Annotated in this window: 55 protein-coding genes and 1 pseudogene (1 of these 56 running past the window's edge); 44 read left to right on the top strand and 12 right to left on the bottom strand. The window is 38.7% G+C overall.

Annotated features, from left to right (window positions below):
* The 12 genes from lacD (JZO83_RS10070) to JZO83_RS10015 form a co-directional block, all read left to right on the top strand.
* Positions 1–249 carry the final stretch of a tagatose-bisphosphate aldolase gene (gene lacD / locus JZO83_RS10070; protein WP_207115659.1) on the top strand. The gene continues 735 nt to the left of window position 1, outside the view, so 249 of the gene's 984 nt are visible here — the last part of the coding sequence; its start codon lies off the left edge, out of view; it ends in the stop codon at positions 247–249.
* 376 nt (positions 250–625) lie between these two features.
* On the top strand, positions 626–1,369 hold the full coding sequence (locus JZO83_RS10065; protein ID WP_207115658.1) for a GntR family transcriptional regulator: 744 nt from the start codon (positions 626–628) through the stop codon (positions 1,367–1,369).
* 3 nt (positions 1,370–1,372) lie between these two features.
* Positions 1,373–2,554, top strand: a complete 1,182-nt coding sequence (locus JZO83_RS10060) for an SIS domain-containing protein (protein WP_207115657.1) — start codon at positions 1,373–1,375, stop codon at positions 2,552–2,554.
* Positions 2,555–2,572: 18 nt separating this feature from the next.
* Positions 2,573–3,553 (top strand): tagatose-bisphosphate aldolase, encoded by a 981-nt coding sequence (lacD, locus tag JZO83_RS10055; protein WP_207115656.1) that lies wholly within the window; start codon positions 2,573–2,575, stop codon positions 3,551–3,553.
* Between the two features lie 55 nt (positions 3,554–3,608).
* Positions 3,609–4,088 (top strand): PTS sugar transporter subunit IIB, encoded by a 480-nt coding sequence (locus tag JZO83_RS10050; RefSeq protein WP_206855402.1) that lies wholly within the window; start codon positions 3,609–3,611, stop codon positions 4,086–4,088.
* Positions 4,089–4,102: 14 nt separating this feature from the next.
* Positions 4,103–4,993: a PTS sugar transporter subunit IIC gene (locus JZO83_RS10045; RefSeq protein ID WP_207115655.1), complete on the top strand. Its 891-nt coding sequence runs from the start codon at positions 4,103–4,105 to the stop codon at positions 4,991–4,993.
* Entirely contained in the window at positions 4,980–5,789 is an 810-nt protein-coding gene (locus JZO83_RS10040) for a PTS system mannose/fructose/sorbose family transporter subunit IID (protein WP_206855409.1), read from the top strand. Before JZO83_RS10045 ends, JZO83_RS10040 begins: the two co-directional genes overlap by 14 nt.
* A 13-nt stretch (positions 5,790–5,802) precedes the next feature.
* Positions 5,803–6,204 (top strand): PTS fructose transporter subunit IIA, encoded by a 402-nt coding sequence (locus JZO83_RS10035; protein ID WP_207115654.1) that lies wholly within the window; start codon positions 5,803–5,805, stop codon positions 6,202–6,204.
* 177 nt (positions 6,205–6,381) lie between these two features.
* The gene (locus JZO83_RS10030) at positions 6,382–7,812 is read left to right on the top strand and encodes a glycoside hydrolase family 1 protein (RefSeq protein WP_207115653.1); all 1,431 of its coding nucleotides are present in this window, start codon (positions 6,382–6,384) and stop codon (positions 7,810–7,812) included.
* A 289-nt stretch (positions 7,813–8,101) separates the two neighbouring features.
* The gene (locus JZO83_RS10025; RefSeq protein ID WP_207115652.1) at positions 8,102–8,386 is read left to right on the top strand and encodes a hypothetical protein; all 285 of its coding nucleotides are present in this window, start codon (positions 8,102–8,104) and stop codon (positions 8,384–8,386) included.
* A 33-nt stretch (positions 8,387–8,419) separates the two neighbouring features.
* Positions 8,420–9,388, top strand: coding sequence for an arginine deiminase family protein (locus tag JZO83_RS10020; protein WP_206855421.1), 969 nt, complete (start codon positions 8,420–8,422; stop codon positions 9,386–9,388).
* Positions 9,389–9,433: 45 nt separating this feature from the next.
* Entirely contained in the window at positions 9,434–10,195 is a 762-nt protein-coding gene (locus JZO83_RS10015; protein WP_207115651.1) for a tyrosine-protein phosphatase, read from the top strand.
* Between the two features lie 261 nt (positions 10,196–10,456).
* Here JZO83_RS10015 and JZO83_RS10010 read toward each other — a convergent pair whose 3' ends face one another.
* Entirely contained in the window at positions 10,457–11,827 is a 1,371-nt protein-coding gene (locus tag JZO83_RS10010; protein ID WP_206855424.1) for an aldehyde dehydrogenase, read from the bottom strand.
* A gap of 804 nt (positions 11,828–12,631) precedes the next feature.
* Here JZO83_RS10010 and JZO83_RS10005 point away from each other — a divergent pair.
* The 11 genes from JZO83_RS10005 (at position 12,632) to JZO83_RS09955 (ending at position 26,417) form a co-directional block, all read left to right on the top strand.
* Positions 12,632–14,110: a helix-turn-helix domain-containing protein gene (locus tag JZO83_RS10005; protein WP_206855425.1), complete on the top strand. Its 1,479-nt coding sequence runs from the start codon at positions 12,632–12,634 to the stop codon at positions 14,108–14,110.
* A gap of 286 nt (positions 14,111–14,396) precedes the next feature.
* Complete coding sequence (locus JZO83_RS10000; RefSeq protein ID WP_242542574.1) at positions 14,397–14,729, top strand: LPXTG cell wall anchor domain-containing protein; 333 nt, start codon at positions 14,397–14,399, stop codon at positions 14,727–14,729.
* A 4-nt stretch (positions 14,730–14,733) separates the two neighbouring features.
* The gene (locus JZO83_RS09995) at positions 14,734–15,612 is read left to right on the top strand and encodes a WxL domain-containing protein (protein WP_207115650.1); all 879 of its coding nucleotides are present in this window, start codon (positions 14,734–14,736) and stop codon (positions 15,610–15,612) included.
* Between the two features lie 106 nt (positions 15,613–15,718).
* Positions 15,719–16,771 (top strand): DUF916 and DUF3324 domain-containing protein, encoded by a 1,053-nt coding sequence (locus JZO83_RS09990; protein WP_207115649.1) that lies wholly within the window; start codon positions 15,719–15,721, stop codon positions 16,769–16,771.
* Between the two features lie 24 nt (positions 16,772–16,795).
* Positions 16,796–19,078: a WxL domain-containing protein gene (locus JZO83_RS09985; RefSeq protein WP_207115648.1), complete on the top strand. Its 2,283-nt coding sequence runs from the start codon at positions 16,796–16,798 to the stop codon at positions 19,076–19,078.
* Between the two features lie 349 nt (positions 19,079–19,427).
* On the top strand, positions 19,428–20,957 hold the full coding sequence (gene cls / locus JZO83_RS09980) for a cardiolipin synthase (RefSeq protein ID WP_207115647.1): 1,530 nt from the start codon (positions 19,428–19,430) through the stop codon (positions 20,955–20,957).
* A gap of 258 nt (positions 20,958–21,215) precedes the next feature.
* The gene (gene crtI / locus JZO83_RS09975) at positions 21,216–22,712 is read left to right on the top strand and encodes a phytoene desaturase family protein (RefSeq protein ID WP_206855431.1); all 1,497 of its coding nucleotides are present in this window, start codon (positions 21,216–21,218) and stop codon (positions 22,710–22,712) included.
* 15 nt (positions 22,713–22,727) lie between these two features.
* Entirely contained in the window at positions 22,728–23,807 is a 1,080-nt protein-coding gene (locus tag JZO83_RS09970; RefSeq protein ID WP_206855434.1) for a glycosyltransferase family 2 protein, read from the top strand.
* A 9-nt stretch (positions 23,808–23,816) separates the two neighbouring features.
* A complete protein-coding gene (locus tag JZO83_RS09965; RefSeq protein ID WP_206855436.1) occupies positions 23,817–24,302 on the top strand; it encodes a glycosyl-4,4'-diaponeurosporenoate acyltransferase in 486 nt (161 codons plus the stop codon).
* 708 nt (positions 24,303–25,010) lie between these two features.
* A complete protein-coding gene (locus JZO83_RS09960; RefSeq protein WP_206855439.1) occupies positions 25,011–25,532 on the top strand; it encodes an RNA polymerase sigma factor in 522 nt (173 codons plus the stop codon).
* Positions 25,533–25,550: 18 nt separating this feature from the next.
* Positions 25,551–26,417, top strand: a complete 867-nt coding sequence (locus JZO83_RS09955) for an RsiV family protein (protein ID WP_206855441.1) — start codon at positions 25,551–25,553, stop codon at positions 26,415–26,417.
* Between the two features lie 118 nt (positions 26,418–26,535).
* On the opposite strand, the gene JZO83_RS09950 is transcribed toward JZO83_RS09955, so the two are convergent.
* From JZO83_RS09950 to JZO83_RS09940, 3 genes are read right to left on the bottom strand one after another with little or no spacing between them, the layout of a single operon-like run.
* Positions 26,536–26,775 (bottom strand): hypothetical protein, encoded by a 240-nt coding sequence (locus JZO83_RS09950; RefSeq protein ID WP_206855443.1) that lies wholly within the window; start codon positions 26,773–26,775, stop codon positions 26,536–26,538.
* 16 nt (positions 26,776–26,791) lie between these two features.
* Positions 26,792–27,301, bottom strand: coding sequence for a hypothetical protein (locus JZO83_RS09945; RefSeq protein ID WP_206855445.1), 510 nt, complete (start codon positions 27,299–27,301; stop codon positions 26,792–26,794).
* A complete protein-coding gene (locus tag JZO83_RS09940) occupies positions 27,264–28,655 on the bottom strand; it encodes a Y-family DNA polymerase (RefSeq protein WP_207115646.1) in 1,392 nt (463 codons plus the stop codon). Before JZO83_RS09940 ends, JZO83_RS09945 begins: the two co-directional genes overlap by 38 nt.
* A gap of 552 nt (positions 28,656–29,207) precedes the next feature.
* On the opposite strand from JZO83_RS09940, the gene aroF reads away from it, so the two are divergent.
* The 10 genes and pseudogenes from aroF (at position 29,208) to JZO83_RS09890 (ending at position 38,275) form a co-directional block, all read left to right on the top strand.
* On the top strand, positions 29,208–30,227 hold the full coding sequence (gene aroF / locus JZO83_RS09935) for a 3-deoxy-7-phosphoheptulonate synthase (RefSeq protein ID WP_206855448.1): 1,020 nt from the start codon (positions 29,208–29,210) through the stop codon (positions 30,225–30,227).
* 14 nt (positions 30,228–30,241) lie between these two features.
* Positions 30,242–31,306, top strand: a complete 1,065-nt coding sequence (aroB, locus tag JZO83_RS09930; protein WP_206855450.1) for a 3-dehydroquinate synthase — start codon at positions 30,242–30,244, stop codon at positions 31,304–31,306.
* Positions 31,307–32,473, top strand: coding sequence for a chorismate synthase (gene aroC, locus JZO83_RS09925; protein ID WP_206855454.1), 1,167 nt, complete (start codon positions 31,307–31,309; stop codon positions 32,471–32,473).
* 13 nt (positions 32,474–32,486) lie between these two features.
* Positions 32,487–33,566 (top strand): prephenate dehydrogenase, encoded by a 1,080-nt coding sequence (locus tag JZO83_RS09920; RefSeq protein ID WP_207115645.1) that lies wholly within the window; start codon positions 32,487–32,489, stop codon positions 33,564–33,566.
* A 4-nt stretch (positions 33,567–33,570) separates the two neighbouring features.
* Positions 33,571–34,854 carry a 3-phosphoshikimate 1-carboxyvinyltransferase gene (gene aroA, locus JZO83_RS09915; RefSeq protein WP_206855458.1) on the top strand — a complete coding sequence of 428 codons (1,284 nt, stop codon included), beginning with the start codon at positions 33,571–33,573 and terminating at the stop codon, positions 34,852–34,854.
* A complete protein-coding gene (locus tag JZO83_RS09910; protein ID WP_206855459.1) occupies positions 34,854–35,360 on the top strand; it encodes a shikimate kinase in 507 nt (168 codons plus the stop codon). The genes aroA and JZO83_RS09910 overlap by 1 nt, the downstream gene beginning before the upstream one ends.
* A complete protein-coding gene (gene pheA, locus JZO83_RS09905; protein ID WP_206855460.1) occupies positions 35,357–36,223 on the top strand; it encodes a prephenate dehydratase in 867 nt (288 codons plus the stop codon). The genes JZO83_RS09910 and pheA overlap by 4 nt, the downstream gene beginning before the upstream one ends.
* Positions 36,224–36,514: 291 nt before the next feature.
* A pseudogene (locus tag JZO83_RS09900) lies at positions 36,515–36,969 on the top strand (type II toxin-antitoxin system HicB family antitoxin).
* 125 nt (positions 36,970–37,094) lie between these two features.
* The gene (locus tag JZO83_RS09895; protein ID WP_206855461.1) at positions 37,095–37,604 is read left to right on the top strand and encodes a type 1 glutamine amidotransferase domain-containing protein; all 510 of its coding nucleotides are present in this window, start codon (positions 37,095–37,097) and stop codon (positions 37,602–37,604) included.
* Between the two features lie 344 nt (positions 37,605–37,948).
* A complete protein-coding gene (locus tag JZO83_RS09890) occupies positions 37,949–38,275 on the top strand; it encodes an arsenic metallochaperone ArsD family protein (RefSeq protein WP_206855462.1) in 327 nt (108 codons plus the stop codon).
* A gap of 109 nt (positions 38,276–38,384) precedes the next feature.
* Here the strand turns inward: JZO83_RS09890 and JZO83_RS09885 are convergent, their stop codons facing one another.
* Together JZO83_RS09885 and JZO83_RS09880 are read right to left on the bottom strand one after the other, a co-directional pair.
* Positions 38,385–39,551, bottom strand: a complete 1,167-nt coding sequence (locus JZO83_RS09885; RefSeq protein WP_206855463.1) for a galactokinase — start codon at positions 39,549–39,551, stop codon at positions 38,385–38,387.
* Complete coding sequence (locus tag JZO83_RS09880; protein WP_206855464.1) at positions 39,551–40,588, bottom strand: aldose epimerase family protein; 1,038 nt, start codon at positions 40,586–40,588, stop codon at positions 39,551–39,553. The genes JZO83_RS09885 and JZO83_RS09880 overlap by 1 nt, the downstream gene beginning before the upstream one ends.
* A gap of 238 nt (positions 40,589–40,826) precedes the next feature.
* Here JZO83_RS09880 and JZO83_RS09875 point away from each other — a divergent pair, with 238 nt between their 5' ends.
* The 6 genes from JZO83_RS09875 to JZO83_RS09850 all read left to right on the top strand — a co-directional run bounded on the left by JZO83_RS09875 (position 40,827) and on the right by JZO83_RS09850 (position 45,504).
* Positions 40,827–41,732 carry an AraC family transcriptional regulator gene (locus JZO83_RS09875; RefSeq protein ID WP_207115644.1) on the top strand — a complete coding sequence of 302 codons (906 nt, stop codon included), beginning with the start codon at positions 40,827–40,829 and terminating at the stop codon, positions 41,730–41,732.
* A 69-nt stretch (positions 41,733–41,801) separates the two neighbouring features.
* Positions 41,802–42,479 carry an NAD(P)H-dependent oxidoreductase gene (locus JZO83_RS09870; RefSeq protein ID WP_207115643.1) on the top strand — a complete coding sequence of 226 codons (678 nt, stop codon included), beginning with the start codon at positions 41,802–41,804 and terminating at the stop codon, positions 42,477–42,479.
* Positions 42,476–42,646 carry a hypothetical protein gene (locus tag JZO83_RS09865; protein ID WP_207115642.1) on the top strand — a complete coding sequence of 57 codons (171 nt, stop codon included), beginning with the start codon at positions 42,476–42,478 and terminating at the stop codon, positions 42,644–42,646. The genes JZO83_RS09870 and JZO83_RS09865 overlap by 4 nt, the downstream gene beginning before the upstream one ends.
* Positions 42,647–42,767: 121 nt before the next feature.
* The gene (locus JZO83_RS09860; protein ID WP_207115641.1) at positions 42,768–43,667 is read left to right on the top strand and encodes a LysM peptidoglycan-binding domain-containing protein; all 900 of its coding nucleotides are present in this window, start codon (positions 42,768–42,770) and stop codon (positions 43,665–43,667) included.
* A gap of 187 nt (positions 43,668–43,854) precedes the next feature.
* Entirely contained in the window at positions 43,855–44,562 is a 708-nt protein-coding gene (locus JZO83_RS09855) for a GntR family transcriptional regulator (RefSeq protein WP_207115640.1), read from the top strand.
* Between the two features lie 714 nt (positions 44,563–45,276).
* Positions 45,277–45,504, top strand: coding sequence for a hypothetical protein (locus tag JZO83_RS09850; protein WP_242542572.1), 228 nt, complete (start codon positions 45,277–45,279; stop codon positions 45,502–45,504).
* A 453-nt stretch (positions 45,505–45,957) separates the two neighbouring features.
* Here JZO83_RS09850 and JZO83_RS09835 read toward each other — a convergent pair whose 3' ends face one another.
* A complete protein-coding gene (locus tag JZO83_RS09835; RefSeq protein WP_207115639.1) occupies positions 45,958–47,157 on the bottom strand; it encodes an enolase C-terminal domain-like protein in 1,200 nt (399 codons plus the stop codon).
* Between the two features lie 1,034 nt (positions 47,158–48,191).
* Between JZO83_RS09835 and JZO83_RS09830 the strand changes: the two genes are divergently transcribed.
* Both JZO83_RS09830 and JZO83_RS09825 read left to right on the top strand, forming a co-directional pair.
* On the top strand, positions 48,192–50,021 hold the full coding sequence (locus tag JZO83_RS09830; RefSeq protein ID WP_207115638.1) for a glucose PTS transporter subunit IIA: 1,830 nt from the start codon (positions 48,192–48,194) through the stop codon (positions 50,019–50,021).
* Positions 50,022–50,421: 400 nt separating this feature from the next.
* The gene (locus JZO83_RS09825; RefSeq protein WP_206855484.1) at positions 50,422–50,703 is read left to right on the top strand and encodes a hypothetical protein; all 282 of its coding nucleotides are present in this window, start codon (positions 50,422–50,424) and stop codon (positions 50,701–50,703) included.
* A 149-nt stretch (positions 50,704–50,852) separates the two neighbouring features.
* Here JZO83_RS09825 and JZO83_RS09820 read toward each other — a convergent pair whose 3' ends face one another.
* Complete coding sequence (locus tag JZO83_RS09820) at positions 50,853–51,209, bottom strand: helix-turn-helix domain-containing protein (protein ID WP_206855486.1); 357 nt, start codon at positions 51,207–51,209, stop codon at positions 50,853–50,855.
* Between the two features lie 204 nt (positions 51,210–51,413).
* Here JZO83_RS09820 and JZO83_RS09815 point away from each other — a divergent pair, with 204 nt between their 5' ends.
* The 3 genes from JZO83_RS09815 (at position 51,414) to JZO83_RS09805 (ending at position 54,360) form a co-directional block, all read left to right on the top strand.
* On the top strand, positions 51,414–52,553 hold the full coding sequence (locus JZO83_RS09815) for an S-(hydroxymethyl)glutathione dehydrogenase/class III alcohol dehydrogenase (protein ID WP_206855488.1): 1,140 nt from the start codon (positions 51,414–51,416) through the stop codon (positions 52,551–52,553).
* A complete protein-coding gene (fghA, locus tag JZO83_RS09810; RefSeq protein ID WP_206855491.1) occupies positions 52,534–53,376 on the top strand; it encodes an S-formylglutathione hydrolase in 843 nt (280 codons plus the stop codon). Before JZO83_RS09815 ends, fghA begins: the two co-directional genes overlap by 20 nt.
* A gap of 387 nt (positions 53,377–53,763) precedes the next feature.
* Positions 53,764–54,360 carry a YitT family protein gene (locus JZO83_RS09805; RefSeq protein WP_206855492.1) on the top strand — a complete coding sequence of 199 codons (597 nt, stop codon included), beginning with the start codon at positions 53,764–53,766 and terminating at the stop codon, positions 54,358–54,360.
* Between the two features lie 259 nt (positions 54,361–54,619).
* Here the strand turns inward: JZO83_RS09805 and JZO83_RS09800 are convergent, their stop codons facing one another.
* The 4 genes from JZO83_RS09800 to JZO83_RS14495 form a co-directional block, all read right to left on the bottom strand.
* Entirely contained in the window at positions 54,620–55,126 is a 507-nt protein-coding gene (locus tag JZO83_RS09800; RefSeq protein ID WP_206855494.1) for a VOC family protein, read from the bottom strand.
* A 246-nt stretch (positions 55,127–55,372) separates the two neighbouring features.
* On the bottom strand, positions 55,373–55,954 hold the full coding sequence (locus JZO83_RS09795; RefSeq protein WP_207115637.1) for an ABC transporter ATP-binding protein: 582 nt from the start codon (positions 55,952–55,954) through the stop codon (positions 55,373–55,375).
* Entirely contained in the window at positions 55,951–56,319 is a 369-nt protein-coding gene (locus JZO83_RS09790; RefSeq protein ID WP_206855505.1) for a GntR family transcriptional regulator, read from the bottom strand. Before JZO83_RS09790 ends, JZO83_RS09795 begins: the two co-directional genes overlap by 4 nt.
* 930 nt (positions 56,320–57,249) lie before the next feature.
* Positions 57,250–57,378, bottom strand: coding sequence for a hypothetical protein (locus tag JZO83_RS14495; RefSeq protein ID WP_277990900.1), 129 nt, complete (start codon positions 57,376–57,378; stop codon positions 57,250–57,252).
* Positions 57,379–57,671 lie beyond the last annotated feature (293 nt).

The following is a 57,671-nucleotide window of genomic DNA, read 5'->3' as shown; positions in this document are numbered from 1 at the left end:
TTTCTGAGTGCAGGTGTCAGTGCGGAACAATTCCAAGAGACGTTGCGTTTTGCTAAAAATGCAGGTTCTTCTTTCAATGGTGTTTTATGCGGACGGGCGACGTGGGCAAGTGGCGTGACACCTTTTGCAGAACAAGGAACACAAGCGGCAAAAAAATGGTTAGCTGAACAAGGAAGAAGCAACATCGAAGAGTTAAATGAAGTCTTGATGCAGACAGCTTCTTCTTGGCAAGAAAAGCTTATTCGCTAGTCAATTTGTATCTTTAAAATAACGGAAAAGAAACACTTCAAGTACTTATCGGTGCGAAATGGAGTGTTTCTTTTTTTATGTTATTTTTTATTAAAATTTTGCTAATTATAAGAAAAAGAGGAGTTGATCGTACTCATTATTTTATAAAAAAATGAGGTAAATAAACTTTTTGATTACAAGGATTTTATTTATTTTTGCTATTGTTATGATGTTTTTTTATTTTAACTGGTATTTTCGAGGTATTTAAATGTGATTTATATATTTTCATTAAAAACGTTGTTATATAGCTGTTTTATGGTGTTTTTTGTGTTGACGTACGGTTATTTTTGACTTACGATTGTCTTGTGGTTATAACCAGTTCGGAAGGGGTATAAAAATGGAAAACTCTAGTAAGGGGAAACCGTTATATTATCAACTAGTTGATGCACTAAAAAAACATATCGAGGCAGAAATGATCCCTCATGATAAATTGTTGTCTGAGCGGGAATTATGTCTGTACTATGGGGTGAGTCGGACGACGGTTCGGCTAGCGTTGCAGGAGTTAGAAACACTTGGTTACATTTATAAGAAACATGGAAAAGGAACATTTGTCAGTGACTTATCGAATCAAGCCGGCAGTTTGGCGGGGGCTTACAGTTTCACAGAAGAGATGCAAGCATTGGGACGTACACCGAAAACGAGTATTTTAGCATTTGAAAAACTAGCAGCGACCAAGCAGTTGGCTGAATGTTTGAATGTCAATTTAGGCGAAGCGATCTTCAAGATCAAGCGGCTACGTTTAGCAGACGATGTGCCTTTAATGGTTGAGCGATCCTATTTACCAGCAAAACTGTTTCTTGGTCTTGATTTATCATTATTGGAAAGTAAGCCTTTGTATGATGTCTTTCTGGAAGATTTTGATCAACATGTCCAAGTGGCAGAAGAAGAATTTTACGCAAGTATTGTGTATGCAAAAGATGCGGAATTGCTGCACATCTGTGATGGAGCGCCGATCTTACATTTGAAACGGACGACGTTCAATGTCAAAAACGAGATCATCGAATACACAGATAGTATCGCAAGAGCAGACCAATTCCATTATAAGATCCGTCATGTTCGGAGTAATCTAGGGGGGAAATGAAAAATGTTTGAACTGTCAAAGGATGAATTAGAAAAAATAGGTGCAAGGATCACTACAGAAGAAATCAAGCAGCAGCCCGATCTTTGGGAAGAGGTTGTGGAAATCTTGGGAGAAAAGCAAAATGAACTCTCTCAGTTCTTTGATGAACTTGACAAAAGAGCCAACGGTAAGCAAATTCAAGTCATTTTTACCGGTGCGGGTTCTTCTCAATATGTCGGTGATACGATCGTTCCTTACTTAAATGAACATGGGGATACGGAACGTTTTGCCTTTCACAGTTTTGGTACGACAGATATCGTGGCTTCACCCAAAGAGTATTTGTTTCCTGATCAACCCACATTACTCGTTTCTTTTGCGAGAAGTGGCAACAGTCCGGAAAGTTTAGCAGCGGTCAATATTGCGGATCAAGTGGTAAACACACTTTTTCATTTGACCATTACCTGTGCAAAAGACGGCGAGCTAGCAAAAATCGGACATGGACAATCGCAACATTTCTTGTTGTTGATGCCAGAAAAATCAAATGATGCCGGCTTTGCCATGACAGGTAGCTTTACTTGTATGTTATTGAGCGCACTTTGGCTTTTTGATACGACGAATACAGGTAAGAAACAAAAATATCTCCACACATTGAGCCGTATTGGTAGAGGTGTGATTGAAAGAGAGCAAGAATTAGCAGGGTTCTTAACGATTCCTTTTGATCGAGTGGCGTATCTAGGTTCTGGAAGTTTAGCGCAAGCAACAAGAGAAGCACAGCTGAAAATCTTGGAGTTGACTGCCGGAAAAATCGCGACGATCTTTGATTCTTCGATGGGCTTTCGTCACGGACCAAAATCCTTTGTCAATGATCAAACATTAGTGATTGGGCTTGTGACGAACCAAGAGTATACACGCAACTATGATATAGATATTTTAGAAGAAATCCATGAGAACGGTATTGCTGCCAATGTTTTAGCAATCGCTCAATCAACAAACAGAGATTTTTCTGGGACAAACTTTTTCTTAGAGCCAGAAGCGTTAGAATTACCTGATGCGTATTTATCTGTAGTCATGATTTTAACCGCACAAATCATTGCTTTGCATATGTCGATCAAAGTTGGTAATACACCTGACACGCCTTCACCGACAGGAACCGTGAACCGAGTAGTCAAAGGCGTGACGATCCATGAATATCCCGATGCGGAATAAAGGAGGAAACAAAAAAAGATGACACCAAACAAGAAAAAAGCGATGGAGCAATTGGCAACAAAAGACGGCATCATCAGTGCATTAGCAATCGATCAGCGAGGCGCATTGAAAAAAATGCTGTCGGCCTTAGGGCAAACGCCGACAGAGGAACAATTGATCGAATTCAAAGCGTTGGTTTCTAGTGAGTTGACGCCTTATGCTTCAGCTATTTTGTTAGATCCAGAATATGGATTACCCGCTGCCAAAGTTCGAGATCAAGAAGCTGGTTTGCTTTTAGCCTACGAAAAAACAGGTTATGATGTCTCCACGCCTGGACGTTTACCAGACCTGTTAAGTGATTGGTCTTCCTTGAGATTGAAAGAAGAACAGGCGGATGCAGTCAAATTTTTACTTTATTATGATGTGGATGAAGATCCTAAAATCAATCATTTGAAACATATCTTTATTGAGCGACTGGGAAGCGAGTGTGCAGGAGAAGATCGCCCATTTTATTTAGAACTACTTTCTTATGATGCTGGAATAAATGATAACGCTTCACCAGAGTATGCAAAGATCAAACCGCATAAAGTGATCGAAATGATGAAAGAATTTTCAAAACCTAGATACCAAGTAGATGTTTTGAAAGTTGAAGTACCAGTTAATATGAACTTTGTGGAAGGCTTTGGCGAAAAGGAAATCGTTTATAGTAAAAAAGAAGCAGCTGACTTTTTTAAGGCACAAAGTGAGACGACCCATTTACCATTTATTTTCCTAAGTGCCGGTGTGTCGGCTGAATTATTCCAACAAACACTGATCTTTGCGCATGAGTCAGGTTCCAGCTTCAATGGTGTCTTGTGTGGGCGAGCGACTTGGAAAGACGGCGTCAAAGCGTATGTAGAGTCTGGAAAAGAAGGGGCTATCCAATGGCTGCGGACACAAGGTAGACAGAATATTGAAGCCTTGAATCAAGTGATCAATCAGACAGCAACCCCTTGGTATCAAAAATCAGGCAAAGAATGAAAGCGTTACCTTTGTTTTTGGGGATAGGAAATTTATTTGTAAAGGAGAAGGAACAATGGCAATTATTGGTGTAAGAATCGATGGGCGTTTGATCCATGGACAAGTCGCGAATCTTTGGGTAACGAAGTTGTCGATTACTCGAATATTAGTGGCGGATGATGAGGTCGCAATGAATGCAGTAGAAAAAAGCGGATTGAAATTAGCAACGCCAGCAGGAGTTAAGTTGAGTGTTTTGCCAATTGAAAAAGCAGCAGAAAATATCTTGGCAGGGAAGTACGATTCCCAACGTTTACTGATCGTTGCGAAAAAACCTGATCGATTATTGAAACTTGTTGAATTAGGTGTACCGATCAAGGAAATCAATGTGGGGAATATGTCTCAAACCAATGAAACAAGATCAATCACAAAATCGATCAATGTGGTCGAAAAAGATATTGAAGATTTTAAACAGTTACATGCACGTGGGGTCCATTTGACCGCACAAATGGTGCCAAGTGATAAGGCAGAAGACTTCATGAGTCTTTTGAATAAATAAGGAGGGATTAGTAAATGTCCATTCAATGGTGGCAGATCTTATTATTGTCTTTATACGCAGGTTATCAAATTTTAGATGAACTACAAATCTATTCCTCGATGAGTGCCCCTGTTTTTGCCGGATTGTTCGCCGGTTTAGTCATGGGTGATCTGCAAGCTGGCTTGATCATCGGAGGAAGTATGCAACTGACCGTCTTAGGTGTTGGTACATTTGGTGGGGCTTCAAGAATCGATGCGAATTCAGGAACGATACTGGCAACTGCTTTTTCTATATCATTAGGAATGAATCCAGAACAGGCAATTGCAGCAATTGCCGTTCCTGTCGCTAGTTTAATGATCCAGCTAGATATTTTAGCCCGCTTTGCGAATACGTACTTCGCTCATCGTATCGATCAACATGTAGAAACAATGAATTATAAAGCAATTGAACGCAATTATTTATTAGGTGCTCTTCCATGGTCATTATCACGTATGATCCCTGTCTTTCTAGCTTTAGCATTTGGTGGCGGACTCGTTGAAAACGTCGTTGCTGTGCTAAACGGCGATTTGAAATGGTTAGGGGATGGCTTATCTGTCGCAGGAGCCGTTTTACCAGCAGTCGGTTTTGCTATTTTACTACGTTATTTACCAGTCAAGAAACATTTTCCTTATCTGATTTTAGGTTTTACGATCACTGCCTTGTTAGCTACATTGTTCTCAAATGTCCAGTTACTTGGAACGAGTGTCGCAAGTGTTGTCAAAGATTTGCCAGCAGCCTTCAACTCACTACCGATGTTGGCAGTGGCAATGATTGGCTTCTCGTTGGCAGCGATCAGTTATAAAAATAATCAACGAACAGAGAATCAGCAAGTAGCACCTCCACATTCAACCTCTGAGGAAGGAGAAATCGAAGATGACGAAATCTAATTACAAGTTAACGAAAGAAGATTTTACACAAATCAATCGGCGAAGTCTATTGACCTTCCAATTAGGCTGGAATTATGAACGGATGCAAGGTTCAGGGTATCTTTACACGATTTTGCCGCAACTGCGAAAAATCTATGGAGATGATACACCCGAATTAAAAGAAATCATGAAGACACATACACAGTTTTTCAATACTTCAAACTTTTTCAATACGATCATTACAGGGATCGATTTAGCGATCGAAGAAAAAGAAGGCATCGCCTCAAAAGAAACTGTTTCTGGGATGAAAGCTGGATTGATGGGGCCGTTCGCCGCCATTGGCGATTCCATTTTCGCCGCATTGATCCCAACTATTTTTGGGGCATTAGCAGCTAACATGGCGATCAATGGTAACCCCGCAGGTATTTTTATTTGGATCGCCGCACAAATCGCAGTCATGATCTTTCGTTGGAAACAATTGCAGTTTGCTTATAAGGAAGGTATTTCTTTAGTCACGACGATGCAATCACGGTTGACCGCTTTAACAGATGCCGCAACCTTACTGGGGGTATTTATGGTTGGCGCATTGGTTGCTACGATGGTGAATGTGAAATTTTCCTGGGCGCCAAGTATCGGTGATGTAACGATGAATATGCAAAATAATATCGATATGATCCTCCCTAAATTATTACCAGCAGCCATCGTTGGCGGGGTGTATTGGTTATTAGGTAAAAAGAATATGACATCCACAAGAGCGATTTTTATCGTCTTGATCATCTGCGTGGTCTTATCTGCTCTAGGTGTGATCTCAAAATAGGAGAGTGTTGTAAATGAGCAAAGAGTTAGTTCTTGTCAGTCATGGACAACTTTGCGAAGGACTAAAGGCAAGTACTGAAATGATCATGGGACCGCAAGCTCATATCCACACGATTCCTTTATTACCAGAAGAAGGAACAGAGGACTTCAAAGAAAAATTTCTTTTGGCCGTTTCTTCGTTGGAAGACTATGTGGTCTTTTGTGACTTGATGGGCGGGACACCAGCAAACAGCATTGCCCAATTGATCATGGAAGGAGAATCGATCGAACTGTATGCAGGAATGAATATGCCGATGGTCATCGAGTTTATCAATAGTCAAATGGTTGGCACGCAGCCTGAATATGTTCGTTCTGGTGCAGAGAATATTTTGAATGTGAACCAAGTGATTGCTGCATTAGCAGAAGAGGATGAATAAAATCTGTGTTTGACAACGGTTACAAAAAATAGTATCGTTTAGATAGGATAGTGATTATTCAGTTAAGCTAGACCTGATCAACGGCCTTTTTAGGTGGTTGATTAGGTCTTTTTTTATACCCAACACTAGAATAACTGCGGTAAGGCTATCGATCAAATTGAAAAGGAGCAATGACTGATGAGTTTTCCAAAGAATTTTTTATGGGGTGGCGCGACAGCGGCGAATCAATGTGAAGGGGCATGGGATGTAGATGGGAAAGGAGATTCGATCAGCGATCATAATCGAGCAGGCAATCGTACGATGGGGAAACGACGCACATTTGATTTAGTGATCGATGAGACCAACTATTACTACCCGAGTCATACCGCCATCGATTTTTATCATCGCTACAAAGAAGATATCGCATTGTTTGCTGAAATGGGGTTTAAAGCCTATCGCTTATCGATCGCGTGGACACGGATTTTTCCAAATGGGGACGAAGAACAACCAAATGAAGAAGGCTTGAAATTCTATGATGCGATCTTCGATGAACTACATAAATATGGAATCGAACCGATCGTAACGATCTCGCATTTTGAATTGCCGTTTCATTTGGGGAAAACGTATGATGGTTTTTTAGATAAACGGACGATCGAATTTTATGAACGCTATGCAACAACCCTTTTTGAACGATACAAAAATAAAGTGAAATATTGGTTGACCTTCAATGAAATCAATTTCGGTGTCTTAGAGCATGGAAAACAAATCAACGGGCTGTTCAATCGCACATATACCGAAACAGAAAAGTATCAAGCTTTGCATAACGTCTTTCTTGCTTCTGCTCGCGCGGTGATTGCCGGTCATAAAATCAATCCTGATTTTCAGATTGGCTGTATGTTGGCGTATATCACGATGTATCCCAAAACATGTCATCCATTAGATGTTTTAAAGACGCAACAAATGAATGATCGTTTAAATTATTTTTGTGGAGATGTCCAAGTCAAAGGTGCGTATCCTTATTACATGAAACGCTACTTTGAAAAAGAAAACATCGACGTGGTGATCACGGAAGAGGACTTAGCCCTTTTGAAGGAAGGCGTAGTCGATTACTATACATTTAGTTATTACATGAGTACTTGTATTGCAGATGATCTAAACGATCGATCGGATAAAAGTGGCGGCAATTTATTTGGGGGTGTCGCTAACGAGTATCTTGAAACGAGCGAGTGGGGCTGGCAAGTAGATGCTGTAGGGCTACGGTATACATTGAATCAAATTTATTCTCGCTATGAGATCCCAGTGATGGTAGTAGAAAATGGACTTGGGGCTGTCGACAACATCGAACCAGACGGCTCGATCCATGACGATTACCGAATCGACTATCTCGCCCAACATATCCAAGAAATGGGGAAAGCAATCGATGATGGCGTGGATTTGATCGGCTATACTTCTTGGGGCTGTATTGACTTGATCAGTGCAGGAACTGGTGAAATGAGTAAACGGTATGGCTTTATCTATGTTGATCGAGATGACGAAGGCAACGGCACATTAGCCCGCTCCCCTAAAAAGTCATTTTATTGGTATCAAAAAGTGATCGCAACAAATGGTGAAAGTGTAGAAATGAAATAATACGATCGAAAATAGTCCACATACGATTAGACAATCAACCGTATGTGGGCTATTTAGTGACTGATCTTTCAGATTATGAGTCCAAACCCGACGATTATGATTGGTTTTAGCTACCAGAAGTAAACTCATGTTATAGTAAAAAAGTTGCTTCTGATGTACATTCGGTTTTGGAGAGAAGAGGCAATGGATTAGCACGCTCCTTTAACCAAAATAAGTAAAAAATATCCTAAGAATAAGAGAAAAGGTGTTATTGTTAGGTGATAACCGCTAGGATAGAAGGAGAGAAATAGTGAGAAAAATCAAAAATATCCAAATCATTCGATTAATCAAAATCATCCAATTCGGTCTTTATTTTATGTCATTGTTCTTATTTGCAAAATCCAGACATAAAGTGGCACTATTGCCTCTATCAGGGGGGATATTATTAGAAGTACAACTCCCTAGAAAGTACGGTTGGGGATTTGTGAAAAATAAGAAAAGTGTCTTTCTTTCTTCGAAAAAAACATGGCTCGAACCCATGATTGCTTTGGTTGTTTTAGTATTTTTGGTCGGTTTCGCATGCTATTTCTTGTAAAAATTCGAACAAAATCAAGGAGAAGCAGAAACGATGGATCATATTTTTGTGAAAAGCGAATTTGCCCCCCTAAAACGAGTGGTTTTGGCGCAGTCAGAATTTGGCTTTCCAACGAAAGAATTAACTGGAGTCGATTTTTTGACAGAAGAAAACCAAGCGTTATTTAGTGGGCCTGAAGTAATGGGAAAGGACTTTAATGAAGTTTTCCCAGAACAACAAAAAGCTTGGGAAGCTGAACGAAAAAATCTACAAAAAGTATTAGAAAAGTATGAGGTAGAAGTCCTGATTCCAAGAAAGTTGACCACTATTGAAAAAGAACTAGGAAATGAATATGGTTACAGTAACTTTTTCACTCGAGATCCCTTTTTTACGATCGGTGATCTATTGATTGAAGGCTCTTTGAAATTAGCGCATCGCAGAAACGAGATCCTACCAATACGTGAGATACTCGTGAATGAATCGAATGTAAACGAATGCTTGTATTTTTCGATCCCTAAACCAGATATTTCGCAAGGTATCGATTCTGAACAAGGCCCTTTCTTAGAAGGTGGGGATGTCTTGGTGCTAGGAAAAACGATTTTTGCGGGCAACTCAGGTCTAGCTTCTAATACGCGTGGTATTCAATGGTTAAGAAATTTGGTCAAACGGTTTGACTATGAAGTGATCGAGGTACCGCTTCATCCGACGATCTTACACCTAGACTGCGCCTTGAGCCTTGTCAGAGATGGTTTGATGATCGTATGTGAAGAAGCGTTCCTCAATGGAATCCCAGAACAATTAAGCAAATGGGATCGTGTCAATGTGTCTTTAGCACAAGCCTCACGACTGGCAACCAATGGATTACCAATCAACGAGACGACATATGTCACAGATCCAGAATTTACATTTATTGGGGAAGAATTAGAGAAGCGGGGCATCACCGTCGAGTATGTGGATTATAAACTGACTAGGATCTTTGGTGGTTCTTTCAGATGCAGTACACAACCTCTTTTAAGAAATTAAGATAAGACAAACCTAAAATATGAGAAAAGGCAGGCAATTGCAGAGATGGTAAAAATCACAAATTTTCGCGATATCGGTGGCATCAAAAATAGAAACGGAAAAGAAGTATTAACAAATGTTTTCTTGCGTTCAGGTGAATTGTCTAGTCTGACAGAAGAAGACGCAAGACGTTTAGAAACAACGTATCGATTAGGTAAAATCGTTGATCTGCGTGGCGAAGATGAAATCCAAGCTCGACCAGATAAAGCTGTTCCTCAGACGAAATACATCCATATCGACATTATGAAAGATGTAGTAGACGAAGGAGCTGGGCTGGAAGATTTTGTAAAAATCGGCTCACCAGAAAAAGCGGCGAACTACATGACAAAAATATATGAAGAGATTGCCTTGAATCCGACTTCTCAAAAAGGCTATGCCCGTTTTTTCCATGAGGCTCTTACTTTAGATCAAGAAGAAAGTCTTTTATTCCATTGTTTTGCTGGAAAAGATCGGACAGGGATTGCGGCTTTGCTATTGTTAGAGTCATTAGACGTGCCACGAAAAGCAATCTATGTGGATTATCTACGTACGAACGAATTACGTAAAGCAGAAAATGCCATGATCTTAGCACAGGCTAAAAAAGTCCACTTGAACGAAGAAAATCTAGCTGCTCTAGAAGTTGCATTGAACGTTGACAGCAGCTACTTGGATCGTTTTTATCAAGTCGTTGAAAAAGAGTATGGATCGATCCAAAAATACCTAAAGCAAGCTATTGGTATGGATCAGCTAAGTTTAGATACCTTCAATCATCAATTCCTTAAAGGGTAAATCTTTGTTTCGCAATCTTTCTAACTACGAACAGCTTACTTTTTGAGAATTAGTTGTAAGCGAGCATATTATTGTATTTGCTGACCTAAAAATTAGGTCAGTTTTTTTGTGGATATAAAAAATAAACCTCTTATTTTAAAATAATAAAGGTATGGTTCAAGTAAAAAGATTTCTTAAACTAAATCATCTTACGTAAAAGAGCAAACCAACAGGAGCAAGCTGTTGGTTTGCTCTTTAATTTGTGCTAGAATAGTCGAATTTCTATTTAAGTATTCGTTTCAGTAATTTTAATGTCCGCTCATTATAAGGCGGAAATAATCCAGGAACATTGAATTTTGCTCTATTCTCATATACTCCTTTTTTATGAGAGAAGGTCAAGAAACTATACTTGCCATGATAACTACCAATACCAGATTCCCCCACTCCACCGAAAGGTAAATGATGGTTGGCAACATGCTTGAGAACATCATTGACAGTGACATTCCCTGAGGAAATTTCAGACATGATTTTCTCTTTATTCATGGTAGAAGTTGTAAAAAGATATAGCGCTAAAGGTTTTTCATACTGTTTGATTTGGGCGATCGCATCGTTGATGGTATCGAATGACAAGATGGGCAAAATCGGACCAAAGATCTCTTCTTGCATGCTTACTGCTTCATGAGAAGGAAGATCTAGTAAAGTCGGTTCAATGAATAAGTCCGCCCGATTCGTTTCACCACCAGCGATAACGAATGACTGATCTGCTTCCAACAACTTGTGTAGTCGCACAAAATGCCGATCATTGATGATTCGACCATAATCGGTATTATTTCTGATATCAGCACCATAAAACTCTTTGATAGCGGCCGTCATTTCTTTGATCAATGCCTCTTTTCGTTTATGGGACACTAAAACATAATCTGGTGCAATACAAGTTTGTCCGTTGTTCTGCAATTTCCCCCAAATGATACGCTTGGCTGCTAATTTCAGATTCGCGGTATCATCCACGACCACCGGACTTTTTCCACCTAATTCTAAAGTGACAGGAGTCAAGTGTTTGGCGGCTGCTTGCATCACGATTTTCCCAACAGGTACGCTACCAGTGAAGAAAATATAGTCGAAGCGTTGCGCAAGTAATTCAGTCGTTACATCCACACCACCCTCAACAGTGGTAATGTATTCTTTGGGGAAAATGGAGCGGATCAGTTTTGTCAAAACGTTGGACACATTAGGCGCTAATTCACTTGGTTTCAAAATTACCGTATTTCCCGCAGCGATTGCCCCAATCAGTGGCTCAATCGCTAAATGAAAAGGGTAATTGAAAGGAGCGATGATCAAGACTTGTCCGTAAGGCTCATAATCCAGATAGCTTTTCCCCCACATATAGATCGGTGTATGAACGGGTTGACGTTTGGCGAATTTCTTTAATTTTTTGATCATCATAGAAATACTTTGATAGACGACACCAATTTCAGTTACGTATGCTTCATGTGCTGGTTTTCGTAAATCTTTGTACAATGCTTGCGTTAATTCAATCTCGATTTCTTTCATTCCGTGTTTCAGTTTCGCTAATTGCGCCAAGCGAAAGTCGATCGATTTTGTTTGCCCAGTTGCGAAAAAGTGTTGTTGCTCTCTTAAAAGTTGATTGATCACTTGTATTCTCCTTTATGGTTGATTTGGCAGTCGTTGCTATAGCTCAATCATACGGGTATAAATTTGTACTTGTCAAATTGTTTTGTTTTTGGTTCGGTAAATGTATGAAGTGATTTCCTTTGCATTGACAGAGAGCTGGTTGAAGAACGTGAAACGAGCAAAAATTATGGAGAAACTAAAGATATAGTGACCATTTTTACGCTGTATATTGATCCAATATTATCGCTTAGGGAGGATCGTTTTATTTTTAGATTGAATGTATTTATTCTTACTTCTGGAAAATAAAATCAATAAATTCCCTTGATTTTAGAGAAATAAATAAATGGACAATAATTATTTTATCCGTTATTTTAAATAGTTTGATGGCTATAGGATGTTCGTTTTTTTATGCAAGGAGATAAGCTACTCGTAAAATAGGTTAATTATCTCAATTTTCATATTTTTTGAAGTGAAAGATACTTTTTTTGTGAGTATAGTTAGAGAATCAGGTATAACGAAAGAATGTTCATTAAAAATACATATAATAGAAATTGATTTTTAAAAATCCAAAAACTGATAATAACTAAACGAAAGTACATAAAATGTAAGCCTAAAGATTGTAGATTTTTGTTATGCATAGGCAGTAGCTGACTAGAGATAGAAATAAGGGGAATAAGATTATAAATAGCTTCTACCAGAAATTTTGATAAAGTTATTTTTTAGATTTTCCGCGAATTTATTATTAGTATTTCTCCATCATTTTTGTTATACATGTTTACAATCTATTTTTTAAGAATAGATAAAAAAAACAAACGGGGTGCTCAAATGCGAGAATTACAATTAAAGTTTATTACGAACACAATTACGGAAAGGTGGATGCGTATCCTAAATGTGATCGAACAACAAAATATGTTTACGATCGTTGGACTGTCGCAGCAACTAGGTGTTTCTAAACGTACGATCCTAAAAGATGTCAGTGAACTGAAAAACTATTTTGAGGAGAGTGCGATTTTTGAGTCAAATACCACTGGCTATTTTTTTAAAGAAAAAAATCGACGACTGTATCATGAGGAAAAAGAAGCATTATTACAATCTGAGATTTGGTTTGAGATCATCAGTGACATTTTTTACGGAGAATTAGTATCCATCGAAGAATTAGCTGATCGTTATAATTATTCTGAAAGTACGATGTTACGATCAGTCGCTCAAATCAATGAGGCTCTAAAAGAATATCAGCTTTCACTTAGCTTAAAACCGGTGGATCTTGTGGGAAAAGAAGGCAATATCCGCAAGTTTTTTTTTGATTTTTTTTACGAAGGAGAACCTACCCCTTATACGGTCTATCCCCCGGAAAGTATCCATCAAATGTTTTTGGCTAAGTTAGGGGAGCGTCTTGGCAAGTATAAATTGGGGACAGGAATCATGGTCAATGCTTTTTATTATTTTTTGTATATTTCGATGATCAGAAATCAGCAAGGACATATCATTTCTATTCCCCAGAGTATCAAAGAGATAGACATTTCAGATGCAGAAGATTTTCTCTTACTTTCTGAACTCGTTCCGCTCATCGAAAAAAAATACGGAATTAGCATGCATCCCGATGAAGTGATCTGGCTTTTCTTTGTTATCGTGAGTAAAAGACCCATTGACAGAGTTGAACAAGAGGCTTTTTTTTTCGATCAGTATAACCAATGGACGGAAATTATTGAAGTTGTCGAATCCTATTTCCGAGTATTTGGTATCAATGTGGAGAATAATTCAGTCTTGCCAATCTTCTTAAAGTCGTTTTTTCTAGGCAGAAGAATCAACAATGAAATCAGCCCAATTTTAAATAAGTTACTAAGCGAGGAGAATAGAATCATCCAAGATCTATATAAGGCAACTTATGAAAAAAATAAGCAATTTATCCTCAGGAATCAAAAAAAATTTTCTTTTTCAGAAGATTATTTATCTGACATCGTAGCTAGTTTAACAATGTATACAGAAATTTTATTCACTTATTATTCACCAAAAAAAACAGTGTTATTTCTTTTGGAAGGGAATCACTTACTTGTTCAGTGGATCCAAGTCCAAGCTAGCCAATTGTTGTCAAAGCAGCATCATGTGCTGTTTGTACCTTTGCATGAATTGACCGAAGAACGTTTGAATCTTGAACATGTAGATTTGATTGTGACCAACTATCGTCCTTATATGTTGGACTATCAGTTGCATAAGGAATACGTGCTGATCAATCGAGTTCCTGATATAAATGACTGGGGCAACATTTTTTCAAGTTTGAATTCTTTATTCGATCATATGTTTTAAGAAGTCCAAAAATGATATCAATCGATGAAGTACCTAAAGGGATTATTTGCTCCCAGTGGTCCCTCGTCGATTTTTTGTTGTGTAGCTGGAAGAGTGAATATATCAGAAATGTATAGTGAAAGTGGTAACAAGGGTGTTCGCTAATTAGTGAAAATCATGAATTTATTTTCTTTTATTACTACGTTAATCTTGTTTATGCGGAGGGTAATGATAATTACTCTCATGTGAGAAAGGTTACAGGGGGAGGGATATGAAATTTAAAAAAAGATACATACTGAGTATAGGTATGTTATTTATTCAAATTTATATGCCGCTGATCGTTTATGGAGCAGAAGTTCGCTCAGTAGAAACAGAAGGAACAGTTAGTTTTACTGGCGTCTATGAAACACCAGGAACACCAGATCCAGCACCAGAAGTTGGGATTAAACCCGTCTTGCCAAAAGAAATCACCCAACCACCGTCAAACGTGGTGCAAGTCGATCATATAAGACTACCAAAAACGAGCGATAGTCGGATGATTGCTTGGAAAATTTTGGGAATACTGATTATTGTAGTTACACTTAGTTTTTGGTCTTGGAAGCACAAAAGTAAGAAAACAAAAAAAGAAAGTAGGACTTAGATAAATGAAATTCGTTAGATTAGCAACTATTGCAGCATTAACATCCACCATTTTTGCCGGAGGCATCACAGCTTTCGCCGAAGAAACCACTGAAGAAACATCAAAAGAAGTACGTAACGTAACAACCGATGGAACGATTGGATTTACAGCAAATGAAGATGATGAACTAGTCGTTGTTCCGCCAGAAGAAGGACCGGAAGTTGACATTGATCCTGAAGTTCCAGGAACAACAGGACCTTTATCGATCATGAAAGCTGTCACGATGAATTTCGGTTCACAAGTCATCTCGAATCAAAATCAAACCTACAACATGATTGCAGAAAAACAACAAAAAAAGGGTACGACTGGTGAAGAAAATAAAGTTCCTTATGTCAGTTTTGCGCAAGTACAAGATGTCCGAGGAACGAATGCTGGTTGGGATCTGCAAGTACGTATGACAGACTTTAAAGCAACGACTGAAACGGTAAATGATACATTGCTCGGTGCAGAGATTTCATTGTTGGATCCAAGAATCCAATATGAAGGAAGTACACCTGAGAATGCGCCGTCATTCAACGCACCATTTACGAATACAGATGAAGTCAATTATTTGAAGTTGATGCCAAACGCTTCTGCTGTTTCAGTGATGACTGCAGAAAAAGATAAAGGTGCAGGTGTTTCTTCAGTCGTTTGGGGAAATCAAGCAGATTTAGATAAACAAGAAGCAGATGATACGATTGAAGTGGTAACAAATAATGCAATCCAATTGTTTGTTCCTGGTTCTACAGCAAAAGATGCGACACAATACAAATCAACACTTACTTGGGAATTATCCAATACGCCTGGTAGTAATGGAGTAGGCGGAGAAGATGACGGGCAACCAGAAGAAAATGACGAAGCTTAATCCAGATTCGAAAGCGCCGGAAAGTAAGCTGTTTTAGGGCATAGAAATGAATGATGTAGCGTTACAATTTTGTAGCGCTACTTTCTTTAAAGGAAGGGGTCAAAGAATGAAAAAAGCAATTACATATCGAAAAAATAAAATCCAACAAGTGGGTCTCGTAGTGCTTCTGCTATTGGTTAATTTGTTAGTGCCAATGTCCGTGGGTGCAGAAGAAGGAACATTAAATTTTTATGTGACACCGGAGTTTACAGAAAATCAAAAAGAAGGAAATGAGCGTTACTTCCAGTTGAATCTTGCACCAGATAAGACAGAAAAACTAACATTGAGACTACAAAACGCAAACGCAGAAGCAAAGAAAATCAAGATCACCCCACATACCGCGTATACCAACGTGATGGGTGTAGTGGAATACGGACAAGATGCGGAAGAAGCAGATCCAACACTCCAGCATTCACTGGATGATTTGATCGAGCAACCCGAAATCATCGAGCTTGGTGGTAATGAAACGAAAACTGTGACGCTCGATCTGAAGATGCCAAAAGAAGCCTTCGAAGGCTTCTTAGCGGGTGGCTTACGAATCGAAGAAGTCAAAGAAGACACAACTGAAGAAACAAGCGATGAAGAAGGGGTCGCCATCCAAAACGAATTTGCGTATATCATCGGTGTGGTGGTGAGTAATAACCAAGACGCCGTGCAACCTGATTTAGATTTGTTGGATGTCTTTGCTGATCAACTCAACTATCGCAATGTCATCAGTGCCAATCTCCAAAATTTTACTCCGACATTTGTGAATCGCTTAGAAGTTGAAGCAACGGTGCAAAGAGTTGGCGAAGAGGATATTTTATACCAAGCAAGTCAAGAACAAATGCAAATGGCACCAAACTCCAATTTCAATTTTCCAATTTCCTTAGAAGGTGATCGTTTTCGTAGTGGGGAGTATCTGTTGAAACTAAAAGCCACCTCAGGAGAAGAGGAATGGGAATGGGAACGGAGGTTTACGATCGATGCAGATGAAGCTCGTGCATTGAACCAACAAGATATCACTATTAGCTCAAAATGGAACTTATGGTTGATAGGTGCTGTGGTACTGATCATTCTTCTAATTATTATGAATCTTTATCTAATTTTCAAGAAAAAAATAAAAGTGAAAAATGCTTAAGAGCAGTAAAGGAGATGGAACTTAATGAGCATAAGCTTGAAAAGAACATTATTTACAATAAGCACTACTATGCTATTCATACAGGTTATCTCTGTGCCATTTGGCATGATTTACGCAGAAACTGAAACTAGTCAAGATAGACTAAACCACGAGGTCAATCCGGCTACAAAAAACACTATAGAAAAAAAAGAGATAGAACCTATTTTTTCTTTTGAAAAATCAAGCATGTCAGGTAGGACAAATGAACCCATCCAAATTTCTTTTTTAGCGGATCAAGAGGTTTTAGAGGTAAATGTAGTTTTACCTGAAATGTCAAAAATAGTTGAAGAATTACTTCCAGCAGAAATTTCAATCCAGTCACTCGATAAACCTAATAATTGGATCATTCGGTCTGAACGCAGTCAATCCCAATTTAGTTTGCCGATAGTATTTAGCACGGAGGGGATTCAGGAAGTTTCAGTAGAGGGTTCAACTCTCCAGATTACTATAATCGACAAAGACGACTTGGAATCATTGCATTCAACAAGTGAGGAGATGGATGAAAATGAGTCACACATTCAGAGTCACGATAATTATCCCGAAGAGTCTTTTGAGGAGACGAATCAACTAGGGAGTGTAATTATCAACTATGTAGATATAAATGGAAACCAGTTATCTAAATCAGAAGCTATTTCTGGAAAAGTAGGAGAGGAGTATGCCACTACTCCAAAAGAAATACCTAATTATTATCCATTTGAAAAGCCAGATAACGTTAATGGAATAATTGATGAAGGTACAATAGTTGTTAACTATGAATATGTACAGGTTAATGATGAGTTAGTAAATTCCGATTTTGAAGAACCGGTTATTACAAGAAATGTTGAATTTTTAAATGAATCTGATGTACCCGGCTGGAGTACAACTGCTAGTGATAAAAAAATTGAGCTTGGTCTTGGACCAGCTCATAATATTTCTGGAGCTGCCTCTGGGCGTCAGTTTGCTGAATTAAATGCTAATGAACCATCAAAGTTGTATCAACTTGTCAACTATGAACCAGGAACAATTTTACGATGGTATCTGCACCATGCCGGAAGATTCGGTATTGATGTAATGAGACTGCGAATCGGAGCTCCAGATAATCCTAATTCAATTCAAGAACTGTCCTCTGGGAGAGGCTTGTGGACATTACACAGTGGAACTTACAGAGTTCCAGAAGATCAGTTGGTAACATATTTTGGTTTTGAAGCTGTCAGCACGAGTAATGGAGTGTTAACAACAGGAAATTTAATCGATAATATTCATTTTGCAGAGCAATCAAGGTTAGTTGTCACTAATCAAGTCAATAAAGAAATTGCTCAAGCAGGAGAGGAACTGACCTACAATATCAACATTGAAAATACTGGTGGTGTACCTTCGGATAGACTTGAAATAAAAATATTGGGAATTGAGAATCTCGAAATAATCAAAGAAAGCATTCAATTGGATGGAAGGAATATCCAATCTGATCAAATAGAAATTTTAGAAAATAAATTAATAATAAAACCTGATGCTACTGTAGATAAGGGCAAATCAGTTGATCTAAACTTTAATGGAAGAGTTAAAAGTGATTATGTGAGCGGCGAAATTGAAACAAAAGTTCAAATTGAATACTGGGACAAAGGTTTTGATGATCAAAATTACAATGGAGAATCTGATATAGCTTATACTAAAATTAGAACTTTGACACCAAAACCTGTAGACCCGTTGGCTCCTGAAAACGAGGTTGAACCTGAAAACTTACCTGAATTACCTGAAAACCAAGGATTGTTAAGTATTGACTTCGCGTCGTCATTCAATTTTGGACAACAGAACATTTCAGTAAAAGATCAAACCTACTATGCACACCCCCAACGTTTACTGAACGAAGACGGTACGGTCAACGAAACACAAGAACGACCAAACTTTATCCAAATCAGTGATCGCCGACCGGACAATGAACGAAGTGGTTGGCAATTATCGGTTACGCAAAATGGACAATTCAGCAATCAAAACGGCCATGAGTTGCTTGGTTCTGAGATCCATTTATTCAATCAAGAACTAGTGACGGCACAAGGTGGAACAGCGCCTACGTTACAAGAAGAAACCGTCCAAAGAATCATACCAAATACTAAAAGAATCTTATTACAAGCAGATGAAGAATCTGGAACAGGAACATGGATCTATCGTTTTGGAGATGCAGAGACAGCAGGTAAAAGTGTTGGTTTGTATGTCCCAAAAGGAACGAATCCAGAAGCCAAAGAATATTCAACGACACTTACTTGGGAATTAAGTAGTGTTCCGGGAAATTGATAAAGAAATAGAGTGTTGACAGTAGTATACAATTCTAAGAAATAAGCCAGAAAACCCGAAAATTATTGGGGTTTCTGGCTTATTTTTGGAATACTATTTACTCAGTTTTAGAGACTGTGAGATGACGAATATCATAGCGCTTTTTTTCCCTTCTTAATACGGAGTGAAAAACAATGACTATTATATAGAAAAAAAGTTTCTATAAAAGATGTAAGGAAGGAGAAAATCCTTTACATTAGAGCGACTATAACGTATATAATCTAAATAAGGTGTGCTGTAACCAACATCGTTGACTGTCTCAAAAAAAAGAATCAACGACAAAATAAAGCATGCAAACATGGAGAAAACGATGATAAAGAATAAATTGCAACAATACAAAATATTATTGATTTTATTGATTTTTGTAGCGGTTTCACTGATTGTTTTTTTGAATCAAATCATTTATGCGTGGTTGATCGTGGAGATTTATGCGTTTCTTCTTTGTGGGTACTTAGTGATTTTTGATCAAAGAGAAGCAACATCTAAGATTGCTTGGATTTTAGCCTTATTATTTCTGCCGATCGTTGGGATCATCTTGTATTATTTGATTGGTCGTGAGCCTCGTTTACGGAAGTTGCCGAAACAGCAAGTAGCGAATGAGCGAAACGTACAACAAACTGTTTCAAAGATCCTTCAGGAACATTCAGAGATCATCCATGCCAAGCACGATCTGTCTAACGAGATTTTCCATCTTTCAGAAAAGTATCCAACGAAAGACAATCAGCTAACTTTATTAAAAGAAGGGGACGAAGCTTTTACAGCATTGTTGCAAGATATCAAGCAGGCAACGCATCATGTTCATCTTTTTTACTATATTGTAAAAGGAGATGAAACCGGCGAAGAACTGACGGCTGTCTTGATCGAAAAAGCACGACAGGGAATCGAAGTCCGTTTTATGTATGACAGTGTTGGATCGATTGCTTTTCCGAATCGGTTATTAGATGCGCTGCGAGAAAATGGTGTGGAAGTACGGACTTATGATCTTTTGAATTCACCGTGGTTGAGTAACAAAGCGAATTGGCGAAACCATCGAAAAATCGTTGTGATCGATGGCAAAATCGCACATACTGGCGGTATGAATATCGGAAATGAGTATAGTGGTCGCGGTAATAAGTTCTCTTATTGGCGAGATACGAATGTTCGGATCGAAGGGCCTTCTGTATTAGAGGTACAAGAATGTTTCGTTTATGATTGGTTGTTCCTCGATGAAGGAACGGAAACGATTAGTCATTTCATCAAGCATCAAGATGTGTATTTTCCATTAAAGACGGATACACCCAAAGGCTCGGAAATCGTACAGGTCATTTATGGCGGTCCTTATGATCAAGAACGAATCATCAAAGATTCTTTTAATGACTTGATTGGTAAAGCAGTTGATTCGATCAAAATCGCTATGCCTTATTTTATCCCGGATGAAGAAACATTGGGCGCACTTAGACGAGCAGCACGTTGTGGGATCAAGGTGCAATTGGTCATACCGGGAAAAGGGGATCGTGGCATTTCATTCCATGGGACGAACTCGTTTATTGATGACTTATTATCGGCGGGGGTCGAAGTGTTTATTTATGATACGACCGCATTTATCCATTGTAAATATATGATCGTCGATGATGTAGTGGCAACAATTGGCTCGACTAATTTTGATATTCGCAGTTTTTATCTCAATCATGAGTTATCGATGTTCATTTATGGACCATCAAGAACAATCGATGAATTGAATGATCATTTTGCGGAAGATTTAGCCCATGCGAAAAGAGTCAAAAAAGAAGAATGGCAACGGCGAAGTGGATGGACGAAAGTCAAAGAGAAAATCAGTGGTTTATTTGTCCCGATTCTTTGATTGTGGAGAATAAATGGATTATAAAAGCAATGGTTAGCCTGAGACAGAGTAGACAAAACGATTTTTTGGTTTTGTCTACTCTGTTTTTCATTTTATGTTTTCTTATTGTTTTATAACAATACAATGCGCAATGAAATAAGATTTTTTACAGATATGCTACTATAGATATAGATATGAAGTGTTTTTTTACAGTTGATTCATATAAAATGCCCAGCTGTAAAAATTTACTTTGAGACTTAGAAAGCAAGAGGTACTGTTATGGAAAACAAACAAAAATCAGTCATTATTCTTGGTGGAGGCCTTGGGGGCTTATCTGCAGCAGTGTCTTTGGCACAAGCAGGATTCAAGGTTACTTTATATGAAAAGAATGATCATCTAGGCGGTAAATTAAACCGTTTAGAAGCGAATGGATTTGGGTTCGATCTAGGGCCATCGATTTTGACGATGCCTCAAATCTTTGAAAAGTTGTTTATTGCAAGTGGTAAACAGATGGCAGATTACATTCCGATTGAACGGTTGGATTTGCAGTGGCGCTCTTTTTTTCCTGACCATACATCGATTGATTTATACAGCGATCTAACGAAAATGGCGCAAGAAAATCCAATGTTGTCTGCAACCGATATGGCAGAGTATCAAGCATTTTTAGACTACGCAAAAGAAATCTACGATTATACAGAAGTCGGTTATTTTGACAAAGGGCTTGATTCAACGATGGAGATTTTAAAAGAACATGGTGTGATCAAAGCGTTGAAAGGATTTGATTATTTTTCTTCGATGCATGATGGAATCGCAAAACGAGTGAGTCATCCTAAAATGCAAGAGATACTTGGTTATTTCAGTAAGTACGTTGGTTCGTCTCCTTATGATGCACCAGCGGTTTTGAATATGATGATCTATATGCAACATGCGCAAGGGATTTGGTATGTGCCAGGTGGGATGCACAAGATTGCGGAAGGGATCGTGAAACTTGGGAAAGAGATCGGTGTGACGTTCCATACCGGCGTTTATGTTGAAAAATTAAATATAGAGAATGATCAGATCCGTTCTGCGCGATTGGCAGATGGCACGGTGATCGAAGCAGACTATTTTGTTTCGAATATGGAAGTCATCCCGGCTTATGAACAGTTATTAGATGAAAAACCAGCGTTTACTGAGAAGTTAGAAAAGAAATTTGAACCAGCAAGTTCAGGGTTTGTCTTGCATTTAGGTGTTAATAAAGAATATCCGCAATTAGCACATCATAATTTTTTCTTTTCAAATGCGGAGAAAGAAAATTTTGATCAAAACTTCCATCAGCACCAGTTGCCAGAAGACCCAACGATCTATTTGGTCAATGTGAATAAGACTGATCCTTCCCAAACGATTGAAGGACATGAGAATATCAAGATTTTACCTCATATCCCTTATCTACAAGATCAACCATTTACAGAAGCAGAATATGATGCTTTTCGTGAACGTATTTTGATCAAATTGGAAACGATGGGGCTAACGGATTTGAGAAAACATATTGTCTATGAAAATCGTTGGACCCCAGAAGATATCCAAAAAAATTATTTATCACATCGGGGAGCAATCTACGGTACTGTCTCAGATCGCAAAAAAAATCATGGGTTCAAACATGGGAAACATAGTGAGCGCTATGACAATTTATACTTTGTCGGTGGAACGGTCAATCCTGGAGCTGGTATGCCAATGGTTACTTTGAGTGGGCAACAAGTAAGTGATAAGATCGTGCAAAGAGAAGCGAATGGATAGGAAGGAAGGGATATTTTGTTACTGATCATGATCGTCCTTTTCGTCGCTTGGCTTGCAGGTTGGTGTATCTTTTATCGATTGCCATTTCTCGCGAAAACAGCACCAACGACTCGCCATGCAACAAGTGTTTCAATCATTATTCCTGTACGTAATGAGGTTAACACGATTCCAAAATTGATTCGATCAATCCAGAAGCAGACGATCCAACCACAAGAGATCATCGTAGTAGATGATGCTTCCACTGACGGTACAGCTGAAATCGCCAAACGCTTAGGGGCAGTAGTTTTTTCAAATGATCGTGAACAGCATGGAAAGGCGGCTGCCTGTTGGTTAGGTGCAACGCATGCTAAAAGTGAGACTTTCTTATTTTTAGATGCGGACACATTCTTCCAAACCGAGAATAGCTTGGAAAGATTATTGGCTGAATACGAAAAAAGAGGAAAGCGTGGACTAATGTCGCTACAACCTTTTCATCAGACCGTTCGCTTTTATGAACAGTTTTCTTTTATTTTTAATGTGATCATTCTAGTAGGATTGAATACTTTTTCTGTGTTTGGGGAAAAAGTAAAAGCAGCGGGGGCATTCGGTCCGTGTATCTTGTGTTCAAGAATAGATTATTTTCAGGTGGATGGGCATAATGATATGCCTAGTGGGATTTTAGATGACATGGCTTTAGCTAAGCGCTTCCTAAAGAAAGATCTTCCCATCCATTTATACGGCGGAAAAGAGTTGATTGCTTTTCGCATGTATCCAGAAGGGTTCAAGCAACTGATCCAAGGGTGGACAAAGGATTTTGCAACAGCTTCAAAAGCCACCAATCCCTTTATTTTGTTCGGGACCATATTATGGATAGCTGGTGGAGTTGGCTCTGTATTGGCTTTTCGTACGGATCAATGGCATTTTGCGCTAGTCATCTACTGTCTGTATGTATGCCAATGCATCATCTTTGCCAAACGTGTGGGGAATTTCACCCCTGCTTTCTTGTTGTTTTTCCCGATCTTTTTTCTCTTTTTCCTTTTCTTGTTTTTATGGTCGTTGATCCAAACGTATCTTTTGAAATCAGTGACTTGGAAAGGAAGAAAAATCAAATTTTAGGAGGTTTTTATGCCGCTGATTTACTTTACTCCTTTCCGCCTGATTCTCGTTGATATCTTGGCGTGGTTGGTTATCCATTTAGGGATCTCTTACTTACTTCGTCAGGTAGACGATGGCTTTTTTGAAAGAAATAAGCGATGGTTCCGCCCTTTTTCATTTGAGAAAAGCGGTGACTTCTGGCAAAAAAAATTTCGAATAAAAGCGTGGAAAGACCGCTTACCTGATGGGACCGTCATTGCTAAAAATGGTTTTGACAAGTCAAAACTAGCGAACAATAATATTGAATCTCTGAAACAATTTGTGATTGAGACACAACGAGCAGAATTGACTCATTGGTTTTTGATTCCACCTGCTTTTCTCTTTTTTCTATGGAATCCTGCATGGGCAGGATGGGTAATGGTGATTTATGCGCTTGTTGTTAATCTTCCATTTATCATGATCCAACGATATAATCGACCACGGTTAGAACGAGTCCTAAAAAAAATCAAAAACTGATAGAGAACTAGCAGTTAGTTGTGGGCGCAATATGTTCAGCCCAGAGAAATAAGGAGGAACCTACAAGATTGCTTTTCAAATTTTTGTGGGTTTCTCTCTATGTCAACAAAGGTTTCTTCGATTCGCAGCGTTTATACAATGTTAAGTTGAAAAGATCTGGTCATTCGTTCTATCTCTTGCTAAAAACGAATAAATAGTTTTCTAGAAGTGGAATACTACATAAATAAGCACCAAAATCCATTGATGAATAATTGTTGGGTTTTGGTGCTTTTTATCGGAGCTTAATACTTGTATCAGAATCTCACAAACCTGTCTTTTGTGTGGAAATAGTAATTTAAAATATAGGAATGTTCAAAATAAAGTTAATCTTTTTGAAACTTTTCTTAGAAAACGATCGTCTAATTAAGTATAAAAAAAGAAAGTGGAGTGAGCGGATGAAACATGAAAAAAACTATTCATTTTTAACGATAGAGCTAATTTTCTTAATCTTATTGTTCCTGTTTACTAGCCTTTTTTTATTGATGTATTCAATGGATACATTTTCGATCCGAGAAGAAAAGCAACGGGAGATAGAGATAAATGAGTCACAGAGAAGGGAAGATGCGCGAACAAGTCAGGAAGCAAACAAAGATTTTACAAAAGCTCTAGGTTATATTTATTATTTGAGATAAAAAATCAATGCAAATTGTTTTTTTATGAGATAGGGAGGTGTCTAATATTTTCAATCGGATAGCAAAAAAGCAGCGAGTCAAATATTATGAATCTCAGTTAGAACAGTTGATTGAAACACAATATCAAAAAATGTACCGAATCGCTTATAGTTATACGCACAGTTCAGAAGATGCGTTGGATGTTATCCAAGATAGCTTTCAAAAAGCATTGATGGATTTCTCAAAGGTAAAGAAAATCGATCATTTTCAAGCTTGGTTTTATAAAATCCTAGTTCGAACAGCAATTGACCATTGGCGTAAGAATAAACGAATTCCATTAAATTTTGAATTGGAAGATTATCAAGGTCTTGAATTCATCGATTTTCAAAATGATGTTTCTTATATGGAATTACGAGAATTGTTGAGCCAAACACCCAGTCCGGAACGTGAGATCATTATCTTGAAATTTTTTGAGGGATTTACATTGAAAGAAATTGCTCAGATTTTAAATTTAAATGAGAGTACTGTGAAAACAAAAATGTATCGCTCGCTAGATAATTACAAAGAAATTTTAAAATAAAGGAGAGTGGGTAGCGAAATGGGAGGAGCAAAGAAAAAAATAAGCATGATGGATCAGGCGTATCATGCAAATGAAATACCTGAACAATTAGAAGAAGAGCTTTTCAAGCGTTTTATGATCGCAAAGAAAAAAGTGAGCGTGAAACGACAAGTGAAAAATGTTAGTCGTATCAGTTTGGGTATCGTCTGCTCAATATTTATTTTGTTTGCAGGTGTTCAAAATAGAGACTTTCGCGTATGGGCGACAGAAATTCCTATTCTAGGAGAATTGGTTTCTATCATTACTGGGAAAACCTATTCATTCCAAGAAGAGAAATCAGGTGTCACGATTGCTATTCCTAGAATAATGGGGAAAGAAGAAATCCATGATCAGCTGAATCAAAAATATCTTGCAGAGGGCCAACAGGCTTATGAGGAAGGAATAAAAGAACTCAAGAAAAACGGGCAACAAATCGATACAACAGGTGGATATCACCTATTGGTCAATGATGAACGATTTTTAGTGATTGATCGTTCAATCGAGCAGACCATAGCAAGTACACAAACGAAAAATCAATTTGATACGCTAGATAAACAAAATAAAGTAGTTTTGTCCTTGCCTTTATTATTTAAAAGTGATGATTATCTCAGTGCTCTTTCAAAAGAAATTGAAGAACAGATGAGAAGACGGATAGAAAAAAATCCAGAATCAACTTACTTTGCTCTGGAGGATAATGGCTCATTTTTATTAACAAAAGATCCAAATTTTTATATCAATAAAGAACATCAGTTGGTCATCTTCTTTGATAAATATGAGGTAGCACCTGGTGCTATGGGAACCCAAGAATTTATTATCGATACAAATAAAATAAAACCTTTATTGTCTGATCCAAACTATTTGAACTGAAGCTTTCTAGCTTTACTGATAGAAGCGTCAACCGTTTGTATTTTTTATCGGTTGACGCTTTTTAGGCTGAAAGAAAGGAACGTTCAATGATGGACGAGGTGTCCAATAGGTGGATGAACTAGTTAATTGCTTGTTTGACGATGTTTTTCCAAAAATGAAAATATTCTTCTTCCAAATCGATTGAATCAAGTTCATCCCAAGCGATGAAGCCCCCGTTTACGTAAAAACCGTCTTCTGTCATCTTTTTTTGAATCGCTCCTCTATGGTTTTGTCCGTTTTTTGTTTGGATCGTAATTTCTTGCTTGGCAATATAAGCAGTGATTATGACAGTCTCGAAATGTTTCTTTACCATTGTCATCGGCAGCACCTCCATTTTACTCATTTTCCTCTTCAAAAGCTTGATAAAATTCATCTTTGATCAATTGCAGTTCAACTTGTTGCTTTGGATTGTTCCAATCGATGGGGCGAAAACTTTGTTTGTCATGTGTCTTGTTGTCACTAACGTCAAACCATTTTGTTTCTTGTTTTAAACCAACGTGACGAATGTCCTCCCAAAGAATCTGGTACTGGTCAATTGTCATATATTCTTCATCACTTTCACCAAAAAATACGCCTTCAATATTTTCTAAATACCTGCCAAATTCATCTTTTGTATTTAATTGGATAGTCACTTTTTGACGATAGAGAAAGGACTGTAACAGGACTTGATCGATTTCTTCTCTCTTCATCTGCGATTGAGGAGGGAGGTCTTTTAGGGCGTCTTCTGCGTTTTCATCGATCCCTTTGACTAATTCATCCATAGCAAAAGCGGTCCCCCATTTCAAGCCAAAGGGGCGATCGCGGTATTCATTGTAATCGAGAAATTCTTTTTTCGTGCGTCGCATGTCCTTCACCTTCAATACCAGCCATTCCGCCTGCATGACCGCCGACAAGCGAGCTACGGGCGATTGCTCGACCACCTTCCAGTAAACTATGGGCATGGACGATCGCTTTGAATCCGTATTTTTGTCGTATTTTATCCACGATAAAGTCCACTTTCGCATGATTCATTTGTTCTTTCGGATCATCAAAAAGATTCAATTGTAGTCCAGCAGAATAAACGAGTTGTGAGCAATTGACGCCAATGCTGCGAATGTCCTGCCGTTTGTAATGCTGGTCAAATATGCGGAGTAAAGCCTCGGCTAGCTCATGGCTCGAATTGGTCGCCGGGATTTTCAATTGTTGATGAAAGCCTCTTTTGCCAGAAGGATCGATATATCCTAGTGAAAAACCGACCCAAAGGCTGATCACTTGGGCTTTTGTTTCGGCACGCCGTAAGCGAGTTCCTAATTGATCCGCCATTTCCTTGATGACGATTTCGATTTCTGATCGTCGAGTATAATCTCTGTTCAATATTTGACTATTTCCCATACTTTTTGATTTCGGTGTGTATTTTTCGCCTAAAAAACTACGATCGATCCCCCAAGCGTGGGCATAAAGTTGTGTACCGATCACGCCAAGCGTACTTTTTAGGCGATAGTAGTCTGCGTGAGCTAAGTCGTAGACAGTATCGATCCCTAAGTTATTCAAGCGTACGGCCATTTTCCGACCGATCCCCCAAAAGTCAGTCAGCTTGGGAATCTGCCAAACGGTAGTTTTGACCTCTTCATAGCGCCATTCTGCAATCCGATCTGGCGAATCTTTTGAGGCATTGTCTAGTGCTAGTTTTGCCAATAATGGATTGTCACCAATACCGACAGTGGTGTAGATGCCAGTGCGATCCACTACGTCTTGTTGGATCATTTGTGCAAGTTCTTTTGCTGTTTTTACACCAAATAAGTTCAAACTGTTCGTGATATCTAAAAAACTTTCATCGACCGAATAGACATGGTGATTGGCTTCATCTGCATATTTTTTATAGATTGCATTGATTTCTTTATTTTTCTCCATGTAATAAGCCATGCGTGGTGGCGCAATGTGCAAATCTTTTGGGTAAGGAAAGGGGAGATCTCGCGCACGACTGATATTCGTAATACCGTACGCTTTTTTTGCTTCCGGACTTGAAGCTAAAATCAACCCGCTTCCTCGTTCTTCCCAAGAATTTGAAGGATAGGACATCACGACAAGCTTTGCTTCTAACGGATTTAATCCTCGTTCGACACATTCGACAGAAGCATAGAAGGACTTACAATCAATACATAAAATATCTCTAGAAGGTTCTTTCTGATAGTCAAATATGGGATTTTGATTTTTAAACATAACAGTCACCTCTTCCACTTGATTAGAACACATGTTCGCATTTTTTGTCAACGGAAAAATCATTAAGGGCATTAAAAAATATCTTTCGTCGAAAACGGCAGTGAGACAAAAAGAAAAAAGATTTGAAAAAGTAGTTGACTTATTTCAGAAAGAAATCTATACTTAAACCAATCTTAAATCAGTTTGGAGCGATTTCTTATGAAAATCACATTGAATTCACAACTGAATACGTATTACTTTAGCTATTTTAGATAGGTTTGTATTCATGAGACTCATGGGTGCAAACACAACGTTTGTATCTATGATGGCTAAGGATGTTTGAGATGACTTGTCCGCCACATAGATGAAAATCTATAGTGGCTTTTTTGTTAGAATTTTTCAGGCCCACTGTAGATTTGTCTACGGCGGGCTTTTTTTATACCTAACGAAAGGAGAAACACAGTAGTTCATTTTTCAACGAGTTATTTTAAGAAAACAAAAAAACGATTTTCCACTGTCGATCGAGTGCTTAAACAGTGTTAAAAAAAATAAAAATAAAAAGGATGTTATCTTATGATTTTGATTATTAAACCAGGAATTGAAGTAGACCAATTAGAACCAGTACTTTCACGTATCAAAGAAGAGGGCTTAGAAGTCCAAATCAACCAAGGCAAAGATCGCCTTGTTTTAGGATTGATCGGTGATCCTAAAATCATCCAAGATGTGCCATTCGAAAGATACGATATGGTAGAACGTGCTGTAAAAATCTCCAATACGTACAAACTAACTTCTAGAGAATTTCATCCTCAAGATACAGTCGTTGATGTAGATGGTGTGAAAATCGGTGATGGCAGTTTTGTGACGATGGCTGGCCCTTGTTCAGTAGAAGGTGAAGAACAAATCATGGAAACTGCTCGTATGGCAAAAGCGGGTGGCGCAACGATCCTACGTGGTGGAGCTTACAAACCTAGAACATCACCATACGCTTTCCAAGGATTAGGAGAAGAAGGGTTGAAAATGATGCGTAAAGCTGCGGATCATTACGGTTTGAAAGTCATTACTGAAGTGATGGATGAAGCGCACATTGACGTGGTTTGCGAATACGCAGATATCATCCAGATCGGTGCTAGAAACATGCAAAATTTCCGTTTACTAGAAGCGGTTGGTAAAACTGGCAAACCAATTGGCTTGAAACGTGGGATTTCAGGAACGATCGAAGAATGGCTGAATGCGGCGGAATACATTGCGGTACAAAACAATCCAAACATCATTTTTATCGAACGTGGCATCCGTACGTACGAAACAGCCACACGTAATACCTTCGATCTAAGTGCTGTACCGATCATCAAAAAATTAAGTCACTTCCCGATCATCGTTGACCCTAGTCACGGCACAGGAGTCTGGGACCTTGTCTCACCAATGGCTCGAGCAGGAGTTGCTAGTGGCGCAGATGGAATGATCGTAGAGATCCATCCTGACCCAATCCACGCATGGTCAGATGGACAGCAGTCATTGAATGAAAAGAACTACCTAAGAATGATGGCAGAAGTAGAGATTTTAGTTGAAGCGATGAATAAAATCAAAGCCTTATAGAAAAGAGGAGCGACATGTTAGAAGTTGTCTTACCAGAAAAAAGCTATGAGATCATCATTGAACGAAACGCACTTGACCATGTATCTGAGTGGCTTGAAGGAATCTGGAAAAATAAAAAAATCGCAGTCATCAGTGACACGAATGTTTTTCCGATCTATGGCGAGAAAGTCTGTCAACAATTGCGAACCAGCTACGAAGTCGTCCATTATGTAGTTCCAGCTGGAGAAAACAGCAAATCATTCGACATGGCAGCGGAACTCTATGCGTTTTTAGCAAAAGAACAATTTACGCGCAGTGATGCAGTCATTGCGCTTGGTGGAGGAGTGATTGGCGATTTAGCGAGCTTCGTTGCTTCTACTTACATGCGAGGCATTTCTTTTGTGCAAATCCCAACTTCTTTACTGGCACAAGTCGATTCAAGTATTGGCGGAAAAACAGCGATCAATGCCCCTATGGCGAAAAACATGATCGGGACATTTGCCCAGCCAGACGGTGTGTTGATCGATCCAGAAACGTTAACGACTTTATCAGAGCGCAGAATCCAAGAGGGAATCGCAGAAATCATCAAATGTGGGGCGATCAGTGATGAAACGTTGTGGCAAGATCTGGCAAGTTTAACAGGAGTTGCCGATCTACTAGCGAATAGCGAAAAAGTCATTGAAAAAGCCTTGCGAGTGAAGAAAAAAGTCGTAGAAGAAGACCAATTTGATAACGGAAGCCGTTTGTTGTTGAATTTTGGGCATACGATTGGCCATGCGATTGAAAATACTGCTGGTTATGGCCAAATCAGTCATGGTGAAGCCGTAGCGATCGGGATGGTGCAAATCACCAAACAAGCTGAGAAAATGGGACAATCACCGGTTGGAATCACAGATCAATTGATTGCAATGATTGAAAAATATCAGTTGCCAATCAACTATCAACCTTGGGAAGAACAGTCCCTTTATGATGCGATTACCCACGATAAGAAGGCGCGTGGGAAGACATTGAAAATCATTTTATTAGATAAGATCGGACAAGCAAGGATTCAAGAAATCCCGCTTGAATCTGTGAAAGACTATTTAGAGGAGGCGAATTAGATGCGTTTTTTAACAGCAGGAGAATCACATGGACCACAACTTACTGCCATTATTGAAGGTGTTCCGGCAGGTTTAGAAGTTTCACTTGAAAAAATCAATGAAGACCTTGCGAGACGACAAGGCGGTTACGGTCGTGGGGGCAGAATGAAGATCGAAAAAGATCGTGTACAGATCACATCAGGTATTCGCCATGGTAAAACGCTTGGTTCGCCTATCACGATGATCGTGGAAAACAAAGATTGGAAAAATTGGCAGACAGTGATGTCAGTCGAACCCATCGAAGAAAAACATGTCACACGTCGTCGCGTAGCGAAACCTCGTCCAGGACATGCGGATCTCGTTGGCGGGATGAAATACCAACACCAAGATCTTAGAAATGTGTTAGAGCGATCTTCAGCGAGAGAAACGACGATGCGTGTAGCGATCGGTTCTTTAGCAAAACAGATCCTAGCGGCACTAGATATCGAAATTGCCAGTCATGTAGCGGTTCTTGGAGGAATCAAAGCAACGATCCCTGAAGAGCTTCCTGTGGCAGTCATCAAGGAAAAAACAACGATCTCTGAAGTCAATATGGTCGATCTTGAAATCGAAGAACAAGTCAAAACATTGATCGATGATACTAAAAAAGCAGGGGATACCTTAGGTGGTGTCGTCGAAGTTCGTGTTGAAAATGTACCCGCTGGATTAGGTAGTTACGTCCAATGGGATAAAAAATTAGATGGCAAATTAGCACAAGCGATGCTTAGTATCAATGCGTTCAAAGGAGTGGAATTTGGTATCGGATTTGACGCAGCCACTTTACCAGGTTCGAAAGTCATGGATGAGATCACATGGGATCAAGAACATGGATACCGCCGTACGACGAATCATTTAGGTGGTTTTGAAGGTGGGATGACGAATGGCGAACAAATCATCGTTCGCGGTGTGATGAAGCCGATCCCGACACTTTACAAGCCATTGATGAGTGTTGATATCGACACGAAGGAAGCGTATAAAGCAAGTGTTGAACGTTCAGATAGTACGGCTGTTCCAGCAGCTTCTGTCGTTGCTGAGCATGTGATTGCAACGGCCCTTGCTATGGAAATACTTGAACACTTTCCAGCAGATAACATGCATGAACTACAAAAATCTGTTGCCAGTCATCGGCAGATGATCCAAGACTTTTAGAAGAGGTGACCCTATGAAGAAAAAGGTATTTGTCTTAGGTTTAGGTCTGATTGGTGCTTCGCTTTGTCGGGCAATCAAAGGATCAAATGTGACGCTTTACGGATGGGATCATTCTGAAGAAACAAGAAAAATTGCAGAGGAAGTCCAACTAGTCGATCATCTCGTGTCTGGGATCGAAGAAGCGAGTCAAATGGATGTCATTTTACTCGCGGTCCCTGTACAAGTTAGTTTGGATTATTTGCAACGCTTAGCGACACTTCCGTTAAAGGAATCTGTATTGGTCAGTGATACGGGCAGTACGAAAGCGGCAATCATGACTGCGGCTAAAGAATTACCTTTTACTTTTATTGGTGGTCATCCAATGGCAGGCTCACATAAATCAGGAGTCAAAGCCGGCAATCCCAATTTGTTTGAGGAAGCCTACTATATATTGACCAATGATCATGAGAGTGACCGCGTGGATGAATTGATGGAACTACTGGAACCGACGCGAGCAAAATTTGTTTTGATGGAAGCAACAAATCATGACGAAATCGTCGGTGTCTTGAGCCATCTGCCCCATATCGTGGCTGCTGGGTTGGTACAAACAAGCGATGCGCTCAATCAAAAACATCCAAGAGCATCGCAACTTGCAGCGGGAGGCTTTCGGGATATTACTCGAATTGCTTCTTCGGACCCTAAAATGTGGACAGATATCTTACTGACGAATCAAGAAATCATGCTGTCCTTATTAGCAGAGTGGCAATCCTCCATGGAAACGTTGAAAACACAACTTGAAAAAAATGATGAGTATGCGATCCATCGTTTTTTTGCACAAGCCAAGCAAATAAGAGACCAGTTGCCGAAGAAACGGCAAGGAACGATTCCGGCATTTTATGATCTATATGTCGATATCCCGGATATTTCCGGTGCAGTCGCCAAGGTGACTACAGCATTAAGTCAAGCAGATATTTCAATCATCAATTTAAAAATACAAGAAACTAGAGAAGATATTTTCGGAGTCCTTGAATTATCCTTCAAAAATCAAGCAGATTTGGAAAAAGGACAAGCATTGATTCAAGCGGAAAATTTTCACTGTTGGATCAGGAGTTGAGACAATGAAATTACTTAACGCAACACATGGGATCAAAGGAGAACTAACAGTTCCAGCAGATAAGTCGATTTCTCATCGCAGTATCATGTTCGGTGCGATCAGTCACGGAAAAACAACGGTGACGAACTTTTTAAAAGCAGAAGATTGTTTGAGTACGATTTCCGTATTCAAACAACTAGGAGTAAAAATAGTCGAAGAAGAAGAGCAAATCCATATCTATGGTCATGGCGTAGAGGGATTACAAACGCCAGCCGAGCGATTAGATGCAGGTAATTCTGGGACCACGATCCGCTTGCTTTTAGGGATTTTAGCCGGCAGTCAGGTTTCAGCAGAAGTGTCTGGAGACGACTCATTGAATCGTCGACCAATGGGAAGAGTGATGGATCCTTTACGAGAAATGGGTGCAGATCTTAAAGGCATCGAACATCCCGATCTACCACCGTTACGAGTGACTGGTGCTTCTTTGAAACCAATTGAATATGAGATGCCAATTGCCAGTGCGCAAGTCAAATCAGCGATTTTATTTGCGGCACTCCAAGCAGATGGCGAGACAACGATCATCGAAAAAGAAAAATCACGGAATCATACAGAAGAAATGATCAAACAGTTTGGTGGAAAAATCACGGTAGAAGATAAAGTGATCACAATCTCTGGCGGACAACGCTTAGTTGGACAAAACGTGGCGGTGCCTGGTGACATTTCTTCAGCAGCTTTTTATCTCGTTGCTGCAAGTATTTTGCCAAATAGCGAAGTGCTACTGAAACAAGTGGGGATCAATCCGACACGAACAGGGATTTTAGATGTGCTGAACGACATGGGTGCTTCCATCCAAGAAATGCAGATTGATCAACAAAATCAAGCCGCTGACTTAATGGTACGTTCTGCCAAATTACAGGCATGTACGATCGAAGGAGAAATCATTCCTCGATTGATCGATGAACTGCCAATTTTGGCATTAGCTGCGACACAAGCACAAGGAACGACGATCATCGGAGATGCGCAAGAATTAAAAGTCAAAGAAACGAATCGCATCGATGCGACAGCGGAAGAATTGATAAAAATGGGCGCATCTATTGAAACAACAGAAGACGGCATGATCATTCATGGTCCAACACCTCTACATGGGGCAACTGTTGATAGTCATGGCGATCATCGCATTGGCATGATGCTACAGATTGCTGCATTATTGACCGATGAACCAGTTGAATTGAACCATCCGGAAGCGGTAAATATTTCTTATCCCGAATTCTTTACGGATCTAGCTAGTCTGATCAAGGAGAAAAACTAATGGCTGCAATTGTACTGATCGGTTTTATGGGCGCCGGTAAAACAACGATCAGTCGAAAGCTATCAATGCAGCTAAAGAAACCATTGATCGATATGGATACAAAACTAGTCGAAGGATTTGGCTGTTCGATCAGTCAGTATTTTGAATTACATGGCGAAGCTGCCTTCAGACAAGAAGAAACGAAGCTGTTGCAAACATCATTGCAAGAAGAAGCGATCATTGCGACAGGTGGCGGCGTGATTTTACAAGAAGAAAATCAGCGTTTACTGGCAGATCATCTGGTCGTTTACTTAAAAGCTGATCCCAATCTTTTGGTCAAACGTATCCGCCAAGACCACAAACAAGCCCGGCCATTGGCACTTGAAAAAGACGATGCAGAGTTGAAAGAGTTGTTTTTCTCGCGAAAAAAACACTATGAAACAGTAGCAGATCTTACGATAGAAACAACCGGTAAATCACCAGCAGAAGTTGTCTCAGAAATCATAAAGCAGGTGATGAATCGATGAAAATTGGTTATCTCGGTCCAAAAGGTTCCTTCACATATAGTGCCGTAAAAAATTATTTCAACGAAGGCGATTGGTTTCCTTATCAAGCATTAACGAATTTGATCGATGCGCAGATCGCACATGAGGTGGATTATGCGATGGTCCCGATCGAAAATTCTATCGAAGGGTCCGTTTTACCGACGTTGGACCATGTTTACGAAACTTTGCCAACGATCCAAGGCGAAATCGTTTTGCCGATCAAGCAACAATTGATGGTCCATCCTGAGCATCAACAGACGTGGCAAGAAGTAACAAAAATCTGTAGTCATCCACAAGCATTGGCACAATCTCAAGTCTTTTTGAAACAACAGTTTCCTGACGTGGAAATCGAACAAATGGGGTCGACCGCACAAGGCGCCCAACAAGTTGCTGAGCATCCCGAACAAAAAATAGCGGCAATCGGACCTAAAGAAGCCGCTGAACAGTTTGGCTTGACCATCGTTCAACAAGATATCCAATCGATCCGCAACAATGAAACCCGTTTTTGGCTATTAGGTTCCTCGCCGATTGCATCTAAGTTACCGGTCAATGCACATAAAGCAACTTTATTTGTAGATTTACCAGAAAATCGACCAGGTGCTTTGTATCAAGTACTTGCGGTATTTGCAGAGAAAAACCTTAATTTGACTAAAATCGAATCGCGACCGCAAAAAACCTCATTAGGCGAATACTTTTTCGTGATTGAAGTGGAAATCGAAAAAACAGACCCGAATTTGAACGAAGCAATCAAACTACTGGAACAGCGAGCATTTCCAGTTCAGTTGATTGGGAAATATCCAGTTTATCGCAGTCGTGAGGATAGACAACAGATCCACAGAAAATAAATCAAAGCAGCTAAACGTAGCTAGCTGCTTTGGTTTATTTTTTTATCGAATAATTTCTTTATTGTTTACGTGTTACACGTGCTAATATAGACATATCAATGGGTTTTATGACAATGCCAGTGATACCACAGGAAATGGTTGATTTCCATAGGTGGGATAGGCTCTCATGTAAAAGTGGAAACCGATCAATCATTGTTCCTTCCAAGCTACTAAAGGGATAAAAAAAGCGATATTGAGGCAGGTAGGGTTAAAATAACTCTGTTTCTGCTTCTTAAGAGAGGGGTGGAAAACATGCTTGTTTCATATCCGGCATTATTCTATTTAGAAACAAGTGAAGGTTATGACTCGGGATTTTCTGTTTTCTTTCCAGATTTTTCGGAGATGGCTGGTACAAGCGGATCTGATATTTCTGAAGCAATCGAAAATGCATCTGATTATTTAGGTATCCTTTTGGCGGACGAGATAGAAGAAGAGCGAACGTTACCTGCGCCATCTTTTATCAGTTCATTGTCACTGATAGAGAATAATCCTTTTAAAAATGATGCCGAATTCACATTAGAGTATGATGCTGAAAAGTCATTTATTTCAATGGTCTCTGTTGATTTATCAGAATACTTAGGATCAGAGGAACCTGTAAAAAAACATTAACGATCCCAAAATGGGCAGATAAGTTAGGTAAAGAAATGCATCTGAATTTTTCAAAGACATTGACCGAAGCGATTGTTCGAAAAAAATTAGGTGCGTAACTTTAAAAGGGAAAGTAGCATTTATTCTTTTAAATAAAATAAGTTATAAATCATAAACAGATGATTTGCACACTTTTCTGAAATCCTTTAGGCTAGAATCAAGCGATAAGAAAGGAAGAGGAAAAATGGCAAAAAAAATTGCAGCAATCGTAACTGATTTAGTCGAAGATGTTGAATTAACTTCACCAAAAGAAGCGTTGGAAAATGCAGGGAATGAAGTGACAACGATTGGTTTTGAAGCAAACCAAACAATCAAAGGCAAAAAAGGTGGCGAGTTCACGATCGATCGCAGCATTGATGAAGTTTCTCCTGAAGATTTCGATGCGCTCTTGATCCCAGGAGGTTTTTCACCTGATCAATTACGTAAGGATCAACGTTTTGTTGATTTCGTTACTTACTTCTTGAAAAATGACCAACCGTTATTTGCTATCTGTCATGGTCCACAATTGTTTATCCAAACAGGTCTAACAGAAGGCAGAACGATGACTGCTTACGACACGGTACGTCCAGATGTGGCTTACGCTGGCGCAAATGTCAAAGACGAAGCAGTAGTGATCGATAATCAATTAGTCACTAGCCGTACACCAGATGATTTGCCTGAATTCAACAAAGCAATTGTTGAGATCTTAGGATAAACGACTGAACTCTTAGTAGAGTTGCAAGACAGAATAGTGACACGAGGAATAAAAAAATTTTAGAATGATTGGGACAGAAAGAATGCATATAGCTTCTTTCTGTCTTTTTTTGTGAAAAAGAATTCGCTATTCTGCGAGTGACTAAGTATTTTAGCTAATGATACAATGGTGCGGATCAACGCTAAGAAAATGAAGTATAGTAGAAATGATAGATATCGTTACTATACATTTCCGCCAGCCTTTTGATTAAATCTTTGAAGAATCGTATATTATGCGTATAAACCCCTTGGAGGTGCCGTTGTTGATGCCCTGATAAGAAAATGAAGGAGAGTGGCAATAAAAGAATGATCATTTCATATTATGTATTTGAGCAAGTTGATGATGAAGAACTCTACGTGTTCAAATCATTACATGAAGATTTGGCTACAAAAGAGTTTTATAGTCATACAAAGGGAAAGAAACTAGAAACAAATTTATTTTTTTTGAGTTATTCGATTTTACCTTTTATTGAGAATCCTCAAGTTTTCAATTTATTGCGCACGGGCGATATAAAAAGTTTACAGATCGTTGAAATCGATAACCAAATTGTAAAAACTGGTAGTTACTTAAGTTTGGATGAATTGTCTGAAATAACTGGTATAGGTATGTCTATACAGAGAACCGATTGCTGATTTTTACATTTTTATAGATTATTTAAACGAGATTCAAAATCATGCTTGAATAAAATATGCGCCTGAGTTTGGTAGTTTGCCAAACCCAGACGCGTGTCTTTGTTTTTATTTAAATTTTCGTCGTACCACTTCCAATATGTGCCACATAGAACTCTGGCTCATATCCTACAACCTCTAAATAACGCGCATGAACATTTTCTTTAAAGGCTGGGATCTCCTCTTCTTTGACTAAAGCAATCGCACAGCCGCCAAAGCCTGCTCCGGTCATTCGTGCGCCTAATACACCTGGTTGTGCTTGTGCGGCATCTACAAGTGTGTCTAATTCAATACCTGTGACTTCGTAATCATGACGGAGCGAGTAATGAGAGTCATTCAATAATTGACCAAATGCTTCTAGGTTTCCTTGCTCTAATTCAGCTTTTGCTTTTAGTGTTCGTTGATTTTCAGTGACTGCATGACGTGCACGACGGATCAAGATATCATCACCGATCAAGTCAGTGTTGGCTTCGAAAGTCGCTTCATCCAATTCACCTAATGCTTTGATAGCTAGTTTTGTTTGTAGACGTTTCAAGGCTTCCTCACATTCGCTACGACGTTCATTATATTTTGAATCCGCTAATTCACGTCGTTTGTTTGTGTTCATGATGACCACAGCATAACCATCTAATTTAACTGGCACCATTTCATAGTGTAGTGTATTTGTATCTAGTAAGATTGCCTGATCGACCTCACCAAAACCGATCGCAAATTGATCCATGATCCCTGAATTGACACCAATGAATTCATTTTCTACTTTTTTACCAGTTTGAACGAGTGTCAAACGATCGATGGCTAAATCAAATAGATCTTCCAAAACAATCCCAACTAATAATTCTAATGAGGCGCTACTAGAAAGCCCCGCACCATTTGGGATCGTTCCTTCAATCACCAATTCAAATCCTTGATCGATGGTATAACCTGCTTCTTTTAATTTCAAGATCATTCCTTTGACATAATTTGCCCAGTTGTCTTTTTTATCAAATGTTAAATCATCAAGCGTAAACTCGATCACACCGATTTCTTCGAAGTTTGTTGAGTAGACGACTACCTTATTGTCTTCACGGCGAGCGGCAACTCCGTAAGTGCCATAAGTGATCGATGCAGGAAAGACATGGCCACCATTGTAGTCTGTATGTTCACCGATCAAGTTGATTCTGCCGGGTGAAAAATAATTTGTTGTAGGTTTTTCTCCAAATAATTCATTGAATTTTGTCGTTAAGTGTGTTGGTTTATTCATCATTTTTGTTCCTCTCTTGTTTTAAGTTTGAATTCTGTAATGGTCTCAAATGGTGTTTGAGGTGCCAAAGACATATCGCCAAAGGAAGGATAACGTTCTGCCCCAGGAGCGATTTGTGTTTCAAAGGTGATCCCACCGTGGTCAGCTAGGCGTTTGCCTCGCATTTCAGGTGTATCTTCCCCAAAGTTAGCAGTGAAAATGACGATGCTTGGAGCATCAGTACGGACACTGACTTGGATTGTTTCATCCGGACTCAAGAGCGTAGCAACAGTTTTATCTAACCCTGTTTCCTTTAAGAAGAAGGGATGATCGATACCATCAAATAACTCTTTTTGTGGAAAGTCGCTGGTGAAAACAGTCGACAGTTTTTTTGGTGTTTGGAAATCAAACGGTGTTCCGGTAACTTCGACTTGTTCGCCTGTCGGAATACTGTCTGGTCTTAAAGCGGCAAACGCATGGCTGTTGACCCATAGCGTATGTTCATCGATTGGTTGCGTCACGTCGCCACTCAAGTTGAAGTAAACATGATTTGTTGGATTAAAAAGTGTCAGTTGATCGCTGACTGCTTTCGTTGTCACACGCCAAATATTATCTTCTGTGAGCGTATAGTGGACTTCTACAGATAAGTTCCCGGGAAAACCATGCTCTTGGTCAGGGCTTGTCATGGTAAAGATCACAGTGGCTTCTTGTTCCCCATTAAGGATTTCGTATGACCATGTTTTTTCTTCAAAGCTTGGTGTGCTACCATGTAAGGAATGTCCAGTTGCTGGATCGACAGGTAGTTGGTAGTTCTGACCTGCAAGAGTGAATTTACCTGCATCGATCCGTCCAGCTGTTCGTCCGATCGTTGCTCCGATAAAGGCGTCTTTTTCGAGATATTCTTCTGCTGAATCAAAGCCCAGAACTAATTCTCGGTCATTGAATCTTAAACTGACGATCCGTGCGCCTAAATCAGTGACCGCAAGTGATGTGCCATGTTGATTGGTTAAAGTGATCAATTTAGCGGAAGATCCAAATGTTTTTTCTGTGATATTCATTTTTTCAAGCTTCCTTTCTTTATGAGGCTGAGATATTCGCTGTTTTTTAACAGAATGAGTTCGCTATGATATGCGGTTGAGTAAACCGTTTACATTATCACATAGAAAATGTTTTTGTACTCTTACTTTACCAAGAAATCGCTTACGATAACAGGTATTTCTGTGAGTACTATTTAACTTTTTGTTGCATCTGTAGTAGACTTTAGTCAGAAGACTCTGAAAAAGTAGGTGGCGTAAGTTGGAAAAAGCAATTTTTTTAAAAAATAAACATCAACCATTGTCCAAAGAGCTGTACTTTGATTTTTGTGGATTTTCGAAAACACTTCCATTCCATTCCTTTGGCCCAGCCATCCGTCATGATTATATTTTACATATCGTCATGGAAGGAAAAGGGATCTATCGTGTGAAGGATCGGCAATATCAGTTGAAAAAAGGTGACTTATTTTTGATTCGTCCAGGAGATGCAACCTTTTACTTAGCGGATGGAGAAGAGCCATGGGTGTACAGTTGGATTTCTTTTGGCGGACCCGTGGCAGACAAAATCATCCATCATTCGTTGTTCAAAGAAGATCAATACACCATGGTCTCCTCAGAAATTTCAAAATATGTTGAGATTATTTTAGCATGTATGAATTATTCGCCAGAAAACTTAGCAGATGAATTACAACTGAATGCTTTGACATATCAGCTTTTGGCGCTTCTTCTAGAAGATGGCGGTCATATACGTTTGGGCGAACAGAAAAACTACTCTTCATTGGCAATCGATACGATCCAGTATATCGAAGAACACTATTCGAAACGTCTGACAGTTGAAGCCATCGCACAACACTTGGCTGTCAATCGCAGTCATTTATCGCGGGTGTTCAAAAATCAATTAGGTATCAGTATCAAAGAGTATATGATTGGCGTTCGCATCAATCGAGCCGCATTTCTCTTGTCGTTGACAGAAGAATCAGTTGAAGCAATCGCTTATCAAGTGGGTTTCAATAGTTTGGTCGTATTTAGCCGAATGTTCAAGAAATTCACTGGCGAGACAGCTACCAGTTATCGTAAACGCATGAATAATGAAAAGATAAAAGGGGTTTCCGCAGAACAATTGAAAAAGCAGTTAGAGGAACAAGCCATTATTTCTTGGGCAACCTAAAGAAGCAAGGGCATCGTTTACTGGGTTTTTCTAAGGATATGCTAGACTAGAAAGCGGGAGGAGAAAGTCATGAAAACATTGATTATTGTCAGTCATCCGACAATTGAAACATCGTTGAACCAACAATTTTTTAAAGAAGCTTCCATTCATTTATCTGCTACTTGGCATCATTTAGAAGCTTGCTATCCAGATGGGAAAATTGATCTTCAGACTGAACTTGCTTTATTGAAAGAGCATGATCGGATCATCTTCCAATTTCCTTTTTATTGGTATAGCGCCCCAGCGCATTTGAAAATGTGGCAAGACCAAGTATTGGAATCAGCAACGCAAGTCTTATCAGGTAAGGAACTAGGTATCGTTTTGACAACTGGCGTGAGTGAAAAAGAATATCAAGCAGGTGGGAAAGAAGAATATACGATCTCTGAATTTTTACGTCCCTATCAGCGAATCGCCCATAAATTCCAGATGACCTTTTTGCCTCCGTTTGTCTTGGCACAGTTCATGTACTTGACTGAAGAACAAAGATTTGAACGCTTGATCAGCTATCAGCAATATCTATCGTTAGTTGAGAAACCTTCACTTATCAATCGGATCGATTGGTTTATCGAACGTTTTGCGCAAAACGAAATCATTAAGGAAAAAGAACCCGCAAAGCAACAAATGATTGGGGATATGTTAGAAGAAGCAAAAGAAAATATTGAAGATCTCACATTTATCTTACAGGAGATGAAAGGAAGAAGCTTATGATGGATCAATGGCTGGCAGAACAATTAGCCGAATTAAGTCAACAAGCTGATTATGAAGGAAAAGCGTTACTTCATGAAATGTCACGCTTATTTGTCGAAATCAATGAGCGGATCGAGCAGTTGCAAGGAGAAATCGACGGGGAATCTTGGAATCATCAAAAATGGTGATTTTTCTTCAGCGATAACATAATAAAAAATGTTCATAACACACATTATTTGCTACAATAGGAATATAAGAAAATTGATAACGCTATTTTTTTTGCATAAATAACAGGTGGTGAAACAAAAAATGAATGAAGAAAATGAACAGCGTGGGAATGTTCGATCAGCTCGAAGACAACAACAAAAACAAGAGTCACGCATGCGTATGATAAAAATCGGCGCAGCTGTTGCAGTAGTCTTACTACTGGTTGGTGCAGGGACTGGATTATATCTCCATAGTAGAAATAACGCCAGTGAAAATTCGGCAGCATCGACAAGCGAAACGACTCAATCGACTACAGAATCAACAACTGCTTCATCAGATACTGAATCAACCCAAGAAAGCAGTGAAGCAACAGAACCTTCAGGATCTGTTTCTGAACAACTACAAGCAGTCGTTGCGGATTATTCAAAGAAAATTGAAGAAAGAACACCTGCATTGATTGAAGAGTATCAAGCGGAGATCCAAAACAATCAAGACGGTGTCAATGGACTTTCAGTCATTGCTAATCAAAAAGCAAGAGAACTTCAAGCTTTGTCAGATGAAGGAATCAGTAAATTACGCGGGATGTACCAAGAGGCGCCCAACAAAGAAGGCATTGACTTAGATACGATGATCAATCAGTTGTCTGCAAACTATACAGCACAAGTAGCTAGAATCTCTGATATTTATCTACGGACAAGTGCAGAACTTCAAGCAGCAACTCCTAGCAGTGAATCTTCCTCGGAAGAGACAACTCCGTCGACGGAAGCAACACCAGAAACAACAGAAACGTCAGAGGCACAAGTCAATCAGTACACGGCACAATCAACAGAAGATACGAGCAACCAAGCCAATCAAGCAGCTACAACAGTTGTACGTGAAGGCGAAGGGCCAAATCAAATTGCTCAACGGACTGGCGTACCAGTCGAAACAATCTTGTCATTGAATGGCATGACGATGGATGACTTCTTTTTTAATCCTGGTCAAGAACTACGCTTGAATTAAGCAGATAAAAGAGAGAGCCACATTCAATTTATCAGATGAAGCCACAAAAATTGCTCTTTTTGTCAATTTTTGTGGCTTTTTTGCTCTAAATATTTTTCGTTCTCCGCTGAATCTTTATGAGCGGCTTGTGATCAGCAATTATTTTGTTAAGATAAAGAAGTAAATGTAACACGTAAAGGAGAATCGCATGAAAAAACGAGAATTCATCGTTCAGGATTTATTAAGCAAGATCTATCAAGAAGAATTCAAAGATGGAAAATTACCGAATCAACGGAAACTAGCAGAGATCTATCATGTTTCTCGCTTTACGATCCAACAAGCAATCAAAAATCTAGAAGAAATCGGTATTGTTCGTGTTGTTCAAGGTTCCGGTATCTTTATCCATGAAAAATGGGTCAAGAATCCGTTGATCTTCAATTCTTTGACCCGCACACCTTACGATCGGATCGATTCAAAAATGATTGGGTTAAAAAAAGCACCAGCAACAGCAGATGAACAAAAAATTTTTCAACTCGATGAAGGCGCTGAAGTTTGGACATTTGAACGTATCCGGATCGTGGACTACAAAATCGAGCAGTTAGAGATCTCAAAAATGCCGGTAGCGTTATTTCCAGACCTTTCACAAGAAGTCGTTGAACATTCCATCCAAAAATACGTGGAACAAAAAGGCTATCGAATCTCTCATTATATCACGAGTTACGACCCAATCACGACTTCCAAAGACCAATCGAAAATCTTACTATGTAAACGCGGCACACCAGCCATGCAAATCACGAATCGTGCCATCTTAGAAGATGGGCAAGTCTATGAATACAGCAGTATCATTGCCATCGACTACTCAGTGACATACATCCGGCCCTTTGATCGTGAGATTCATCGGTCGAGGATTGATTGAGGGTTTGCTTAGAATCAAAAATAGCTTAAGAAAAAAATTCCTGTAAAAATGTAGATTTTTTTAAAGAAAAGAAGAAAACATTAAAGGGAATTAGTTGATAGTAATTATGAAGATAGCACTGATGAGACGTAAAACAAAATCATCAGTGCCTTTATAACAACTGCTTGATAAGTGGAGCAAGTTATGATTGTTATTTAAAATAGAAAATATAAAATACAAAAAAATAACTTACAATAAGTAGTAACCAAATGAGTCTTTCAACTATTTGAGCTATTATTGATTGATTATATGTAAAGATAATACCAAATTTATAGTTCCTATTACTGCGTATAAAAAAACTCTGTAAACCTAGAGAGAGCATGATAAGTAACTTTATGATCAGATTCGATAGCTGGTATGATTGATCGTTAGTTGTTAGGAAAAAAGTATACAAAGCTAATAGTTGTAACAACCAAATAACTTGAATAAGTTTACTCCCAAGTTGTGTTTTATTCGGCATAGATGTTCATTCTCCTTGAAATTATTATTGTGATTTAAATTGAGTATATGCCTTTTTTAAGTCAATATTCAATAAGTTTTTAATGAGAACGTGACATTAATTGAAAGATTATGAAGGTCTGAGACACTCTATTGATTTATTTTTATACTAGTATCTTTTACGTTGTAAAATTAGGTTTTACATGTTGAAATTTGTTTTGTAAGGAGTGATAAATGATGATTAATGTAAAAGCTTGTAAAGTAGGGAATTCTATTTCTATTTCAATTCCTAAACAGTATCATGTTGAAGCTGGATCAGAATATGTTGTATATAAATCTAAGAATGGAGGATTAATATTCACACCCAAAATAGAAAATCCATTTTTATCGGATGAACCATTTCCAAAGGATGAAGATGAAGTATGGCAAACAATAGCAAAAGAGGAGATTGAAAAAAATGTATGAACCTCAACAAGGTAATTTGATCTGTCTTAATTTTACGCCTTCTTTTGGCAGGGAAGTAAGAGAGAAGCACCCGCCTTTAGTTGTTTCCTCAAATGCTTACAATAAAAAACGAACTATATTATTGTCTGTCCTGTAACGACTGGGGGGCACAACTTTCCTGGGTATGTTTCTTTGATTGATTATAAGATACGTGGAAGAGTGAATACCACTCAAATTCATAGCTTTGATACTGACCGGATTATTAGTAATGAATTTATTGACCGTCTAAGAGGAGACGATTTTCTCCAAGTCAAACAGATTTTAGATTATTCTTTAGAAATTGATTTTTAAAAACTGTGTTTTACATAAAAAGCTACTAAGATGTACACGTGTATTCATTATTGTAATAATAGGAATACAGCGGACAAAAAAAGCTATCCTTACATGTTTCGTGTAATGATAGCTTTTTTGGGATTACGGTGTTACGATCGTGCCGTCTGGTGTACGGCTTTGCGTCCATTCGTGTGGGCGATAGACAACTGGAAATTCTGCCGCTTGTTCTTCATTGAATGTGACACCGATTCCGCTTTGTTCGATCGGGTAGAAAAAGCCTTTTTCTGGCGCTGGAATATTCCCGAAAAGTTTTTTTGTGTTTTCAGGAACGTCGATGTTTTCCTGGATCGCCGCATTATGCAAGTGGATATTCAAATGCGTATTGACTGCTAGGCCGATCGGCGTGATATCCGATGGCGTATGCCAAGCGATTCGTATCCCCATTGCTTCGCAAAAGTGTGCCAATTTCAAGGCGGGCGTGATGCCGCCGATTTGTGAGACATGCGCACGCATATAGTCGATCTGACGATTGCGAACTAATTCTTTCCATTCCATTGGATTATTGAACAATTCTCCAGTAGCAATCGGTGTCGTCGCTTGACTCCGCAATTGAGCTAACCATTCATTTTGATTTGGCGGTAAAATATCTTCTAAAAAGAACAGATTATACTTCTCTGCTTTTTTCGCAAAGCGTATCGCTTGATTCGGATGCAAGCGTTCGTGTACATCATGCAACATTTGGAAACGATCCCCATATTTGTTTTGGATGTGTTCAAACATCGACAAAGTTGTTTGCATGTAGTCTTCTTGATCAAAATAAGAACCGGCAAGCGGGTTGTCAGGTGTAGCCAAATTCGTTGGATTTCCTCCATAAAAACCTAATTGACATCGGATATAGCGGTATCCTTGTGCGAGAAATGTCTCGATTTCACGATCAAGGTCTTCTAAATTATCTGCGACAGCGTGTGTATACGCAGGGATTGCTGTTCGAGCTTTCCCACCGAATAACTGGTACAATGGCATATCAGCGATTTTTCCTTTAATATCCCAGAGCGCCATATCGACACCGGAAATGGCGTTGTTCGTGATTGGACCATTCCGCCAGTATGAATTGACATTCATGACTTGCCAAAGGTCCTCGATTTGATTCGCGTCGCGCCCAATCAATAAAGGCTTTAAGTATTCTTCTACGACGGTTTGGACAGCTAAAGGACGAAATTGAAAAGTGCCACAACCGAAACCAGTCACGCCTTTATCTGTTTCAACTTTTACGACTAACAAGTTATGACGATCTGGCTTGATAGCGTAACTTTTTATATTTGTAATGATCGTTGGTGTCATTTTTTTCACTCCAATATACATAAATATGAATCATGTGCATCCTCATTGAAACATGGGAAAGAACATCCTGTCAATTTGGTCTAATAAAAACATCCTAACTAAGTAAAAACCAGTCCAATTTTCTCGTTATTTGTTTTAAAACGTTGATATATAAGTATTTTATGTTGTTTTTATATAAAAAGGACTGGTTTTACAAGAAGTGTTCCTCATGCTACTATTTGGGTGAAAGCGGAAACAAGAATGATTGTTTTTTGAGAATAAGGGGGAGAATAACAATTAACTTTATAAAATTAGCGTTAAACTGCTAGATATGGCGTATTTTAGTTTTGAAAAGAGAAAAACGGCGATTGATTTAGTTGAACAACTATCAATGAAGATAAAAAATACTGATTCATGAATTTCTTTTGCCATAAATCAATCTTGGAATCAAAGCTTTATCAGCTGTATCGAATGGTAGTATCTACAAAAACATTGACTAAACGGAAATAAAAAATAAGAAGGTTGAGCGCTTTTGCGTCGGTTACAGCGCAAATTTTCTCAAAATAAGAGAGGTATAAGGAGGGAATTCGATTTGTCAAAACATGTAACATCTATAAATTAGAAAAAAATCGACAGATACAGCGAAAACTAGCAATTCTTTGTCAGAACTATGTCCATTCAACAACGATAGAGATCGCGAAAACCAAACGATCGAAAATGATTGTAGAAACATTGGATATAGGGATAATGATTAAAGATAAGCATTTAGCCAAATTAGTAGTGAAAGTTCTATGGATTTATACAACAGAACAAGATGGTAAAAAGCAGCCTGACTTTAGCGGCTTAACGTACTTTATCTATGAGTTTTTAATCAAATAAAAAACGTAGAATGATAGGATTCGTTGTATCCGAATTGACGCCTGTGGAGTGTTGGACCAAACGAGAGTAGCAAGAGCATAGCGAAATCGGACACGGAGAAACAGGAAATAAACATTGATCTGGCAACTTTTATAGTTGGTTAGAAATATTTATAGATTTTTGGCAACGGAGAACAAGTGAAGCATGAAGAAATAGCAAAACAAATCATACAACACGTAGGTGGAGCAAGTAATATCAACAACGCGTGGCATTGTATGACACGTTTACGGTTTGATTTAAAAGATGAGAAAAAAGTAGACTATGCTGCATTGGAAAAAACACCAAAAGTGGTGGGAACAAAATATCAAAGTGAACAACTGCAAGTTGTGATCGGGACAGAAGTGGCTGATTACTTTGCACCAATTGCGAAAGAATTAGGATTAGATGAAACAAGAGAGCAAAACGAAGGCGAGAAAAAAGGGGTAGTATCTTTATTTATGGATACTGTTTCAGGTGTTTTCGGACCAATCGTGCCAGCGATTGCTGGTGCTGGAATGATCAAAGGATTGATGGCAGGTCTAGTGGCGTTGAATGTCATTTCGAACCAGACCGATACCTATTTGATCATTGACATGATTGCAAGTGGCGTCTTTACTTTCTTGCCATTCTTCGTCGCAGCTTCTGCCGCTCGAATCTTCAAAACAAATCCGTATTTAGCGATTGCGATTGCTGCAACCTTGCAATTTCCAACAATGACGACTGCGGTTGCGGAAGGATCGATTTCTGCTTTTCAATTATTTGGTATTATTCCAGTCCCTGTCTTCAACTACGCTGGGACAGTTATCCCAATCATATTTGCAGTACTAGCGCTCAGCTATATTTACCGTTGGGTGGATAAGCTATTACCACAAGTGTTGCGAACAGTGTTTACACCAACAATTTCATTATTCGTGGCAGGATTATTGACGTTAACGGTGATTGGACCAATCAGTATCCATCTAGGTAATTTATTGGCAACTGGTGTGGCGTGGTTATTCTCTATTTCGCCAGTTTTAGCGGGCATCGTGGTAGGAGCTATTCGCCCAATCGCGATCTTTACTGGCTTACACCATGCAATGACACCGATCGCTTTACAAAACTTTGCCAATCAAGGGTATGACATGTTGATGCCGATGATGTTTATGGCAAATATGGCGATCACTGGTGCGACAGCGGCTATTTACTTGAAAGTGAAATCAAAAGAAGAAAAATCATTAGTATTATCTTCTGCTGTGTCTGGTCTACTGGGGATCACTGAACCTGCGCTTTTCGGGATCTTATCAAAATACAAGAAGGCGTTTATCGCCGCAACAGTCGGTAGTTCGGTTGCTTCGGCGTTTATCAGTTTCTTCGGTGTTCGAATCTACGGCTATATTTTATCAAGTATTTTTAGCTTACCGGCTTATATTGGTCAGTATTTTGTTTTTGCAGTACTTGGCATCGTGATTGCCTTGGTATCTTCTTTTGTCCTCACTTATTTCTTAGTTCCAAACGAACAGGAAGAAGACGCCGAATATACAAACGAAGTCAATCTACACGCAGTGGCTAAGGGGGAATATATTCCTTTAGAAGATGTGCCAGATGAAGTTTTTTCAACAAAGATGATGGGTGATGGTTTTGCAATCGAATCAATCGATGGCGCGATTTTTGCACCTGTCAGCGGAAAAGTCACTACGATTTTTCCTTCCAAGCACGCGTTAGGAATCAAAACAAATAATGGGGTAGAAGTATTAGTCCATATGGGGATCGATACCGTCAATTTGAATGGCGAAGGTTTCGATGTACTTGTAAAGGTTGGTGACCAAGTGACTGTGGACACTAAAATCGCTCAAATGGATTTACCTTATATCCATAGTCAAGGAAAAAAGAGTATGGTCATTGTCGTCATTACAAACATGGACCGCATCGCAAAATTCTCTGGTGAAAGAAACTTAGAAGGGCAACATCAAGCTGGAGCAATCTTGGAACGCGCATTATTGAATGAGTAAATGAAAATCGTATGACCAAGAGAGCATACGCCGTCTTCAAAGATTGGCGTATGTTTTTTTGTTTGCAATTCTATTATTTTTGTATCTATTGTTATCTATATTTTGTATTAAAGTTATTTAATTGATCAAATAAAACATGATGAGATTTTATGGTTCATTAGGTTTTTGGGACTTTGATGATACTTATTTATCAGCTGTATTTTAGAATAATATGAATGTTGATGGTTTGTAATGTAGTGGGAAATGGTATGGTGAATAGGTGGGGATAGGAAAAGGGTAAAAATATTCATTCAGTGTATGGACTCCTTGAGTTGTTTTATTTGATGTTTTTTTAAAAATGAATTAAGCTTATTTTAAGAAGCGGTAAGCGCTTTTAAAATAAGCTTAGGAGGCGATAGGTATGACTAATGTAGACGGAGGGATCACAATCCCGGAATCACCAATGATCACTGATGAACACAAGAAATTGGTAGAAGAAGCCCGTAAAACGTTAATGGACAGTAGTGAAGCGACACCTTTTGCGCTATTAGGGACACAAGTAGTTGCTGGGAAAAACTATTGGATCTTGTGCAAAGTCAACATGCTTGGCCCCACTCAGAGTGAAAAATTAGTGACTTATAAAATCAACAAAAATCTACAAGATGAAGTGACCCTTTTAGAAGCGACAACCTTCGAGTTTTGATTGAGCTGACTTTTTAAACATACTTCCCCACTTTCCCATACAGTCGATAAGAGAAGACATTCATTCTGCTATCAACTATATGGGATTTTTATTGTCTCAAGAACTGCCTCTACTGTGATAGAAAGATCATCTTTCCATTATTTACAGAATCAATCCGCTTTATCCGCCGAAAGACCTTCAACGACTTCATAATAATGATCGCCCCAATCACAGATATGTTGAACGATCGTTGAAAGCTCACGACCGATTTCTGTCAATTGATACTCTACTTTTGGTGGGACTACAGGATAGACTTTACGAGTAAGTAAATGATCCCCTTCTAATTCTCTTAATTGACGGATCAACATGCGTTGGTTGACTTCTGGTAACATTTTCTCAATCTCGCTTAGTCGTAAAATCGGTTGTTGCAAAAAACACCAGATCAAGACGATCTTGTATTTTCCACTAAGCACGTGCATAGCTAAATCTTTTGTATTGGTAAACTCTTTTTCATTATATTGATACATCGTGATCCTCACTTTTTATAAATTATTCGACAGCAATAGTTGCTATTATACAAAGCTCATCAAGGGAAGTAAAGAAATTGAGGATACTGACAAGTTTGTCAGTTTTGTTTCCAACTACAGCCTATGATACGATGAGGGAGAAAGATCGTGGATTCGCTTGATGGCTAAGAACCATCGGAGCAAGACAAGAAAGAAGGAAGAAAATTGAAAAGTAGAGCTGCTGTAGCATTTGAACCTGGAAAACCGTTAGAAATCGTTGAAATCGATGTTGCTGATCCGAAACCGACAGAAGTCATGGTGAAAATTTTGTACACTTCGGTCTGTCATACCGATGCGTTCACGTTATCAGGAGAAGATCCAGAAGGAGTGTTTCCTGCTGTGTTAGGTCATGAAGGAGCAGGGATCGTTGTCAAAGTCGGCGAAGAGGTGTCATCCGTTAAAGTAGGGGATCATGTCATTCCTTTGTATACACCTGAATGTGGCAAATGCGAATTTTGTTTGTCAGGAAAAACTAATTTATGCTCTGCTGTCCGTGAAACGCAAGGAAAAGGTCTGATGCCAGATGGTACGACTCGTTTTTCTTACAAAGGCGAACCAGTTTATCACTATATGGGTACGAGTACATTTAGTGAGTATACCGTCGTCAATGAAATCAATCTGGTAAAAATCACAGAAGATGCACCACTCGATACAGTGCCATTATTAGGGTGTGGCGTCACAACCGGATTAGGTGCTGTAGAAAACACTGCGAAGGTTGAAGAAGGGGCTGTTACAGCTGTTTTTGGTCTAGGAGCGATTGGTTTAGCGGTGATCCAAGGACTGAAAAAAGCCAATGCCAAACGGATCATTGCCATCGATATGAATCCTGAAAAATGGCCGTTAGCGCAAAAAATGGGCGCAACAGACTTCATTGATCCTAAGACACATGATCGTCCGATCCAAGAAGTCATCGTCGAAATGACGCAAGGCGGCGTGGATTATAGTTTTGAGTGTATCGGAAATGTGGAAGTCATGCGTGCCGCACTTGAAGCCTGTCATAAAGGTTGGGGCGAAAGTATCATTATCGGTGTGGCGGGCGCTGGAAAAGAAATCCACACGCGTCCATTCCAACTGGTAACTGGTCGTGTTTGGCGTGGTTCTGCTTTTGGTGGAGTCAAAGGACGAAGCCAATTACCAGCTATGGTGGAAGAGTACTTGAACGGGGAGATCGATTTAGATTCATTCATCACCCATCGTTTAGATTTCACACAAATCAATGAATCACTTGAGCTATTGCATCGTGGAGAATCGATTCGAACGATGCTCACTTATGGAGGTGACACAGATGGAACTACAGAAAATTGAGGCACATCGGTCATTTGGCGGACAGCAAATCAAATACCGTCATGTGTCAAAAACACTACATTGTGAGATGACATTTAGTGTGTATGTACCAGAAACGACTGATGAAAATCAAAAAATCCCACTTATTTGGTGGTTAGCAGGTTTAACAAGTACAGATGATAACTTCAGTATCAAAGGTGGGTTCCAACGATATGCTGCCGAACAACAGATTGCATTCGTCATGCCGGACACATCACCACGAGGAGATGCTGCTGACAGTGAGGATTGGGATCTCGGTCAAGGAGCGGGTTTTTACTTGAATGCGACACAAGAACCGTGGAAAAAAGACTTCCAAATGTACGACTATCTTACAAAAGAGCTGTCCGAGATCATCTACTCTTTAATCCCAAACCTTTCTGGGAAAGAAAGTATCATGGGGCATTCGATGGGCGGGCATGGTTCGTTGGTGATCGGTCTAAAAAATCCAGCACGCTTTACTTCAATCTCTGCTTTTGCGCCAATCTCAAACCCTTCAAACGTACCATGGGGACAAAAAGCATTTACTGCGTATCTTGGTACTGACCGAGCGACATGGCGGGAATGGGATGCAACGGAATTGATCAAAAATGAAAGAGTTAGTTATCCACCGATCTTGATCACACAAGGAACAGCTGATCCATTTTATGAAGTACAACTCAACGAAGACGCATTTTTAACGGCGGCAGAATCAGCGAAACATGAAGTTATGTATCAAAAAGAAGATGGTTATGATCATAGCTATTTCACCATTGCTACGTTTGTGGAACAACATATCGCTTTTCATGCAAGTTATTTGAAACAGTAAAGAGCTCATTGTAAGAGAAAAAATACCCGTTAGGTGAACGAGCAACTAACTGAAAAATCAGAAGAAGACAGAAAGATGCAACTATAAGCAATAAGCAGTGAAACGCGAAATTTTATTGGAGAGATACCTATTTAGTTTGATCATATCGTGTACCAAACCACGAAAGCCAATCAGCAAAAGTAGTTTTGCCGGATAAAAAACTAGTTTCAATTGTTTCTATGGATGTAATTCTGTGATTCAAAATTAAAAAATAAAATTAACAGGTTTACTTTTTAGAATAGATGTGTTAACTTAATTAAAGTTTCGGAGGATCCAAAGGGATTAGATAAGAATATTCTTATCTAATCCCTTTTTGTGTTCTTACATTAAAAATATTAGGAGGCTTATATGAAAAATCTATTCAAATATTTAACGATCACTTTGGGGCTATTACTACTTTCAATTAGTATAAATATGTTTTTTGGCCCACATTACATTGCTGCTGGAGGGACAAGCGGTCTAGGAATTTTACTTGAATACCTTATTCAAGTGGATCGTTCACTTATAGTACTTGCTTTAAATTCACTTATGTTGCTATTAGCAATCATTTATTTAGGAAAAAAATTATTTATAAAAGTTTTATATGGTAGTTTAGTTCTACCGTTATTATTAACCTATGTACCTAAAATAATGTTTACTGAAAATAAAATTGCATCGATCGTTTTGGGTAGTTTGATTTTTTCTATAGGGATGTCCATTGTTTATTCACAAAATTCTTCTAGTGGAGGAACTTCGATTCCACCAATCATTTTAAAAAAATATTTTAATATAAAACTCTCTACAGGCTTATTTTTCATAGATGGGATAGTCATACTACTGAACTGGAGTATTTTTGGTTTCGATCAATTTTTACTTGCGTTGTCCTCGAATATTCTAGTTTTCCTAGTGATGAATCTATTCTCTAAGATTTCCTATAAATCGATTGAGAATAGACAAACTTCTTAGAGATAGATATTTTGGTTATTATTGGGGCTTAGGGGACGCTGTGCAGTTCTTTGACAACTTTTAATTAGTACTGAAAACGTAAGGTAATCAACATCCGTTTCGGTGAAATGGTATGCGAGCTGTTTGAAACAGTGAGTAGCTGAAATGTAGCTGGACACCATTCGGTTAGATGAACGTGGGAAAATAGCAATCCAACAACTCGCATATAAAGTGATTGGATTGCCTAGTTGAGTTATCTTTTATTCGAATGTTTGACCGTTTACTGTTTCAGAAACTGCTTTTGAATCGTTTCTATTGAGTCCCCGAAGCGTTCAGCGATTTCTGAAAGGCTCAATCCTTGCGCATAGAGACGATCGAAGACACTCTGGATGCTTTCTGAAACTTCAACAATATGTTTGTCATAATCATAAAAACGAAAAACTTTTTGCCCCCAGTCATATTCCAACGCATCATGGATCACTTCGATTCCTGGATCAGAAGTGATTTTTTTCACCCAATCCTCTAAGTTTTCTACTTCAAAGTATAATTGGAAATTGTTTGGTTGAGATGTTACTTTCAGATGCCTACCAGTAGCTCTTTCTGCTTGATCGCCAGCAACGATTTTAATATAGGCATCTTTATCATACAGCGTAAAGCCGTCTTCAAATTCGATCATGTCTTCCACTGCACTAATCACTTCTAGACCTAAAACATTTTCATAGAAATCTCTGGATCGCTTGATATCAGCAGTCGTAAGTAAGAACCCTTGCCATTTGATTGTATTCATAAGTTCATCTCCCTTCACTTGATAGACACACTATAGCATGAGGATTTTGGACTGTATTGTAAAAACACGACATCTCACTTCGCTCACGATGTACCATTTAATCAAAAGGTTGTGCTTTGATCTCTTTACAAAGCTGGACAAATTCGAGTGGTGTGAAGCCGATATGTTTTTTGAAATCTTTGATCAAATGAGATTGATCGTAGTAATGCAAATCAAGTAAATCTTTTTCAGTCGTGTGAGCGTTGGTCAGTATTTAATTTCTTCAATCAAATGAGTTGAAATCACGAACGTGCATAATCGTTGTTGATAAACTTCGATCAAATAGGAATAAAATAAGTCGCGATGTGTGGCATCCAGACCTAAAACGGGTTCATCGAGAAAAATATATTCACAAGGAACGGATAGGGCGATGATCAATTTTGTGATCGTGCGGTAACCTGTTGATAGCTTCTTGAATCTCTGATCGGCTTTTAAACCGAATTTATGTAGCATTTCTTTAGCAAGCGCCCAATCAAATGTCCCATAAAAGCGCTCAGTGATTTTAAATAGTTCTTTTATTTTAAAAAAAGAGGGGAATAGATTATCTTCGCTCATCAAGTATAGATGATTTAACGAAGCTTCACTCTCCGAGATAGATGTACCATCTAATAGGATTTCTCCTGATGTAGCGAAACTCCGATTATTGATAATGTTCAATAGTGTGCTTTTTCCAGCACCATTTCTTCCTAATAAACCATAGATTTTTCCTTGTTCAAATTGAATGGAAACATTATCTAGAACGCTTTCATTTTGCTGGTTTTTACTTATGGATTTGACAACTAAGCTCATTCATCATACCCTCTTTCAATTAACTCTTTTAGTTGTTCAGCACTAATACCGATTTTTTTTGCTTCTATAATCAAATCCGAAACTTCTTTATTTAAAAATTCTTCTTTTCGCTGTTGACGAATTTTTTCTTGTGCACCAGGCAAAACAAACATACCTAGACCACGTTTCTTTTCAATCAAATGTTCAGCTACTAATAAGTTCATACCTTTTAGAACAGTTGCTGGGTTTAGGTGATAAACTTTGGCGATTTCTGTAGTTGAAGGAATCTGTGTGCCTTCTGGATAAGAGTTGTTAAGTATTCCCTCAGAAATTTGATTGGCAACTTGTTGAAATAACGGTTTGTCTCCTGAAAAATCAAATTGCATGTTTACACCTCACTACACCTGTTAACTACTTATTCAATTAACTATACAGGCTTGTGATTGCTCTGTCAATTCAGGCTATAAGCGGAAGTGGAAAAATAATTACCACTGTTAACCCCTTTGATAAACCATTTTAACGATGTGAAAATCTGCTAAATAGAGAACTATTTTTTATCTATATATATAGTAGAAAAAATATCAGAACTTCTCACGAGTAATGTAGAAGTTCTGATATTTTTTTATGGTTTACTCGATAAATCGATGGAAAGACGGAAGAGTGATTCCAAAATTTTACTAAATCACCAAAGTTTGACTTAATGATTTTCTCTCGCAAATTTATTTGAACCTTCTGTTTATAGAAAGAAATCGAGGAGTGAGGATACTTGATTCTATGTAACTTTCGATTAGTTTGGCTAGATTCTTAAAATGAGTAGTCGATAGGTTAGAAAGGAAGAGAGAATATGATGTTAGCAAGTTTCAAAAGTATTGATTTCTTTCACTCAAAAGAAGCATGGTCGAATAGAGGTGGTATTTCTGAAAACAAATATGCAACAATGACGGGTATCTATGGCTGCCTTTGTTCGGTGATTAAGAAGTGTTCATTCTCTTTTGTTCAATCATATTTAGCCATAAAACGGATGATCAAGAAAACTTGATTTACAAGGAACAAAAATCGGCAACCGATTTTATAATGTGAAGCTAACCAATTAACAAGGTTCTGATTTTTTTACCTAAGTTAAATGTACTGAGTATTTTGTCAGCAATAAATCAATCAAAAAAGATAAAAGTCTTCATAAATCATAAAAAAATCAAATGATCAGTAAGATGTTTTTTCGCATGGCGAATCCATTTTATTAAGAGAGTATTTTCTATAACCGATGGAACTTTTTAAGACATTTCCCGCTAGATGTAAAGAAGATTCACTAGTTGAGATTATTCGGCAGTGTACCTTTGCTCGATCAGACCGTCACTCCATTCTGGATAAAAATCGGCTTGAGTAATTTTGTTGCTACCAAATCCTTTACTTAGTACTTGAACTACTACAGTCTTTACTCGATCCAACTTTCCATTTGTTCTCCAAGCTGAACCTTACAACTTTTTGTTAGATATATTATATTCATTGGTGCCCCTCCTAGTATTTTATTGTCGCGATTAGTTAACTACTCATGTAACTAACTATATAAGTAAAATCCTTTTGTGTCAACTAAAAAAAGAATACTGTTGCTGATTTGTGTTGTTAAAACATTATATGATTCCTGAATTTATTGATATTACTAGCTTGTTTATGATATATTACGTGTTATTTTATTAACGATTCGCTCTGTCTTTAAAAAAATGCAGTTTTTTTATTGAAG

The sequence above is a fragment of the Enterococcus sp. DIV1298c genome, from assembly GCF_017316315.1.
GTDB lineage: Bacteria > Bacillota > Bacilli > Lactobacillales > Enterococcaceae > Enterococcus_B > Enterococcus_B mangumiae.
This window is presented reverse-complemented; position numbering and strand designations above follow the sequence as displayed.

What these genes read in the sequence shown, in the direction of transcription:
- JZO83_RS09920 (WP_207115645.1), top strand. Translation starts at nt 32,487, where the DNA reads ATGAAGAAAAAGGTATTTGTCTTAGGTTTAGGTCTGATTGGTGCTTCG.
- JZO83_RS09865 (WP_207115642.1), top strand. Translation starts at nt 42,476, where the DNA reads ATGATGGATCAATGGCTGGCAGAACAATTAGCCGAATTAAGTCAACAA.
- JZO83_RS09965 (WP_206855436.1), top strand. Translation starts at nt 23,817, where the DNA reads ATGCCGCTGATTTACTTTACTCCTTTCCGCCTGATTCTCGTTGATATC.
- JZO83_RS09855 (WP_207115640.1), top strand. Translation starts at nt 43,855, where the DNA reads ATGAAAAAACGAGAATTCATCGTTCAGGATTTATTAAGCAAGATCTAT.
- JZO83_RS10065 (WP_207115658.1), top strand. Translation starts at nt 626, where the DNA reads ATGGAAAACTCTAGTAAGGGGAAACCGTTATATTATCAACTAGTTGAT.
- JZO83_RS10030 (WP_207115653.1), top strand. Translation starts at nt 6,382, where the DNA reads ATGAGTTTTCCAAAGAATTTTTTATGGGGTGGCGCGACAGCGGCGAAT.
- JZO83_RS10015 (WP_207115651.1), top strand. Translation starts at nt 9,434, where the DNA reads ATGGTAAAAATCACAAATTTTCGCGATATCGGTGGCATCAAAAATAGA.
- JZO83_RS10020 (WP_206855421.1), top strand. Translation starts at nt 8,420, where the DNA reads ATGGATCATATTTTTGTGAAAAGCGAATTTGCCCCCCTAAAACGAGTG.
- JZO83_RS09790 (WP_206855505.1), bottom strand. Translation starts at nt 56,319, where the DNA reads ATGCAATTTGATTTTTCAGGAGACAAACCGTTATTTCAACAAGTTGCC.
- aroC (WP_206855454.1), top strand. Translation starts at nt 31,307, where the DNA reads ATGCGTTTTTTAACAGCAGGAGAATCACATGGACCACAACTTACTGCC.
- JZO83_RS09795 (WP_207115637.1), bottom strand. Translation starts at nt 55,954, where the DNA reads ATGAGCTTAGTTGTCAAATCCATAAGTAAAAACCAGCAAAATGAAAGC.
- JZO83_RS10035 (WP_207115654.1), top strand. Translation starts at nt 5,803, where the DNA reads ATGAGCAAAGAGTTAGTTCTTGTCAGTCATGGACAACTTTGCGAAGGA.
- JZO83_RS09950 (WP_206855443.1), bottom strand. Translation starts at nt 26,775, where the DNA reads ATGACAATGGTAAAGAAACATTTCGAGACTGTCATAATCACTGCTTAT.
- crtI (WP_206855431.1), top strand. Translation starts at nt 21,216, where the DNA reads ATGGAAAACAAACAAAAATCAGTCATTATTCTTGGTGGAGGCCTTGGG.
- JZO83_RS10050 (WP_206855402.1), top strand. Translation starts at nt 3,609, where the DNA reads ATGGCAATTATTGGTGTAAGAATCGATGGGCGTTTGATCCATGGACAA.
- JZO83_RS10005 (WP_206855425.1), top strand. Translation starts at nt 12,632, where the DNA reads ATGCGAGAATTACAATTAAAGTTTATTACGAACACAATTACGGAAAGG.
- JZO83_RS10060 (WP_207115657.1), top strand. Translation starts at nt 1,373, where the DNA reads ATGTTTGAACTGTCAAAGGATGAATTAGAAAAAATAGGTGCAAGGATC.
- fghA (WP_206855491.1), top strand. Translation starts at nt 52,534, where the DNA reads ATGGAACTACAGAAAATTGAGGCACATCGGTCATTTGGCGGACAGCAA.
- JZO83_RS09910 (WP_206855459.1), top strand. Translation starts at nt 34,854, where the DNA reads ATGGCTGCAATTGTACTGATCGGTTTTATGGGCGCCGGTAAAACAACG.
- JZO83_RS09880 (WP_206855464.1), bottom strand. Translation starts at nt 40,588, where the DNA reads ATGAATATCACAGAAAAAACATTTGGATCTTCCGCTAAATTGATCACT.
- JZO83_RS10040 (WP_206855409.1), top strand. Translation starts at nt 4,980, where the DNA reads ATGACGAAATCTAATTACAAGTTAACGAAAGAAGATTTTACACAAATC.
- JZO83_RS09850 (WP_242542572.1), top strand. Translation starts at nt 45,277, where the DNA reads ATGATTAATGTAAAAGCTTGTAAAGTAGGGAATTCTATTTCTATTTCA.
- JZO83_RS09985 (WP_207115648.1), top strand. Translation starts at nt 16,796, where the DNA reads ATGAGCATAAGCTTGAAAAGAACATTATTTACAATAAGCACTACTATG.
- JZO83_RS09885 (WP_206855463.1), bottom strand. Translation starts at nt 39,551, where the DNA reads ATGAATAAACCAACACACTTAACGACAAAATTCAATGAATTATTTGGA.
- JZO83_RS09800 (WP_206855494.1), bottom strand. Translation starts at nt 55,126, where the DNA reads ATGAATACAATCAAATGGCAAGGGTTCTTACTTACGACTGCTGATATC.
- JZO83_RS09945 (WP_206855445.1), bottom strand. Translation starts at nt 27,301, where the DNA reads ATGCGACGCACGAAAAAAGAATTTCTCGATTACAATGAATACCGCGAT.
- JZO83_RS09870 (WP_207115643.1), top strand. Translation starts at nt 41,802, where the DNA reads ATGAAAACATTGATTATTGTCAGTCATCCGACAATTGAAACATCGTTG.
- lacD (WP_207115656.1), top strand. Translation starts at nt 2,573, where the DNA reads ATGACACCAAACAAGAAAAAAGCGATGGAGCAATTGGCAACAAAAGAC.
- aroA (WP_206855458.1), top strand. Translation starts at nt 33,571, where the DNA reads ATGAAATTACTTAACGCAACACATGGGATCAAAGGAGAACTAACAGTT.
- JZO83_RS09995 (WP_207115650.1), top strand. Translation starts at nt 14,734, where the DNA reads ATGAAATTCGTTAGATTAGCAACTATTGCAGCATTAACATCCACCATT.
- cls (WP_207115647.1), top strand. Translation starts at nt 19,428, where the DNA reads ATGATAAAGAATAAATTGCAACAATACAAAATATTATTGATTTTATTG.
- JZO83_RS10000 (WP_242542574.1), top strand. Translation starts at nt 14,397, where the DNA reads ATGTTATTTATTCAAATTTATATGCCGCTGATCGTTTATGGAGCAGAA.
- JZO83_RS09955 (WP_206855441.1), top strand. Translation starts at nt 25,551, where the DNA reads ATGGGAGGAGCAAAGAAAAAAATAAGCATGATGGATCAGGCGTATCAT.
- JZO83_RS10045 (WP_207115655.1), top strand. Translation starts at nt 4,103, where the DNA reads ATGTCCATTCAATGGTGGCAGATCTTATTATTGTCTTTATACGCAGGT.
- JZO83_RS09860 (WP_207115641.1), top strand. Translation starts at nt 42,768, where the DNA reads ATGAATGAAGAAAATGAACAGCGTGGGAATGTTCGATCAGCTCGAAGA.
- aroF (WP_206855448.1), top strand. Translation starts at nt 29,208, where the DNA reads ATGATTTTGATTATTAAACCAGGAATTGAAGTAGACCAATTAGAACCA.
- JZO83_RS09940 (WP_207115646.1), bottom strand. Translation starts at nt 28,655, where the DNA reads ATGTTTAAAAATCAAAATCCCATATTTGACTATCAGAAAGAACCTTCT.
- aroB (WP_206855450.1), top strand. Translation starts at nt 30,242, where the DNA reads ATGTTAGAAGTTGTCTTACCAGAAAAAAGCTATGAGATCATCATTGAA.
- JZO83_RS09820 (WP_206855486.1), bottom strand. Translation starts at nt 51,209, where the DNA reads ATGTATCAATATAATGAAAAAGAGTTTACCAATACAAAAGATTTAGCT.
- JZO83_RS09825 (WP_206855484.1), top strand. Translation starts at nt 50,422, where the DNA reads ATGACTAATGTAGACGGAGGGATCACAATCCCGGAATCACCAATGATC.
- JZO83_RS09895 (WP_206855461.1), top strand. Translation starts at nt 37,095, where the DNA reads ATGGCAAAAAAAATTGCAGCAATCGTAACTGATTTAGTCGAAGATGTT.
- JZO83_RS09805 (WP_206855492.1), top strand. Translation starts at nt 53,764, where the DNA reads ATGAAAAATCTATTCAAATATTTAACGATCACTTTGGGGCTATTACTA.
- JZO83_RS09835 (WP_207115639.1), bottom strand. Translation starts at nt 47,157, where the DNA reads ATGACACCAACGATCATTACAAATATAAAAAGTTACGCTATCAAGCCA.
- JZO83_RS09890 (WP_206855462.1), top strand. Translation starts at nt 37,949, where the DNA reads ATGATCATTTCATATTATGTATTTGAGCAAGTTGATGATGAAGAACTC.
- pheA (WP_206855460.1), top strand. Translation starts at nt 35,357, where the DNA reads ATGAAAATTGGTTATCTCGGTCCAAAAGGTTCCTTCACATATAGTGCC.
- JZO83_RS09990 (WP_207115649.1), top strand. Translation starts at nt 15,719, where the DNA reads ATGAAAAAAGCAATTACATATCGAAAAAATAAAATCCAACAAGTGGGT.